Origin of the sequence: Lentibacillus halodurans (assembly GCF_900112045.1) — a bacterium.
Lineage (GTDB): Bacteria > Bacillota > Bacilli > Bacillales > Amphibacillaceae > Lentibacillus > Lentibacillus halodurans.
In genome coordinates this window covers 1-57,671 of the sequence record NZ_FOJW01000009.1, presented here as the reverse complement: position 1 = coordinate 57,671, position 57,671 = coordinate 1, and the positions used below count along the sequence as shown (strand labels likewise).

Here is a 57,671-nt window from a genome sequence, read left to right as displayed (position 1 = left end):
AATTTCACCAAAGTGGTTCATGCCCATTTCCACAACCAATGCCTCTGTATCCGGGGGCATTGATAAAATCGTAATTGGAACACCGATCTGATTATTTAAATTACCTATTGTATGATGCGTTTTAAGAGATGAACCAACGATAGAGGCAATCAAGTCTTTAGTTGTCGTCTTGCCATTTGATCCGGTTACGCCAATGACAGCCGGATTCACCTTTTCACGATATGCTATTGCCAGATCCTGCAGTGCTGATAATGTGTCCTCAACAAAAAACACCGGAAAATCAGCAGGCAAAAAAGCAGGCAGTTCCTTTTTATTTTGCCAAAGTGCAGCAACAGCCCCCTGATTAAAAGCTTCTTTCATATAATGATGACCGTCAAAGTTTTCACCGACTAACGGTATAAATAAAGAATGATTTGTTTTTTTGCGGCTGTCCGTCGACACTTCAGCAACCTCAATTGACTTATGTGCTGCTCCCTTATAATCAGGAAAAACAGCTGTAAGCCATTGTGTAGTAAATAACTTCATCCAATCAGTACTCCTTAGCTTGAATGGCTTCTTCTGCCACTTCACGATCATCAAAGTGGTACCGGGTATGGCCGATTTCCTGATATGTTTCATGCCCTTTTCCGGCAATTAATACGATATCACCTGTCTCGGCTATATTGACTGCATGAAATATGGCATCCCGGCGGTTTTCGATAACTGTAAAATGATCAGCATGAAGTCCATCCGTCATATCAGTCAGAATCGCTTTCGGATCCTCTGTACGGGGGTTATCAGAAGTGAAAATTGCCTGATCTGCATATTCCAGCGCAATTGAAGCCATCAGCGGACGTTTTGTTTTGTCACGGTCACCACCGCAGCCAACTACAACATAGACATTATGCGCAGCAAACCCTTTTATTGTTTGCAACACATTTTCCAATGAATCCGGAGTATGGGCATAGTCAACAACAGCTGCAAAATCCTGATTACCGTCAACAGGCTGAAACCGCCCGTCTACACCTTGCACATTTTCCAGTGCGTCCTTAATGACTGCAAGCGGTACATTGGCACATATCGCAGCCGCACTTGCAGCCAGCATATTATATACATTGAATTTGCCAATGAGATTGCTTCTAATCCGGGTGGATCCGACGGGTGTATGCATTGTGAATCTCGTTTTCGTCACTTCCAGGTGAATGTCTTCTGCCTTAACCTGTGCATCATGCTGATACCCGTATGTCACAACATGCTGTGCCGTACTTTTTTGCAGTACGGAAAAGTGCGGATCGTCTTCATTGATCACTGCAAATTTTTTCCGCTCTTCACTATAGGTATTCCCCAACTGCGCAAACAAAAGACTTTTTGCATGCAGATAATCTTTCATGTCCTGATGATAGTCCAGATGATCCTGTGATAAATTCGTAAAAACTGCGATATCAAAATCACATCCGTGAACACGTCCCATATCCAGTGCATGGGACGACACTTCCATAATGGCTGTATTCACTTTTTTGCTTTTCATCTGCTGAAATGTCTTTTGTAAATACAAAGCATCAGGCGTTGTATTATGTACCGGATAACTATCGTGTCCTATCTTCATTTGAATGGTTCCGATAACACCCGTCTTCTTTTTAAACTGATTGAAAATCGATTCCAGCAAATACGTAATTGTCGTTTTGCCATTTGTACCGGTCACACCAATAAGCGGCAATTGTCGTGTCGGATACTCGTAAAACTTGGAAGCAACAATTGCCATTGCTTTCGTCGTATCCGCAACACGAATGACCGGAACGGAAGCTTTCACATCTTTTTCTGCCAATATAGCCTGTGCACCATGGTTAACTGCCTGCTCAATAAAATCATGGCCGTCAACCGTAAAGCCTTCAATACAGATAAACAGGCATCCGCTATCAACGTTTCGGGAGTCAGCCTGAACACTGCTGATTTCTATATCATCCAACGAGGTTGACACATCATAAAATGGTAAAACAGAAATCAATTCTGATAATTTCATTTCAAACACCCTATTCTGCAATAACTGTACATTTTCAAACCATAATATCATAAATTGATCGAGCGGAATTGGCTTATTCAGCCAGTTCCGGCCAGCTGACACAAAGGCGCAGCAATAAGACATTGCGTTCTTAGCCTTTGTTCCTTTATATCAACGGGAAATGCATCCGCTGAATGAAGTCTCACTTTTCCCCGGTGCAACCGTCCGTAGACTCCCGCTTTCAAATCATGAAGTGCAAGTAATGTGATCGAACGGCAGTTAACGGACGCTAGCACCCCGATTCGGTTCGGCTAGCATTCAGCGGGAAATGCATCCGCTGAATGAAGTCTCACTTTATCCCGCCTTAACAGGCAGTAAAATCACCACTTTTGAAGATATAATCAACCCATTCAACATATAGTGATTAACTGCCTGTAAAGGTCCGATTCGGTTCGGCTAGCATTCAGCGGGAAATGCATCCGCTGAATGAAGTCTCACTTTATTATAGCAAAAATATGACTTGTTCACGATGAATTTTCTTCAGATAGATAAATTCTTATTTTTTCCCCTTGTTCGACTTTTGTCCCCGGACTTGGTGCCTGATCAATAATATAATCCCCCGAGCCACTTGTTTCGATTGACAGGTTTGTCTGGTATTCGGTTAATTCGTTCTTTCTCAGTCCAATCAGATCCGGCACTTCAACTTTTGGCTGTTCCGGCCAGGTATATTCCTTCTCGGGACCACCTTCTCTCGGCTCCACGCCCATCGCACGCAAACTGTCACCGATAATGGTTCCGACGATTGGAGCTGTAACAACACCGCCAAACTGCACCGTGTTCTTCGGATTATCCACGGCAACATAAACAACAATTTCCGGATCATCTGCCGGAGCAAACCCCATAAATGATACCACATAATTATCCGCCATATAATTACCATCCGGACCGACTTTCTGAGCTGTACCTGTTTTACCGCCGACTCGATAACCGTCAACATATGCCGGGCGTCCGGTACCTTCAGCAACAACACTTTCGAGTGCATAGCGAATCTCCTCCGAGGTTGACTCGGAAATAATATTTTCTTTTAATGTCGGCTCTATCTCTTCAACCACCTTATCTGTCTTCGGATTAACCCACTCTTTGGCAATATAAGGTTCGTATAATTTACCGCCATTAACAGCCGCTGAGACAGCCATGACCTGCTGGATTGGTGTTACGGAAACACCTTGACCGAATGAAGTCGTTGCCAGTTCAACTGGACCTATATTTTCCGGTTCAAATAAAATCCCATTTCCTTCACCACGCAAATCTATGCCCGTTTTCTTTCCAAATCCGAAATCATCAATATAACTGAACAATTTTTCCTCGCCTAATTCTGTTCCCAGTTGTACAAATCCCGGGTTACATGAGTTTTGGACAACTTCCAAATACGTTTGATGCCCATGTCCGCCGCTCTTCCAGCAATGCAGTTCTGTACCGCCTACTGAAATGTCCCCGTCATCATGGAATTCGTCTTCCTCCAGATCTACCTGATTTTCTTCCAGGGCAGCTGCCAATGTAATGATTTTAAAAGTAGAACCTGGCTCATATGTGCTCCATATCGGTAAATTGCGGTCATATATTTCCGGATCCACATTCTGGTAATTTTCGGGATCAAAATTAGGTCTGGTAGCCATTCCAAGAACCCCGCCAGTGTCGGGATCAACCGCAATAGCCATTGCACCATCAGGATTATATTGCGATACAGCAAGATCCAATTCCCGTTCCATGATTGTCTGAACCTTGGAATCGATCGTTGTTTTCAAATTCAACCCGTCTTCCGGTGCTGTATAATCGTCTGCTATTTGTTCAAGCTCTTTTCCTTTGGCATCCGAATAAAACGATAAATTCCCTTCCTCGCCACTCAATTGGTCATTGTAAAAGTGCTCAAGCCCCATTAAACCCTGGTTGTCAATACCAGCAAATCCCAGAACATGGGATAAATAGTCATCAAATGGGTAATGACGCTTAGAATCCTTCGCCAAATATATCCCTTCAAGGTTTAATGTTCTGAATGCTTCTTCCTGTTCTTCCGAAATCTTCCTTCCTTCGGGGTGTACTCTTGTATAAACAGCATCTTTCGTAACGTAGTCATATGCATCATGTTCGGAAATGTTCAATATGTCAGCTATTTTGCTTGCTGTGTCCTGGGGATTTTCCACCTGTTTTGGTACAACGATAACAGATGGTGCCGAAACATTTTCCGCTAAAACTTCCCCGCGCTTGTCCAAAATTTTCCCGCGCTCAGGTTCAAAGGTAATATCTCTGCTCCAAGACTCATCGGCAAGGTCCATCAGCTCATCACCTATAACAAATTGAACGTATCCAAGCCGGACGTCAATAACTGTAAAAAATAACAGCCCGATAAGAAAAACAGCAATGATTCGCTTTCTTACAGTCACAGAAGATACACGTTTCATATTCTATCCCCTTTTCATATTCATAAGTAGGCTTGTATCCACTATATGAATACCAAAAAAGGAATAGAACACTGTTTGTCAAGCTGAAACAGCAAACCACGTCCCCCAAAATAATCGGACGTGGCGCTCCTTTCATTCACTTTATGATTCACTTGTATCATTTGATTCTTCTGTTTCTTCCGTATCAGTTGCGGGCGGCTCGAATTCAACTCCTAAATAATCATTCTTCTTAATCGTTTTTCCTTCCTTGATACTTTGCGTAACGGCATATCCATTGCCAATCGGCTCAAGATCCAATTCGGTCAAATCGGCTAATTGCAGTACATCCCGCAATGACCAGCCTGTAATATCCGGCATTTTCGGTTTGTCCGTTACCAGAATAATTCTGTCGCCCGCCAGCAATTCATCACCTTTAACCGCACTCGCTTTTTCAATGGTATTGCCTGAGCCAACGACCGCCACGTTAAGACCGCTATCAGTCAGTTTATTTTTGACTTCGGACGTTTTCTGATCAATTATTTCCGGAAGCTTAACTGGCTGTATTTGGTCTGATGTTTCTTTGTCAGGCTCAATATCCAAGTAATGCAGGCTGTTCTGCATAACATTCTTAAAAATGAATGATATAGGTTCTGATCCGGTTTCGTCCACATCAATATCGGGTTGTTTAACCGATACATACATCATCAGTTCAGGGTCTTCTTTTGGCGCTATGCCTAGAAATGAAAACGTATTGTTCCCATGTCCTGTTAAACGCTTGCCGTTTTCGTATATTTGGGCTGTGCCGGTTTTCCCTGCAACGGAATAATCATCAAGCTTATATTCATTTCCTGTTCCATGTTCAGATGAAACAACTGATTCCATTAAATCCCTCATTTGTTCGGAGGTTTCTTTGGAAATCGGTTCAGATACAACTTCAGTGGACTTTTCATCAAGTGTCTGCCCGGTAGTTGGATCCACTGTTTTAGAGATGACATACGGTTTGACCATTTTGCCGCCATTTGCTATGGCTGTGGCAGCCTTCATTTGCTGGATTGGCGTTAGGATACTGGCCTGTCCGAATGCTGTCGAGATTTTATCGCGCGGGTAGTTATAAACTAGTTGTCCTGCTTCCTCACCAGGTAAATCAATTCCCGTCTTTTCATCAAAATCAAACGCATTCCAATAATCCAGGAATTCCTCCGTTCCAATCTTTTCCCAGACAAGTTTAGCCGCTGCAACATTTGAAGAGCGGGCGAATCCTTCGTCATAAGTGATCGATCCCCAGCCTTCTCCGCCGTTATGATCTCTTACCGCTTCCACCCGGTCACTGATTTTATAAGTACCCGATTCAAACCATTCATCACCGTTATAGACACCTTCTTCAATTGCCGCTGACCATGTAAACAACTTCATGGTTGATCCTGGTGCAACCGGTGTTGCAATTGCATCATTGTACCAGTTTTGTACATCTTCCGGATTATTCGGGTTATAGCTTGGACGGTTACTCATGGCGAGAACCTCCCCGGTTTTCGGGTTCATCACAATGGCCGTCATACGCTCAGGATTATATTCGTTGTCCATTTGCGTCATAGCATCCTCCAGCAGGGTCTGTACTTTCTGGTCAATTGTCAAGTAAACATCTTCACCATTTTCGGGCTGTTTGATGACTTCATTCGGATTTAATAATTTCGTATTATAGTGGTCACGTTCATATGAAATATGCCCGTCCTTGCCGCTCAGCAATTTATTCATTTCATTTTCAATTCCTGCTACGCCGTTAATGACATCGTCTTCTTTTTGCGCAAAACCGATAATTTGTGATGCAAACATGCCATTCGGATAATACCGGATTGGCTCTTCCACAAATTCGATACCGGGAATATCAAGTTCCTCAATCTTTTCCTTTGTTTCCTGTGAAAGTTCTTTTCCCGCATTACCGAACTCCACCTGAAACTGGTCTTCCTGAATGCCTTCCTTTAATTGCTCCAGCAGATAAGCTTCATCAGCATCTAATAAAGGAGCCAGCATTTCCGCTGTTTCTTCCGGATTGTCAACATGCATCGGCTCCTCTTCGTCTTGCGTATATGATTCTTCTATAATCGCCTGAATTCGATATGTAGGACGATCGTATGCTAATGTCATACCATTCCGGTCATAAATTTTCCCACGTTCCGCACCAAGGGTGTAGGATGCAGTACGTTTTTCCTCGGCTAATTTTTTCAGAGAAACACCATCGATTTCTCCGGTAGCCTGAATATACAGAAATCTTCCGGATACGAGCAAAAATATCCCGACAAACAGGACAATCAGAATCCCGGACATGAAGTGAGTTTTTTTGTTTTTCTTCATAACTCATCCGCCTTGCCTAGTTATTGTTATAAGCTGTTGCTTGTTTGACCTCGGCATCCTGTATTTTCAATCCATTTTCTTTCGCAATCCGTGTAATCCGTTCAGGTCTGCTTAATTGCTTTTTTTCATAAACCAGTCCTTCATTGGTAACTTTCTGATGCTGTACGTGTTGTTCAAGTGATTCCATCTTTCGATTCAACGTATCCGTCGAGGAAGAAAATGACACAACATAAATGCTGGCAGCAATCAGCATAACAGCGACCACTGAGTACAAAGCTTTTTCACCTTTCGTGATCCAGCTCTTTTTCTGGACTTTAACGACCGTTTGTTTGTCATGTTTTGGTGCAGTTGACTGGTAAGACTTCTCCCAGCTGCGGGCAAGATTTTCATTCATGATTTTTTCCACCCTTCTTCATATGTAAAATCTTCATTCCACGGCTCTATTTTTTCAGTTATTCGTAATTTGGCTGAGCGAGATCGGCGATTTTTATCAAGCTCATCTTCACCGGGGACAATTGGTTTTTTATTGACTAATGTAAAAGGTGGCTGATGGCCTTCCGGTATAACCGGCAAGTTCCTTGGCACCGGTTTTGGCGTTGTCCATTTTTTAAATGCCTGTTTACACAGCCTGTCCTCCAACGAATGAAACGTAATGACGGCAATTCTGCCATTAACACCGATAGACCTTGCCGCTTGATGAAGCGCATCATTAAAGGCTGCTAATTCATCATTGACAGCAATCCGCAAAGCCTGAAAAATTCGTTTCGCCGGATGCCCTCCTTTTCTTCGGGCTGGTGCCGGTATGGCATCTTTAATAATTTCTGCCAGCTCATGTGTCGTTTCAATCGGCTTTTCCTGTCTGACAGTCTCAATTTTTCTTGCGATTTGTTTGGAAAATTTCTCTTCTCCATAACTGAAAAATATGTTGACTAAATGGTTATAGGTCCATTCATTAATAATTTCATATGCACTCAGCTGCTGGTTTTGATTCATACGCATATCCAATTGAGCATCATGCTGATAACTGAAGCCTCTTTTTCCGCGGTCCAACTGTGGAGAGGAAACACCAAGATCAAACAAAATACCATCAACATGTCCGATTTGGTGACTGGCTAACTGCTCCTCCAACTCCCTGAAGTTGGCATGAATCAAAAGAATTCGGTCTTTATACGGCTGCAGACGATCGCTGGCTGCTTCCAGTGCTTCCAAATCCTGATCAAAGGCAATCAGCAGCCCCTTTTCGCTCAAACGGGAAACTATTCGTTCTGCATGACCGCCGCCGCCAACAGTGCAGTCAATATATGTGCCGTCCTGATTAATGGACAGCCCTTTCAGTACTTCTTCTTCTAAAACACTGTAATGATTAAACATGGATTACACCCGGTTCCTGCTTTTATGCTAAATATCAAAATCCATCAGGTTTTCGGCAATTTCACCGAATGATTCTTCTGAGTCATTGAAATAATCTTCCCAGTTTTCATTAGCCCAGAATTCAACCCGGTTGGATACACCTATGACAACACATTCCTTATCCAATTCAGCATAGCTGCGCAATGGTTGTGGAATGTTTATTCTTCCCTGTTTATCAACCTCACATTCAACTGCTCCAGAGAAGAAAAACCTTGTAAAAGCACGGGCGTCTTTTTTCGTTAGTGGGAGTTTTTTTAGCTTTTCTTCAAGCAATTTCCATTCGTCCATGGGGTAAGCGAATAAACATTGATCCAATCCACGGGTAACAACAAAGTTATCACCAAGCCCTTCACGAAACTTGGCAGGCACAATAATCCGTCCTTTTGTATCAATATTATGCTGGAATTCACCCATGAACATAGTGTACGCCCCACCTTCTTACACACATGGTACCACATTCCCCCACAAATCACCACTCTATTTTTAAAATTTTTTCTGTGATTTTCTGAAATAGGGATAACACTCTATCAAATGACGCAGAAAACCAGCATCAGGATGATATAATCCATCACTTGAAACACTGTGACAACAGTGATTCTTGACAAATTGACATAAAAAAACCCCACCTTCTCCCACTTTTCTAAAGTAAGTGGGAGAAGGTGGAGGATATTCTAATGTCAGTTTAACGGCATTTGCTCTATAGCATAACAACATGCTCCGTTCTCCTATAAATACACAACGTAATGATCTTCCTCAAAAGAACACGTTTGACTAGCTAACGCTTTAATAAAATATAAACCATAATCATTAATCCAATGTAATGGGTTCCATATCCTTTCCTGCAATCCGTTTTTCGGACAGACGGTGTTATGAATCAGGTCAAATTCACGAAGCTGACTGTCATTGTTTTCTTTTAATGTTTTGGTGATGCGGTCTTCCAGATATTCAATTTGTTCATTCAAATAGTACAGGTTTTTATCAGCCAATTCACCTAAATCCGAACGTGTTTCCCTTGCGATATCGCGCAATGGCTGGTGCGCATTGTCAACAGCCTGTCTGATTTCAGAAGCAATCTGTTTTACTGGTGGAGCGCTTTGGGAAGCAAGCCAGCGAATTTTAATGGCTTCCGCACCATGATTAATCGCATCCTCACCTTTGATACCATACTTATGCATTAATTTTTCCACATGACGTTCAATAAACGTAAATGATAAACGCGGGAGTACTGGCGGCATTTCCATATTAGCTGCCTGAAAAGCAGGTTTTAATGCTGACCAATAGCCAACCTCGCCGGGACCGCCGATAAATGCCAGTGTCGGGAATAAACATTCCTGCATAACCGGTCGGGTGACAACATTGTTGCTCAGAAGTGCCGGATTATTTTGGGCGATCTTCATTAATTCCCCGGTTGTCAAAAGAACTTCTCGCTGCTTGCCGATCCAATTTCCTTCATCATCCCTGCTCAATAATATTCTGCTGTTTCCATCATGATAAAAAAGGTGCGCATCATCAGGTTCCGTATCAAGTGAGACTGCATACCCTTTTTGATTCAGCCGCTGTAATGCAGCATGGACACCTGAACTGATTTCTTCCTGTTTCTCGATCAGGGTGGTAAAATGCTCACGTTCTACCTCACGCAGCCCCGAATCAGCAGAATCAACAAGAACAATGCCTTCATCATCAAACAATTGATAAATAACCCTTGCGAAAAAATCCACATATGTAGAAGCGTAATGCAAACAATCCTGTATTGTCCGGTACAAGCCTTTCGTATGCTCTGTTTCAGTCAGCTGCTCAAATAATGTGTCCACCCATCGACAAGCAGCGGATTTATCAATTAAAATATCTGACACAGAACGTTTATCTGTTACCTGCTGCGGCAATTTGTGTTTTTTTATCCTGCTCTTTTCCGGTAAATAAATATGATTAATTTCATCAAAGTCATGGTCTTCACCGGCCATCCAAAAAACCGGTACAACGGGTATCTGGAGTTCGGATTCCTGCTTTCTTGCAAATTGTATGATTGAAATCATTTTGTTAATTGTATACATCGGACCTGTCAGGAGACCTGCCTGCTGACCCCCGATAACAACAACACTCTCATCATTTTTTAACCGCTTAATATTACCATAAGTGGCTTCAGGAGCATCCCACCGTTTATTCATCGAGATTAATGTTTCCGTCAGGTGTTCACGATCGATTGGTTTGTTCTGTAATGCTTGCGCTCTTGTACGATAGGTTGTTGCCAAATATGGATCATAATCAAAATGCTCCATGATACTTGGGTGCTGTTTACGATAATCATCAATAAGTGGATTCTGTTTCTGTAATGTAATTGGCGTGATCTGCATAGATCGCATGCTCCTTTAACCTTAGTCAAATCTATCCAAGACACATTGTACATAAAACATCAGCTGATTGCACCCATTCTGTTCATAAAAAGAGACACCAACCACAGTGGCTATGATATTTTTAAAATCAATGAAGAACGATTCCAGTCAAAACAAGTAAACAGTACAATAATAAAAACAACAAAAAGCAAACACGCCAAAATACTTTAAACACTTTAGCAAATACAACTTCCGTATACATTTTCCACTGTACGGTAGCAATAACCGCAAACATCGCAAGCAATATTGCGAGGATTATGCCAGAAAATGAGTTCCCGAACATGATTTTAAGCATTGTCCCAACAGCAATGATGTAAAGAAACGTTGTCCAATTTACCGCAGTATGCACTGCCTTCCATTTATGCCGGAATACTTTTACGCCTGCCAAATAAACAACTATGGTTGCGAGGATTGGCATGGTAATGATCGTTCCTGCAAAATAAGCAAATAAATTCATTATCATTTCCAGTCCTGATCCTCCCTTGCAGTCCAAATAAGCTTTTCATAAATCCAATGTTAACAACAACAATGGAAATATGCTGAACAGACATGAATCTTACTTTCTGTCATTCCATTCCGGACTTTTTTATATTATAATTAATTATAGAGAAATTCTAAATACTTTTGTTTTAAGGGGGACGGATTTATGATGAACGACATAAGGGTTGAGAAACTTCTAATCAATTATAAAACATTGGAGCAATTTAAACGTTTTAAAGAATACGGAAATCAGGAACTTTCCATGCTGGAAGATTTACAAAACAATATTATTGAGAATGACAGCGAATCACCATTTTACGGTATTCATATCGGGCATACCCTTATTGCCCGCATGAGCTTATACAGAGTCAGAGCAAAATATGATGCTTATTTCGAGCCTCCTCAAGACTATCTGGAACTTTGGAAGCTGGAAGTGTTACCTGATTACCGTGGAAGAAATTACGGAAAGGCACTGGTTGATTTTGCCAAAAGCTTTCAGTTGCCGATCAAAACTAATCCCCGGATCAATTCACATGGCTTTTGGGAAAAGATGGGCTTTCAAAAGGCCAAATACGAAATGGAAAGAGACCTTGGCGAAAATCCCCTCATCTGGATGCCTGCAGGCGTTAGAGAAAAGGACGTGTAATTCAGATATTATATGCCAAAGACCGAGCCAGAATAGACTATCGAACAAATATCGATTACGTTATTGAAATCTCCTTAACGTTATAGTTTACAAAAAATAAAGACATGAATGGCGAATTTTCAACATTCATGTCTTGTTTCTTCATTCCCCTTGTTCATTAACCCAATTCCATAATTTTCCCATTTCTTCCCATGCCTGTTCATACCGCCTTAACTGTTCCTTCAATGCTTCATTTTCTTTCATCAGCTTGTTCCGTATGTTTTCCTGCTCATACAGGAATAATTGACTATCTCCGTGGGAATGATTCCGCATCTTTTCAAGTAAGGAAATGGCGGTAGCAATCGGATCTTCATCATGCATATTTTTTGATTCGTAGTGAACCATTGTATTCTTCCGATTGTTTTTTTTTCGGTCTTCTTTGGCACTTTCAATGGCATTTTCGTATTGTTTCCGGATAGAGGCATTCCAGCGAAAACCACATGCTGCTGATGTCCGCGATAATTGTTTGGCTACCTCTTTAAACGCCTCAAGCTGTGTCTTCCCCTCTCTTATATGACGAAGAACAGTCTCTGCTAATAGTATATCTTCATCTTTCGTCCATGCATCCTGTCGTGTTGCATTCATAACATCCCTCCTTACGCATTTGCTATCAATGTATGCAAAAGGTAGGTCTGATAGAATCGTTCACACCCAAAATTTCAGAAAAACTTGCCTCACTGCTTTTATAGTGAAAGGCTTCATTTTTCTTACAAAGATTGTTGCCAGTTATATGCGTAAAGAATTATTTGACGTTATGAAAGAATGATGAAACCTTACCGTGACAAAAATTGACTGACAGCATATTGGTGCTTCTTTGTCTCCCAAAGTTCAGCACAGTTTCGCACTTCGTCATCCATTTGCGCGGAGAGTGATAAAATAGATATTTTCTTCTTGTATTGTTTCTTTAATATTTTCATTTGCTCCATTGATTTTGTCAAATATAGCTTTAGCAAAGTTTCCTGGTTATTCCATTCGTCTGCGGAAACATTTTTTTGAATCCAGCCCTGTCTATGTAAATACGCTCCTTCGTGTGTTTCTCCTTCCATCAGCCACTGGAATGCAAAAACAGGATGAACTTTTTTATACAAAAGCGTCCCGCCTCCCCAACCTGGTGTGATTCCCAGATTTGTCTGAACAAATCCAAATGTTGTGTTTGCCCTGGCGATTCGAAAATCACACGCTGTTGCAATTTCACATCCACCGCCAACTGCATTTCCGTTTAATAAGCAAATCGTTGGAACCGGGAAGGATGCTATTTCATAAAGCACTTCTTTCATCGGATACAACATATGAAACGCTTCGTCCGAATTCATATCCCCGTGTAAATCCTGCAAATCCCCTCCGGAACAAAACATTCGGTCACTTGCAGCTGTAATAACTAAAAACTTAATCGGCTGGTGTTTAGCATCTTCTAATGCATTTCTGAACAATCTAACCATCTCGTTTGATATGGCATTCATTTTTTCAGGACGGTTCAGCATAATTTCACCATAACCCTGTTCATCTGTTCTGTATTGGATCAGTTCTGTCATGTTTGCACCCGCCCTCATTAACAAATTGTAAATAGCCCCGCATACCTATATGTAAATAAAAACAGATCACTTCCTTCAGTGATCTGCTCGGGGTAACCTATCAGTTCAACTTAGTCATTTGCTACGACTTCTTTTCCATCATAATGTCCGCATGATTTGCATACATGATGGGGTTTCATCAGTTCACCGCAATTTGAGCATTCCACCATGCCTGGAACGTGTAATTTTTTATGCGTGCGGCGCTGGTTTTTCACCTTTTTGGATGTTCTTCTTTTTGGTACTGCCATGCTTACACCTCCTTCAAATCAGGAGAAGTAAAGGAAATACATATTCCTATTCCTCTTCCTCTTTGTCGTTCAGTAAAGATCCCAATTTTTTTAAACGTGGATCTGTCTTTTGTTCATTTTTGTTTTCTGAAATAAATTCCCAGCCATCTCCTTCAAATGGAGCCCTGCTTATGGCGTTTTCATCCTCGGAAAATACACGGTAAGGAACTTCCAATAAAATATTTTCCTTTATTAATGGGCTCAAGTCAAGTACTTCCCCACTAATTGGATGAATATCATGATCTGAATCATCCTTTTCATAGGGTGATTCCGAAAAAATTTCAACTGCATCGATTTTGAACGGATAGGGTACATCAACCAATGTTCGGGCACATGGTAAAATCATCCTGCCATCAATGGTAAATGTAAATATGATCTCATCACCCTCATCCACGGCCGTTCCATGAACATGAACAGAACCGATTTTCCGGATATCATTATTCATTGATTCCAGTTCGGAAACATCGACATGATCATCAAACGTAAAGGGTTCATGACCCGCATTTTTTTTAATTTGACCTAATGAAAATTTCATACGATCACCTCAAGGCAACATGAGTTATTTTAAAAGGAAATTGATGTTTTGTCAACATATGATCTTTACACAATAATCTATCTTCAGTATTCCCTTTTAACTTACTCCAAACCATGCACCCGGATACTTTTTTTGATACAATGAATATCAATGAAAGTATGGAGGCTGAAAATATGCAGGCTTGCGGCTTAATTGTTGAATATAATCCATTTCATAATGGACATGTATATCATATACAGGCATCCAGAGAGGCATCCGGTGCTGATTGTTTGATCGCTGTCATGAGCGGATCATTCCTGCAACGCGGGGAACCAGCTATCATTGATAAATTTCATCGGGCAAAAGCAGCTTTGTCAGCCGGGGTCGATATCGTGCTGGAACTTCCCTATCTCTATGCTGTCCAAAGCAGTGACTTATTTGCCCGGGGCTCTGTCCACACTCTGAATGCGGTAGGTGTTTCAAGCATTTGCTTTGGAAGTGAATCTGGAAATATATCCCATTTCACCAAAAGTTATGATATATTTAAGCAAGAACAGTCCGTCTACAAAACAACACTTCATGAAAAATTGAACCAAGGATTGGCCTTTCCGGAAGCAAGCCGCCTGGCCTATCAGAGCATAGGTTTAACGACATCTGAAATGAATTTAGCAAAACCCAATAATATTCTCGGGTTCAGTTACGTTAAAACAATCCTGGATCATAAGCTGCCAATCGATCCCTTAACTATTACCCGGACAAAGAGCGGCTACCACGATAAAAGAATCACTGATTCCATCGCAAGTGCCACAAGCATCCGAAATGAACTGATAAAAGAACAAAGCATATCTGATACAGCCGACAGTGCCCTCCCGGAAGTAACGGTCAACCAGTTGAAGGCCTATCAGCAGCAGGCTGCACTTTGGCATTCATGGGAACATTACTTTAACCTGCTCCATTATCGGGTAATGACGATGTCCCAGGAAGAACTTGCTGATATCCACGGGGTCGATGAAGGTCTAGAATACCGCATCAAAAAATCAGCACAGGACGTTTCGTCATTCCATGAGTGGATGAACAGCATTAAAACAAAACGGTATACATGGACAAGATTGCAGCGCATATTCACACATGTTTTAACTAACACAAAAAAGACTGATGCAGACTATATTAAAAATGCCTCATCAGTTCCGTATGTAAGATTGCTTGGTATGACGAAAACCGGGCAAAAGTATTTGAATTCCTGTAAAAAAGAAATGGACGTTCCGTTAATCTCATCGATCATAGGAATTACAAATCCAACGTTGTCGATTGAAGAAAAAGCAAGCCGTGCCTATTACAGCATTCTTCCCGCTCAAAAGAAAAAACCGTTCCACCACCAGGAACTTCAGCCGCCTGTCATGGTATAAAAAGCCATACGCATATTCACAGTTGTAAAACTGTGGGGACTAACTGCCTGGCCGATAATGACGCGATGGCTTGGCGCATTATCGACACTAGAGTCCTGTTCATCGAAGCACCCGCTGAATATCATTTCGTTGGTGTTAAAACGCAACTTTTATCAGGCGGGTTCAAGATTTTGCAGATAATTCAGCGCATCGTCAAATGTATCAACGGGAACAATTTTCATATCGGTGTCCATTTCTTCAGCCGCTTTTAAAGCCACTTCATAGTTTGAATCATCTGCACCATTGTCATTTGCGGCAAAAAAGATATCACAACCCTCCCGGTCGGCTGCAATAACTTTTTTATCAACACCGCCAATTCGGCGTACATTCCCCTGGTAATCCACCTCACCAGTACCAGCGATCTGATATCCCTTTGTCAAATCTTCTTCCGTCAGCTGATCATATATTTCCAGTGAAAACATAAGTCCTGCACTCGGGCCACCGATACTTCCACTGGAAAAGTCCACTTCAGGATCAACTTCCACACTTCGATCGGTAACAAGCTGGATGCCGATCCCGACTTTGTTATCCATATCTGGGAACCTTTCCAGCGTGATTTCTTTTTCGAGCTGATCTTCATCACGCACAACCTGGACTGTAATCGTATCTCCAGGCTGTTTATTTTCCACATATTCAATTAAATCGTTGGATTCATCTATCGTATTCCCATCAATCCCCGTAATCCGATCACCTGTTTTTAAAATATCATCCGCAGGCATTTCTTCGACAACGGAAACGACATAGACCCCATTATATTCAATCGTAATATCTTCGTCAGCCGCTTCATAAGCAACAACCGTTGATGCTTCCTGGGAACTTTCCATCATTTGCAGCTGAGCATGAAAATACTCATCCTCTGATACGCCCTCTGGTCTGACTTCCTGAAGCGGTAAAACCTCCTGATTGGGCATGACTTGTGCCCATAAATATTGAACGGGTGTTGCCTGTCCCCCGCGAACTGTCACGAGGTGCATGTCCCCTTCACTTTGATAGCCATCTTCCACTTCCACAATTGGATTAAGGGCATCAGCGCCACCCGGCTTATATATATAATATGGAAGTTTATATGCTGAAATAAAAAATGCAATTCCAATTACTAAGATTAAATAAATAATATGCTTCTTTGTAAATGCCACGTTAAAGCTCCTTTCATTCCGGGACGTGTAAAAGTGTATGTCATAAAAACAAGATGTATGTGCGTATATTGGTATAGACTTGTACCAATTGTTCATTGCCAGTATATGGTCAAATTAAGATCATCCGTTCTTATTGAGCAACCTCTGCCAAATCCATATATATAAAATAAAGCTAGCATCATTTTACTACTAACAAAAAAAGAAGTACAGGGATCACCCATTCTGTCCCGGTATGATCGTCCATAGCTCCCACCATAAAGAGATTAAATGAAACGAATATATTCAGGTGGAGATAATGGACACTAACACGCCGCTTGGCTTAACGAACTATCAGCGGGAATAACAATCGCCAGTAGCTGCACCGAAACGTCCTGTGCGCCCGAATTCCCACTAATGAAAGTTTCAATTTATAGGGGGCTTAACATTGAAACAAAAAATTAAAACGATATTACTTTCCGGAATCACTGCTTTTATTGCTTTTTCCCTTATTAAATACCCGGATCAATCATTGGAAGCCAGCATACGGGGATTAAACATGTGGTGGGAAATCGTATTCCCCTCTCTTTTACCCTTTTTTATAACAGCTGAACTATTAATCGGTTTCGGGTTCGTTAAATTTATCGGTGTACTGTGTGAACCGATTATGCGTCCTTTATTTAATGTGCCTGGATCGGGAAGCTTTGCATGGGCAATGGGGATGGCCAGTGGTTATCCAACAGGCGCAAAAATATCTGCACGTCTTCGTGAGGAAGGACAGCTGACGCAAATTGAAGCTGAACGTCTTGTATCTTTTACGAATGCCTCCAGCCCGTTATTCATATTTGGTGCTGTTTCAGTCGGTTTCTTTTATGATGTGAAGCTTGGTGTCATACTGGCCTCATCGCATTACATCGGCAATGCAATGGTCGGAATATGCATGCGATTTTACGGACGACGAGCCGAAATGAATTCCGTTAAAAAAGAGAAACAAAAAGCATCGATTATCCGTGCCTTCCGGGAAATGCATCGGACAAGACTTAACGATCCACGTCCTTTTGGAAAAATTGTCGGTGATGCCGTGCTGAATTCTATTCAGACATTAGTGATGGTCGGTGGGTTCATTATCCTGTTTTCTGTTTTTACAAAGCTGATTTATATAGCTGGTATCTCACCGATTATTGCTTCGTTTTTCCAGTATATACTGCACTTGCTCACGATACCGGCTGACTTAGCATTGCCTTTGTTATCAGGATTATTTGAAATTACACTTGGGGCAAGCCTGATTTCACAAGAAGAAGCAGCTAACTTAATGGAAAAAGTCATTGTTGTCAGCTTTATATTGGGTTTTAACGGTCTTTCCGTTCAGGCACAAGTCGCAAGCATTATCGCACCGACAGATATCCGGTTTGCACCTTACTTTTTCGCACGGATCCTTCATGGTGTATTTGCCGCTGTCTTGACTGTTTTCTTTTATACACCTTTATATTTAAATCGGACATCATTTGACTTTAAAGGTGTACCGGTCTCCAATAACGTTCAAGAGGAATCGTGGCTGGATTTCCTTTTCCGATTTGCCGAAATTGGACCAGTCATCACATTTGCCGCTCTATTAACTGCCATGCTTATCTTATTAAGACGGCTGCGAAACGCATAAAAGAGGCTGAGACAAAAGTATATTAGCCAAAGATAAATCCGAACGATGTGATATGCTCCCTTCTAAGTAGACAGATGAAAAAAAAAATCTGCTACTTTGAGGGGAGTTATTTTTATGCCAAGAAAGAATTATACGATTGAATTTAAACAAATAGTATTGGATGCATATGAACATAAAGGTTTTAGCTTAAAAGGTATTTATCAAAAGTATGGTGTACATCATACAGCGCTTATGGATTGGAAGAAATCCGTAACCAAATATGGATGAGAAGGTTTAAAGAGAACCTCTTCTAAGAAGAAAGTGTATACAAAAAAGTGAAGTTGGCAGCTATTTCTGATTATCTATCCAAACACTACTCACTTAAAGATGTGATCGAAAAATACGGCATATCCAGTACATCTGTTTTGCGAAAGTGGATAAGAGATTATAATGGTCATAAAGAAATACAAGGATCGGGAGGAAGGAGAAACGCTATGACCAAAGGGAGAAAAACGACGTGGCAGGAACATATAGAAATTGTGCAAGCAGCCTTAGACAATGAGAAGGATTACCAAAAAACAGGGGGAAATCTATGAAGACGACTTAATAATATTAAACAATCGATCAGATTTTCAAAAGCTCGATAACATCATTTGTCGTATTCAAACCAAAACAAACCAAGAATCTAGGTTGGCAATGGAAGATACAGGTCACTATAACGCTCCTATCTTACAATTTTTCCGGAGTAAGAATTATCAAGTGTATCGTTATAATCCTATTCTAGTCAAGGTTGGTGTCTATCCATTCACCAACATTTAAGAAGTATTATGAGAAGAAGCTATTAGAGGGTAAGCACTATAATGTAGTATTAAGTCATGTAGCGAAGAAATTAATAAGAGTAATATTCCATTTACTGCAAACTGGGGAATCATATAAAGAGGTTAATACGTAATAAAATTTAACAGGATAGAAGAAATAAGCTTGATGATAAATTTAAAAATTTGTAAATCATCAAGCTTATTTGTCAAGCACAAAATTATAACAAAGAAATATTAAAATTTTGTAGTAAAACTTGTTGACTTTATATAGTTAGCCTCTTCGCCTATGATTTTTTATTATATTTTTTCTGTAATGCTTTTTCAACGGGCTCTGGCACTAAATCAGAGACACTCGCCTTATATTTGGCAACCTCTTTGACAATACTTGAACTTAAAAACGAATACTGATTGTTCGTCATCATAAAAAATGTTTCAATGTTTTCATCCAGTTTCCTGTTCATTGCCGTTATTTGCATTTCATATTCAAAATCACTGACTGCTCGTAATCCGCGCAAAATGGCATCCGCATTATGTTTTCTGGCATAATCAATTAATAGTCCTTTGCTCGTATCAACCGAAACATTCGGTAAATAGCCTGTACTTTCTTCCAATAAGGCTACCCTTTCATCAACGGAAAACAATGGTGCCTTGGATTGATTATTAAAAACTGCAACAATCAATTGATCAAAAACTTTTGCACCGCGTTCTATAATATCAAGGTGCCCATATGTGACCGGATCAAAGCTCCCTGGACAGATAGCTAATCGGTTCAACCGAAATACCCCCTTTTATTTATTTCGATAGATGGTTATTCCTGTCGTGTCGTTATAAATTTCCTGTTTCATGACAACTAAATCATCGGTTTGAACGGGTAATTGTTCAGAGCTTTCATGTTCACAATAAATCATGCCGTCCTCCTTCAACAATCCAAGACTTTCAATCACATTCAGTAATTTTCCGTATCCTGCCTTTTGATAAGGGGGATCCAGCAAAATCAAGTCAAACTGTAGACCTCTTTTGGCCGCAGCCTTCAATGCCCGAAAAGCATCAGTACGGAATATTTCAACTTTGTCTTCCAGTTTAAGCATCCGGACATTCTGATGAATCGTATGTATAGCTTTTGAAAATTTATCTACAAATATTCCTTTGTCCATGCCCCTGCTTAAGGCCTCAATCCCCAACCCGCCACTGCCGGCGAATAAATCAAGACAAATACCACGTTCAAAAAAGGGCCCCATCATTTGAAAAACTGCCTCTTTCACTTTATCAGCAGTCGGCCTCGTTATGCTGCCCGGTACTGCTTCCAGCTGCCGTCCCTTGTGGAAACCTGCAACCACACGCATACAACCACCTCATTATTTCATCATAATCCTATCTATACTAATTCGCAAGCGTCTAAAAATAATGGTTTCATTATTTTACACGAAACATCTTTTTTTACAAAAATATGTATAGAATAATTACTCCTGTACATAATAACATAATGAAACAGCGCAAAATTGCTTGGCTGTTTCAAAAACACGGAGAAGACTTACACTTCCCCATAAGTTCTTCCTCCGGTTTCTCCTCTCCCTTTGCCTTTTTGTTTTCTGACAAGAAAACAAAGGGACCTGCAGAAAAATTTCTGCAGGTTTTTTCTTTTTAGAAGGCTGTTCATCTCTAATGTTGATTTTAGTTTGGCTGTTTTTTAAATTTTGGTTATAAGGATGAACAACAGAGGGAAATATGCGAGACTGCTGTGGAAAAACGAGCCAATCAAGACACCAGCGAGGAATGGTTCAGCGAGTATATTTTCCCTATGTACTCTTCGTGTAAAAATAACAATCTATACTATAAACGATTTTTAGAAAAACGGAGCGTCCTTGCAAGCTAAACAACGGGAAGTTCTCGAACGGGGCTGATCCAAAACAAACAGAAAAAACCCTTGCAGCTCCGTTATGTACTGCTGCAAGGTCAAATGCCCATTTTGTAATCATATTGTTTAGCCTTATCCGGTTTGGCATTTTCAAAGTTTGTGCGTAAAAAAGGCTTACAGGAATGCTCCACTTTTGACACAAATGGCAGTTTCAGCAGTTTGGATTCTACATGATGAACACTTTCCTGATCTACATAGATAACAGCATATTTAAGTTTTTTGGACGAATAGAGCAAGTGCCCGTAGCGTTTTATATGTCTTATGTTTTTCATATGCTGAAACCAGACAATCAGCCCTTGACGCTTCATTCTCATAAACGATCCTCACTATCGATTCTTTTTAGTCAGTGTATCAGAATAAGGGTTGAGCATCAAGATGCGTTGCAGCCACAGCCTCCGCCATGACCGCACCCTGTGTCTGTTAACACCGCACCATCTCTAGGTGCTTTAATCTCATCACTGACACTAAAAGCAATATACTCACTTATATCATCGAGCATTTTCTGTAAATTACGCTCTGCTACTTTAAAAGCTGCCACTTTTTCATTCATGTCCATTTCACGTTTCGCAGACCGCACCTTTTTCATGATTTCGTTAAAATCAGGGTGATAGCTGCCAAATCGCTGAACTTCATCATGTTGTTCCTTTATATCGTTAAAAGCCTTAATCAGCTGTTGTGCCTTCGAGTCTTCAATAAGCGCCTGCCGGGCATTTTCATAGGATTCCACGACATCCGACTTCAGAACCATTTCACCGACTAACTCAGAGTGATCCAGAATGTCTGCATATTCGAGTGTTCCTATCATGATTTCACCTCCACATTCATCTTATCATGTCATGCCCAAGATTAAAACAGGAACACAGCTAGTCTTTCATAACATCAGCAAAGTTGATCAGCATATTGACCATCTGCACATGATTTCCAATCTTGTCGACTTGTTGAAAGAGCGTTTTGCCATAAAATTGTTTTGATGCCTTTTCCAACTCCTGTACCCTGTCCGGATCCCTTGAAAGATAGCGATACCATACAGGGTTAAGCCGGACGAAATGAGCAAGTTTGGGGTTTTCCTTTAAATATTGATATGCGTTAGCCTGCATCACTTCACCTCTAATCCTTGAATCCGTTAAACAGATTCTGATTTCTAAACGGCTGATGTGAAGGGTTTTGGGATGATTGGAATTGACCCAGCAAGCCCTGGATGGTGGTAATCGTGTTATTCACGTTATCTACTTGTTTTTGCAGCTTATCTAAATCTATATTTTCCGACATTTGAACAAGCCGTTCCATCAATTCCGCTTTCCCCTGCTTCGGTTTGCTGTCAGCTTCACCGGTTCTTTTTTCTTTGTATTGCTCCCAGAATTGGTCATGCTCACCGAGCAGCGCCCACTTCTCATAGTACTCCTGAAAGCCCCTGCCACTTTTCCTCGCTTCTTCCACCAGTCTGGGGTGCTTTTGTAAAAACGCCTTGAATTCCCTGACACTTGGGTGGAGTTTATTGCTCATGATCACTCACCTCGGTTACGGTATCTTTTCTGTTACTAATTAATTTATGAGAAAGAGGCGGACACTGTGCGTATATACCTGGTATCTTTTATAAAAAGCAAAAGAAAACGCATAGAGGGCTCTATACGTTTTTAATGCGCCTTGTAGTTTTTATCCTGCTTACAATCAATGGAGGTAAAAGCCGCAATGATGATCAGATGACCTTTACTGTTTTTTAACAAAGTTTTGTGTATAATAAAATTGATAAACGCCCACCCCTAAATGTGTAAAATCATCCTTCAGCAACGCTTCACGATGACCTTCACTATTCAGCCAGCCATGGATAGCGGCTTGTGCATCAGGATATTGGGCAGCAATGTTTTCACCGGCAGCCTGATAAAACACTTCTTGTGCAGCCAATCGCTCTTTTAATCCATCACCATTTTGAGCGTAATGCGAGAAGTAATTATTTTCCGCCATATCCTCACTGTGTAAATAGGCAACATTGCTGACATCTTCATCCCACTCAAGAGCTGTTTTTTCATGCTGATCGCGGATAACATTGGTTATATGAAAAATTTGCTGTTCTGCTCCTTCTTCAATTTCTGCCCATTGTTCATCAGAGAAATCCGGTTTTTCCGGCAATTCGCCCCGATATTGTATTTCATATGGCTGATGCAGCAACAATAGATCAGCAGATAACATCCGAACGGCAGATAACTCATCCGTGAATGTATCAAAATATAACTGTAAAAAAATATCGTCCGTAACCTTGACTATAGGACGTTCCTGTAATTCTTCATCACTCAGTCGGAATGTGTAAGAAGATAAAGCTTTGCTGTAGGTAACTTCATTTGAAAACGAAAATGCTGCATCAGAAGAATCATAGGCTTGTCCAATTTCAGCAGGTTGAATGGATAAATCATTGCCAAGCGCATAAATTGATTTCACCTGATTGTCTTGAATTCCAAATTGGATATATTGTTCTTGTTCATCCGTATATACCCACCACTCATAGCCATACGCACTCGAATCTTTTCTCGATGGTTCACCGAAACTTTCCTCCAACTCATTTACTGATTTGTTCATCCACTGATACGTATCGCCTTCTAAAGGAACTACAGAGCGATTTTCCGGTATCTCCTTGGATTCCAGCTTGCTATCTTTTTGTTCTAAAATATGACCGGGATTATCTATCGAACCTTCCTGCAGAAAATCAGTCCTATCCAATAGATAATATATACCGGAAAAGGCCAGTAATAATACAGCCATTATTCGAAGTAACCGCATGATATGTTTCCCCTTCTCTATTAAAACAATTTGAATGCTATATAAACTATTTGTATGTGGTGTAAAGTGATTACATGCATTCCTTCATATAAAAGCAACCGTATTCAGTTACGGTTGCTTCTATTATACAATATTAATGGAGCTCTGGTCTCTCCGAAATTTCTTCAAGTGCACTTCCCGCTGCTTCGTTTGATTTATCCTCAAGCGACAGGTCCCCGAGCGAAACAACACCAATCAGTTTCCCTTCCTCAACGATTGGCAGCCGGCGTATTTGTTTTTGTGCCATCAGATCAGCTGCCTCCTGCACTGAAGTGTCCTGTGATGTATGATACAGCTGATTGCTCATGACCTCCTGCACTGTTGTTGTGTCAGGTTTTTTCTCAGCGTAGCCTCTTAACACCAAATCGCGATCGGTAATAACGCCCATTAACTCTTTATTTTCTGAACATACCGGAATAACACCTACATTTCTTTCTTTCATTTTTGATGCTGCCTCATGTAACGTATCCTCTTTTCGACAGACCACGATATCTGTACTCATGACATCCTTTACATTTTTCACTCAATTACCTCCTTATAAAGATATACACATTCTTAACTATTCCCAAATAACAAAATATCTTGCGTGATTCTTTGAAATCCTTTTCGATTGCAAGTTGAATACTTTTTTACTATGATTAAGATGTTAGGATAATTTTGTGAGGTGGATAACATGAAACTGGAAAATACAGGAATTGAAGAAGCAGTGGTCGATATAAAACCATTAGACCGCTTGATGGGAAAGCATGCTTTCATTCGTGCAGGACAATGGGATTATGAGCGAGTGACATATGATTATAAAATTGGATCCAAAGAAGAAAACATTACATATTATATTCGTATACAAGGATATGCCATCGAAGGCGACGTAGACCGGGGAAATGCAGTTATTCAGCTAATGACACCACTGCTTGGCAAACATTATTATCCACATGGTGTTGAATACGGTGAACAGGAAAATTTTCCGGAAAATCTTGTAGATCGTGCAACGAATCTTGTAACAAAAGTTAAGGAAGATATCGATCAGCATAAATAAACGCTGTTCCTTACCAAACCAACTGCTTCATCAAAAGCGTAAGCGGTTGGTTTTTTCATCAAAAGGGTATACCAGTCATGCGGCTGCTGTCCCAAATATTAAGATGTAATAGCCGGAACAATTAAAAAACATATCATAAGATCATACATATTCTATTTTTTATGTACGTACTTTTTACTGACGTATAGAATGAAAGGAGACATCCAGTTATCTTGTTTGGATCAATCACTAAGCGCCAATGGACACTGATTTTCTTGGCCATTTTCCTACTGCTCATTTTTTTCTTTATATTACCAATATCCATCCCTTTAGTCATTGCATTAGTTACAGCATTGATCCTTAATCCGCTCGTCCGGTTTATGCAAAAAAAAATAAAAATAAGCAGAAAGACATCTGTCATCATCGTTTTTCTTCTGTTTTTGGTTTTCCTGGGACTAAGCGGAACATTTGTTGTCACAAAAGCGGTAACACAAGTAGTCAATTTTGTGGAGGATATCCCCTCCTATGTTACGGAGTTAAACGATATTTATGAAACATGGGAATCAGGATTTGAACAATATACAGAGAATCTGCCAGAGGAATTTTATGATCAGGTTACAAATACAATCGAATCACAGCTTGCATCTATGAGTGAAACGTTAAAAGAAACCATTACCATCGAGCGGATTTCACAGCTTGTTGCTGATATTCCCCAATATTTGATCAGTTTTCTTGTGTATATCATTGCATTATTTTTATTTATGCTCGAATTGCCATTACTGAAATCCAGGCTTTATAATGTCATGACCAAAGAGACTGCTGAAAAGGTTTCCTTCATGAACAGGAGACTTTCAGATGTTATATTGGGATTCTTTAAAGCGCAATTTCTTGTCAGTATTATAATTTTTGTCGTCACATTGATCGGATTACTTCTGATTACACCGGAAGTAGCTTTCATTATGTCATTAATTATTTGGCTGGTTGACTTTATCCCGATTATCGGCTCGATTGCCATACTTGGACCATGGGCAGTATTTGCATTTATAGCGGGGGATGTATTACTCGGAATTCAGCTGGGAGTTCTGGCGATTATCCTGCTGGCTATACGAAGAACTGTTGAGCCTAAAGTAATGGGACAGCATATTGGCCTTTCACCGCTTGCAACCTTAATTGCCATGTTTTTGGGAATAAAATTGCTGGGTTTGCTTGGCTTTATTCTCGGGCCGTTATTGCTGATAGCATTCAATTCTGCAAGAGAAGCGGGTATTATAAAATGGAATGTTAAAATTTAAAGTGTGCGGCTGCTGCCTGCACACTTTTTTAAATCCTGGATGAAGTTTTCAGTACAGAAATGGCTGACCACCCGTCCCACCAATCGGACCTATGGAAAGACGCGCACAACCCGAGTTTTTTTAACCACCCAATATTGCTTTAATCATACTGGTCGTTTCTCCGCCATCATAAATGATATATAACAGCAAGTAGACCATTACGCCTGTAACGGCACTAAAAAACCAAATAACACTTGTTACAGGACCTATCTTCCTGTGGATGCGTATTTTTCTTTTAAACGCCAGTGTAAGTGTAACAATACCAAATACAGCACCAGTTGTCGCAAGGGTTATATGGAAAATTAGAAAGATCGTATAGTAAATCTCAATATCTTCCGGTCCGCCAAAACTCGTGTTTCCAATAAAAACTGTTCTGGATGCATAAATGATAAAAAATAATAATGCGCTGACAGCAGCAGAAATCATTGTTTTTTTATGTGCTTTCGGCTTTCCTGTCACAATCAAACGCCATCCAACTGCAACTAGTACAGCACTCGTTACAATAAACACCGTGCTTAATGTAGGCAATAACGGCATATACGAACAACCCTTTCTCTGTTCAGAAAAAAATCAGGCTATTACAGGAATCATTCGTAAAAGCCTTCATTTTCTATTAGTCAATCATGAGAAAAAACCGTTGTTTTTATTTTCACACGTTTATCTCTATTCATTCGGAGTCGCAGGCAACGGATCAACACGCAGACTTTCCGAAGTAAACCATTTGAAAAAGACCCTTGCCAAAATAATTCCATATGTGATTTCCTGCATTATTTTCATAATAATACCGCCAAGCTGCTGGTCTTCCAATGTTGACATAGGTGAGAACATTTCCGGACCTGAAATGACAGCATTTAATCCCTGCAGCACACCTGACGGGACACACAATGCCAGAGCCTGCAGCCATGCTCCGTCTTGAGTGTAGGCAGCATAAACCGGTGTATCTGCAAAAATAATTAATACACATGCAGGTGTTATTAATACACTGTTGGCAAATATATAGAATATTTTACCCAATGATGCCATACGGTCAAATTCCTTTAATGGACTCAATATCGGCCACCAGACAATAAAAGCTGCAACTAAAATAACTACCGATATGGAAGAATGCGCCATTTGTGATGATTTCGCAAAATCGAACACAACAGGCAAGTGATAGAGCGAAAACAATGTGTTAAATAATAACAGTGATATCAACGGTATGGATAAAAACTTCAAAACTGGTTTAACCACCGGCTGATCCACTATTTTTTCCCATAACCATGCGGGGATTCCTTTTATAATAAAAATCGGGAATACAATGTAATAAATCGCCATTTGAATCATATGAGCCGTCAGCATAATATGCGACAACAAATCAACCGGCGCACCTTTAACAGCATACAACAACAGCAGACCTCCGTAAAAAAAGAACTGCTGTTTTCCCGCCGGCTTTTCTTGCCCCATTCCGCCAAACTTATGACGATATGGACCGGTAATCAAGTAATATAATAAGGCAAGTCCGGCGACAAACAAAAGATAATAAGGACTCCACAACGCGCGAAAACCAAATATTTGTAATTCCAGCCACATACAAGTTCACTCCATGTACGGATATCATATAGTATATTATAACGTATTTGCCAGCAGGGCATACAATTATAATGTGACAATTTAAAAACAAATAGACACGTGGATTAACCGATTTCTCTCGTCAAAATTTCGTTTTTTTTATTGGCTGTTCAATTATGTTCTTAAACATTCTAACATCATGCCCGGGTCTATAGCATTTGTCACACTTTTCGCTCACTTTTTAATCATTGAAGATTGTTGATTGCTAAAGTGCAAAAAAGATCGGGAATGATTCCCGATCTTTTAAAAGCATTACCACCAGCTGATGACGCCCAATCCAGCCACTGTAAGAATGGCAGCCCACATGCCCCCATACATCATTAGTGCAGGCATTTCATGGTCTTTATCTTTCATGTGCATAAAGTAGTATAACTGAAAGGCTACCTGTATAATGGCCAGGATCAGCAGTATAGGAATGACAAACATGCCGTCCATCATACCGGTTGCGACAACAACAAAGGCGATAATCGTAAACACAATCATTAACGCAAACGAAATCAGCTGCTTTTGCATTTCTTCCTTACGCTTCTGCTTTTGAAATGAATTTGTCTCATTGGAATTGGTGTTCTCTGTCATGGATTAACCCACCTTTCCCATCAGGTATACAACTGTAAAAATAAATACCCATACAACGTCAATAAAGTGCCAGTATAAACTGAATGTGTAAAACTTAGGCGCGTTGTACAAGTTCAATCCCCGTTTAGCATTGCGGATCATGATGGCGATCAACCATGACAGGCCAAATGTAACGTGTCCTCCATGGAAACCGACCAATGCATAAAAAGCAGACCCAAATGCAGATGACCGGAACGTGAATTCATATTCATGGATATAATGTGTGAACTCATAAATCTCACATGCCAAAAAACCAAAACCCAAAATTGCCGTAATACCAAGCCATAACTGCATTTTCTTAAAGTCATTATTTTTCATATGATACATGGCATAAACACTTGTCAACGAACTTGACAAAAGCAGAATCGTCATAATGAAGACAAGTTCCAGTCCAAATAACTCATTAGATGTAGGACCGCCGGCTGTTGAATTTCTCAGTGTAATATACGTACCGAACAGACATGCAAAAAGGACGGTCTCACCACCAAGGAAAAACCAAAAACCAAGAAATTTATTTTTTCCTTCAAGCGTGGCCTTTTCTGGTTCATTCGGCATTGTTTCAGGATTCAAGGAATGATCATGACTCATAATTAGTCAGCCTCCCTTTCAAGTTCATCTTTTGGTATATGGTAACCGTGATCATCTTTTAATGATCTGATTAACATGCAGCCTAATGTGATCGCCATACCACCAAACAACAGAATATATGCCCAGTTATAGTTCACCTGATAAATGAAACCAAAACCGGCTATAAATAAGCCCAGTGACATCATAAACGGCAGGAATGATGAATTCGGCATATGAATTTCACCTAATGGTTCTGCAGGTGTCATATTACCCTTTCCTTCCATCTTCTCTATCCACAATGGATCCAGGCCGCGGACAAGTGGTGTCTGTTTAAAGTTATAGTGAGCAGGCGGTGAAGCTATCGTCCATTCAAGCGTACGGCCGTCCCATGGATCATCAGGTGCTTTTTCGCCTTTAGCTGCTGTGTAAATGGCATTAACCACAAAGACAATCACACCGAATGCCATAAAGAAAGCACCTATTGTACTGATCAGGTTTCCTGTATCGAGCCCCTGATCTTCAAGGAATACCCAGTAACGGCGCGGCATCCCCATTAAACCAAGGAAATGCTGGATAAAGAACGTTAAATGGAAACCGATAAAAAAGGTCCAGAATGTCAGTTTACCCATACCCTCGTGCAGGATACGTCCAAACATTTTCGGCCACCAGTAATGAAGTCCTGCCAAAATCCCAAATACGACACCACCAACGATGACGTAGTGGAAGTGGGCAACAACGAAATAAGTATCGTGGTACTGATAGTCAGCTACAACCGATGCCACCATGACACCAGTCATACCGCCAATCGTAAATGAAGGAATAAATCCTAACGCCCACAGCATAGGCGAGTTGATGGTGATGCGTCCGCCCCACATTGTAGCAAGCCAGTTAAATATTTTAATACCTGTTGGGACTGCTATTGCCATCGTAGCAATTGCGAAAATCGAGTTTGCAACAGGGCCTAAACCGACTGTAAACATATGGTGTGCCCATACCATAAATCCTAAAAAGGCAATGAGAATTGTTGCAAACACCATAGCAGTATAACCGAACAGACGTTTTTTGGAAAACGTTGCAATCACATCACTGAATACGCCGAATGCTGGCAATATCAGAATATAAACTTCAGGATGCCCAAATATCCAAAACAGATGCTGCCAAATAATGGAGTTACCACCCAGTGTCACATCGAAAAACGCTGAACCGAACATACGGTCAAACATCAGTAGGAATAATCCTACTGTTAATGCCGGAAAAGCGAATAAAATTAATGTACTTGTAACGAATGTCGTCCATGTGAATAATGGCATACGCATATATGTCATGCCGGGCGCTCGCATGTTAATAATTGTTACCAGAAAATTAATCCCTGCCATCAGTGTACCGGCTCCGGAAATCTGCAGTCCAAGAACATAGAAATCCACACCATGCCCCGGCGAAGTAACCGATAGTGGTGTATATGAAGTCCATCCTGCATCCGGGGCGCCCCCCAGAAACCAGCTGCAGTTCAATATGAGACCGCCGAATAAAAACAGCCAAAACCCTAATGAATTCAGAAAAGGAAAAGCGACATCCCGTGCCCCTATTTGCAACGGGACGACCGCATTCATCAAAGCAAAAATCAATGGCATGGCTGCCAGAAAAATCATCGTTGTTCCATGCATCGTAAGAAGTTCATTATAGAAACCTGCACTGACAAAGTCATTTTCAGGTTGAATCAATTGTATACGGATAGCCATGGCTTCGAGACCGCCGAGCAGGAAGAAAAAACCGCCGCCGAACAAATATAAGTGTGCAATTTTCTTATGGTCGACAGTGGTTAAATAATCCCACAATACAGCGCCGAAGCTCCTTTTTTGTGCAGATGCTATACTCACAGCTTTTACCTCCCTTTAACATCTTCCATCCCTTTTACTCATTACCTGCGCTTTCAGGTGTGATCTCCGATGGTTGCAATTGCAATAGATATTCTGCAATTTTTCCTGCCTCATCCTCTGATACTTCCGGATATTGACCAGTCATTTTATTGCCTGGTTTAATCGACTCCGGATCCGTAATCCACTGGACAAGATTATCTTTTGTCAAATCTTCAACACCAGCAAGCTGGGAACGATCTCCGAAATTCGTCAGGTTCGGACCAATTTGTGCAGGTGAAGAGCCGACCGAGTGACAGGACATACAGTTATTTTCCTGGAATAATTCCTCACCTTCCTGCGCAACAGCATCTTCAGGCTGTGCTTCCGGATCAACATTCTGCATATCCTCTACCCACTGGTCAAATTCATCCTGACTCACAGCTACAACTTTAAAGTCCATGAGTGAGTGAGATGGACCGCAAAATTCTGCACATTTTCCCCAATAAACACCTTCTTCTTGTGCTTCAATATACATCGTATTTTCGTTTTCCGGGTTCACATCCATTTTACCGGAAATAGTAGGCACCCAGAAAGAATGTATCACATCAGAAGACATCATATTCAAGTATACTTTTTCACCGACCGGGATATACAGATCCTGACTCGTTTGGATTTCCTGTCCTTCATAATTAAAATGCCACCAGTACTGGTTACCAGTTACTTCAATATTCAAATTGTCGCTTGCTGCAGAATCATCGGCCAAATCAAACGTAGCTGTTACAGTTGGTACTGCAATAATCAGCAGCAAAACAATCGGAATAATCGTCCAGATTGTTTCCAATGTTTTGTTGCCTTCTACTTGTTTTGGAACATAGTCTTCCCGGCCTTTCTTTTTACGGTAGCGTATGAGCACGATTGCATACACAAGCATGACGATCGCAAGTACAAACAGCATAACAATGGTAGTCAGGATAATTAAATAGAGTGATTGATCTGATCCGTACCCTTTTGGATCAAGAGCAGTCAAGTTCTCTTTACCACATGCTGAAAGGACAAGTGCCGTTAACCCTAACAGGCAAATCGCCCGGAGCTTTCCCATCCAACCTTTCATGTATTCATACCTCTCTTTCTTCTTATTACTGCTTTATATAGTTGTTGTACGCATATGAACAAACTTAACTGAAGGGGAATTCAAGTGTTACGACAACCATCATAAAAAAAAGAATCGTTAAATAGTTCAAGGAATAGATAAAAATCGTATTCGCCCATTTCAAATCATTTTTCGTAAAAAACCCACTGATGCCCAAAGCGAGCCATCCGACATTCAGTATTGTAGCAATGATTATGAATGCTGTACCCAATGATGCCATCAAAAACGGCAATGGCAATAAACATGCAATATATACGAAAATCTGACGTTTCGTTATTTCAAAACCATATACTACAGGTAGCATTGGTACGGCAGCAGCTTTATATTCCTTCGATTTTTTCATGGCCAGCGCAAGAAAGTGCGGCGTCTGCCAAATAAACATAATCAGAAATAACACGAAAGCTGTCATGTGAAGTCCCGGGTCAACAGCTGCCCACCCGATTAACGGCGGCATTGCACCTGAAAAACTGCCAATCGCCGTATTAAGCGTGTACCTGCGTTTGGACCACATCGTATACAAAAACACATAAATAAACCAGCCTGCAAAAGCAAACAAAGCTGCTTGGATGGTCGTAAGCATCAGCAGAACGAGACCCAGGACGGTAGACAAAATCCCCATCGCGAGAACACGATTAAGTGGTATGCTGCCTGTAACCGTCGGACGTTTTTTTGTCCTCGACATGACAGGGTCAATGTCGGCATCATACCAATTGTTCATCATACATCCGCCTGCAATTACCAGTGCACTCCCCGCCATCGTCAACAGAAAAACATCCCAATTAGCTATAAAAGAGGCATTTGTGAAATAGATCGCCAGCCAGAAACCGGCAAATGTTGTGATTAGATTTGAATTCACAATCCCTACTTTTGTCAGTGATTTAAAGTCTGCAAAAAATGTCGCAGCCTTCCTCTTTGTAGCAGCTGAATTGTCAATTATCGGTGAAGAAGTTGTCTCCACTTTGTCCATTATCATTATCCCCCCTTTTCATCCCAACAAAAGGCACTCACTTAATAAATGACAGGCATATTACTTATCATACCTAAGTATTCCAAAAATATCCTTGAGATTATCCTAATTGTATCATGGAATCTGAATACGATCTATTAGCTATACTCATTATCGCATTCATCACATGGGTATAAATGTGACAAATTTGTGAAATGGCTTCCTAAAATAAAATGAAAGGCTAAGACAGCCTTTAACAGATCACATCCAATATATGTATTTTTCCCATGACGGCGAGTTGTAAAGGTATGAAGCCAAGCAAATATCCCCTACAATATTTCTAGCAAACAACGGTAAACAATGCAAGAGTTTTTTTATTATCAACAGATGTGAATCTCCGCCAATTCACTTTTGCAGGAAAGCAGCCTGATCAATTTCGACTATAAGGCCGATATATGCAGCAATCCACCACTTCAACGTTCCATAAAGGGGTAAGTAATGGCTGTTCATATCTCTATCGTGAAAATGCGGGAAAATCGTGGTAAGATGTGAAACGTCACAGAAATTTCAGTTGCTGGTTTAGATTTGGCATATTATGATATAAGCGTACCAACATTACTTGACATAAAGTGAGGCAATCTTATGATTAAAACGTTAAAGTGGCTCTCTGTAGTTGCTTCATTGGGAATGGTATTTGTTTTAATCGGGGGTGCTCTTGTCACAAAGACCGGTTCCGGTATGGGATGCGGGGCAAGCTGGCCGCTTTGTGAGGGACAGCTCTTCCCGTCAGAGATAACACCCGAACTTATTATTGAACTAAGCCACCGCCTGGTCTCCGGCATAATGGGGTTTGTTGTTTTAGGGTTATCGATTCTGTCATGGGTATTTATCGGGCATATACGTGAAGTGAAATTTCTTGCATTCATGTCATCATTCTTCCTGTTTTTGCAGGCGCTGATCGGGGCTGCAGCAGTTATGTGGAATCAGTCCGATTTTATCATGGCAACTCATTTCGGGATCTCACTCATCTCGTTTGCAGCAGTGTTTCTGTTGATGTTATTAATCTTTGAGATTGATACAAAATTTGATGCAGCAACATTGACCATTCAAAAGAAACACCGAATCGAAATATATGCCATAACTTTGTACACCATTTTCGTGGTCTATACAGGGGCATTGGTACGTCATGTTGAAGCGAGCATGGCGTGTGGCGGATGGCCATTCTGCAGCAATATTTCACCGCTTTCATTCTCAGATTACACTTTTGCCCAATGGATTCAGATGGGACACAGGTTAGCTGCAGCAATTCTGTTTGTATGGACCATTGTATTCGCTATTAGAATGGTAAAATACTACTGGAATAATCGGGTTATGTATTGGGGCTGGATTACAACAGCATCACTCATCACACTGCAAGTTTTTTTCGGGGCGATGATTATTTTCACCATGCTGAACCTCGGAATTGCCTTAATGCATGCACTTGTCATATCCATTTACTTTGCAATGCTCAGTTATTTTGTTTTATTGGCAACCAGAAGTGCCAATCATTAGAAAAAATCAAGGCTCGTTCTCATCTTTCCAGAGGTCGGAGGTTATTAGGTCAAATTGACGGAATCAGCTCAGGCGTTTTTACTTAACAAACAACAGGGCAGGGAGTCCTCGTAAAGCAAAAACCTCTTTCCTGCGGGGTTTTCGGCTCGTGTTGTTCCCATTAGGAGTCCCCGTATGCTGCCTCCGTTCATGTTGGGGTGCTGTTTGCTGAAAGAAAAGAACTTATAGAACATATTCATTGAACACGATTCTAAGCTGCGGAAAAATGCGACAATCATGCACTCACCAACAAAAGCATGGAAGCAAGCAGACCAAGTGACTTCTCCGTTTATCGATCATTCGCAACAAATTTTCAAAAATACCTCAAAAGATACATCCGAACTGTTCCAATCATAGTGGAATCATCGTTCGGATTTATCTTTGGCTAATATCCTTTTGTCCCTGCCTCTTTTTCCTTACTCAAATTCTATCAGCAGATCATTAACTGCAATGCTATCTCCATTTTTGACGTAAACGTCTTTTATGACACCGGTAAACGGAGCCTGGACTGTTGTTTCCATCTTCATGGCTTCATTGATTAACAGGTGATCACCTTTTTGGACTGCATCACCTTTGTTGCAAATAACTTTTACAACTGTTCCCGGCATCGTGGCCCCTATTTGCTTTTCGTTGTTTTGATCAGCTTTGGGTCTAGTTTCAATTGTCGACTTGACACTTTCATCTTTTACAACAACCTGCCGTGCCTGGCCATTTAATTCGAAATAGACGACGCGTGTTCCATCTGATCGGGGTTCGGAAATAGACATCAATTTGACAAACAAGGTTTTCCCCTGTTCAATTTCCACCTCAATCTCTTCATCTAATCTCATACCATAGAAAAAAGTTAACGTATCAAGTACGGAAATGTCTCCATAGGATTCATGGAACTTATGATGATCCATAAACACTTTTGGATAAAGTGCATAGGAAATCAGATCAAAATCCGTTATCTGTCGATCAAGTGATTTAAACAGCGAATCACGCATTTGGGTGAAATCGATCGGATTAAGTAACTCGCCCGGACGCACGTTAATAGATTCCTTCCCTTTTAAAATGATTCGCTGCAAGTCTTTTGGAAATCCCTGATAAGGCTGTCCAATGTACCCTTGTGCAAACTCAATGACCGATTCCGGAAAATCAATTGATTCTCCCCGTTCGTATATATCATCTTCTGTCAAATTGTTTTGCACCATGAACAATGCCATGTCGCCAACAATTTTTGAAGAAGGTGTCACTTTAACAATATCACCAAACATATCGTTAACCCGTCTGAACATTGCCTTCACTTCATTCCAGCGTTCTTCCAGCCCAACAGCTCTTGCCTGCTGCCTTAAATTACTGTACTGACCGCCAGGCATTTCGTGAAAATAAATTTCGGTATGTGGTGCTTTCAAACCGCTTTCGAAATCCTGATAATGTTCCCGGATACCTTCCCAATAATGGGACAATTTTTCATAGGCATCAATATTTAATTCCGGCTGACGACTCGTTCCTTCTAGTGCATAATATAATGACTGAGCGCTTGGCTGTGATGTCATTCCGGCCATTGGAGCGTTGGCAACATCAACCGCATCCACCCCGGCTTCGATTGACCGTGCATACATATGAACACCATTGCCGCTTGTATCATGTGTATGCAGATGAACCGGCACATCAACCGTTTCCTTCAATGTGGAAATAAGCTGGTAGGCAGCTTCAGGTTTTAAAAGTCCTGCCATATCTTTAATACCGAGAATATGCGCACCTGATAGTTCCAGTTCTTTAGCCAGATTTTTGTAATAATCTAGATCATATTTTGAACGTCCGACATCAAGAATATCGCCTGTATAACACATAGATGCCTCAGCTATTTTATCATTTTCCCGTACGAACTGGATGGCCGGTTTCATTCCTTCCACCCAATTCAGACTGTCAAAAATCCGGAACAGGTCAATTCCAGCAGTCGCACTCTTTTCAACAAATTCTTTAATCAGATTATCCGGATAGTTTTTATATCCAACGGCATTACTTGCTCGCAGCAACATTTGCAGTAATACATTTGGCATTTTTTCACGCAGTTTTAACAGCCGCTGCCATGGATCTTCTTTGAGGAAACGATATGCAACGTCAAATGTCGCTCCTCCCCACATTTCCACAGAGAACAGCTGTGGCAATAATCGGGCAGTCGGTTCTGCAATCTGCACTAAATCTTTTGTTCTGATCCGTGTTGCAAGCAATGATTGATGAGCATCACGGAATGTTGTATCGGTATACAATACGTTATGTTGTTCTTTCAGCCAATTTGCCAAATATTCCGGACCATGTTCATCAAGAATCTGTTTTGTCCCTGCAGGTATTTTCTCCTGTTGATTAACCTTGGGTATTGGTGGCGGGACCAAAGATGGCTTTTCTTTTTTCGGAATACCCTCAAAGCCATTCACGGTTGTATGCCCGATATATGTCAGCATTTTGGTCCCACGGTCTTTTCGTTTCGGGAACACAAATAACTCCGGCGACTGGTCAATAAACGTTGTGCTGTACTCACCCGAGAGAAACTGTTCATGTGAAATAACATTTTCCAAAAACGGTATATTCGTTTTAATTCCGCGGATCCGGAATTCTTTTAAGTTTCTGACCATTTTTTGTGCAGCCTGTTCAAATGACAGCGCCCACGTAGAAACTTTGACAAGTAATGAATCATAGTGCGGTGAAATGACTGCTCCCTGAAAGCCGTTCCCTGCATCAAGACGAACACCAAAGCCGCCGCCTGTCCGGTATGCCATCATCTTCCCGGTATCCGGCATAAAGTTATTCAGCGGATCTTCAGTTGTTACCCTCGACTGGATGGCGTAGCCGAGTGTCGTAATATCCTTCTGCTGCGGAATACCGATGGAATCATCATGGATATTTCGACCAGCTGCTATTTTAATTTGTGTCTGAACGATATCAACACCGGTAATCATTTCTGTAATGGTGTGTTCGACCTGAACGCGCGGGTTGACTTCAATAAAGTAATAAGTATCCTCTGTTACCAAAAATTCAACGGTTCCGGCATTCACGTAACTTACATTTTGCATCAGGTCAACTGCAGCCTGACAGATTTCATATCTTAAACTTTCCGGCAACGACACACTCGGGGCAGCCTCAACCACTTTTTGATGCCGGCGCTGTACCGAGCAGTCACGCTCAAATAAATGGACGGTATTCCCATGATTGTCACCAATCATTTGCACTTCAATATGTTTCGGATTTTCGATTAATTTTTCCACATATACTTCTTCACTGCCAAATGCAGCTCTTGCTTCGGATTTTGCCCGGTCATAAGCCTCATGAAGCGACTGTTCATTTCGGACAATTCGCATGCCGCGGCCGCCGCCTCCCAATGATGCCTTAATGATGATCGGATAACCATGCTGCTGCCCAAATGCCTTCACCTCGTCCAGTGAGGAGACAGGACCATCACTTCCCGGGATAACAGGTAATCCTGCGTTGATGGCCTGTGTTCTCGCCTTCACTTTATCACCAAACATATTTAAATGCTCACTGGTCGGTCCAATAAAAATGAGGCCTTCTTCTTCACAGCGTCTCGCAAATTCAATGTTCTCCGATAAAAATCCGTAACCCGGATGGATGGCATCAACATCTACATTCTTGGCAAGTTCAATAATGCCTTCAATATCCAGGTAAGCATCAATCGGCTTTTTACCTTTACCGATAAGATACGCTTCATCAGCCTTATATCGATGGTAGGAACTGATATCTTCCTTTGAATAGACGGCAACTGTGCGGATATTCAGTTCGGTGCATGCACGAAAAACTCGAATGGCAATTTCTCCGCGATTAGCAACTAGAACCTTATTGATCTGTTTTCTCTCTCCCATGTTTTTCCTCCTCTGGTACGGTATATATTCATTTCGGAATCCTCTGTATTTGCAGGTACAGGTTCCTGCTCTTTCTGTTTTACAAATTTTGCTATGTTATTCATGATTCCCATAGCGACCATCATAACCAGAAGTGATGAACCGCCGTAACTGACAAATGGAAGCGGAACACCTGTAATTGGAAGGATACCGCTGATGGCGCCTAAATTAATAAACGCTTGAATCCCCACCATTGATGAAATGCCAATTGCCAGTAATGAACCAAAACTGTCGGAACATTTCCTGGCGATAAACAATCCCCGCAATACAATAATGGATAACATACCCACCACAATTACGACACCTATAAACCCTAACTCTTCAGCAATCACTGCCATGATAAAGTCGGTATGCGGCTCCAGAAGAAACCCAAGCTTCTGAATACTCTGCCCGAGTCCCTCTCCAGTCAGGCCGCCACTGCCAATCGCCAGATAAGATTGAATTAAATGATAACCATCATCATCCGGATCTTCAAAGGGTTGAAAAGCACCGGCAAAACGGCTGATCCGTTCATCAGTTATCATACTGGGAATGGCGAATGCAACCAGCGCCAGCCCGACAAATACGAGAATAAATAGATGTTTAAAACGGACTCCCGAACTGAATATGACAGAACAGGCAATTAAAAATATAATCGCAGCTGTTCCAATATCAGGCTGCTGTACGATTAAAGCTAAAATAACTGCAGTCAGTATTAACGGGGGCAGTACGCCTCGATTAAACTCGTTAATATAAGCTTGTTTTTTTGAATAAACAGAAGCGAGGTAAATAATCAGTCCCAGTTTAGCAAATTCTGCTGGCTGCAGACTGACCGGTCCAAAGTCGAACCACGATCTGGCATTGTTGGCAGTGCTGCCGAAAAAAAGTACGCCAATCAACAAGACAACAATAATTAAAATCATGATCTTAATCAGTTTTTGATAATACTTATACGGGAAAGCACTTGTCAGGGTAAATCCCACCATCGCCAGAAAAAACCATTGGATTTGCCTCACCAGATAATGGGTGCTTTCATATCCCTCAACCACTGCTAACACCATACTTGCACTATAGATCATGACAATCCCGAACGCCGCTAAAAGTACTGGTGTAATCATTAGCGTAAAATCATAATCCTTTAATTTCCTTATCATCTTACTTCTCCCCAGAATATGTACTCATAGCAGATGAAGGAGAAAATAATGATTAGTATAACATAATTTTTACAATAGTATATCACATTGCACCAATCATCTGCTACATTAAATGTTACAGGCGGTTAAATAAAAAAACCTTGCCGCTATCCAATCAGGCAAAGTTTTTACTGCACCAAACAAAATCATTACACAGAATTCTGTGCTGCCTCATGCAATCTATTGAGCTGCCTTTCCAAATTTTCGAGAAGAGCTTTACCTTCATGCTCATCAATTAAATTTAAGCGTACAGCAAAATCAATTTCTCTTGAAAGACCAAACATTTGTGTATCCAGAACCTCTTCATATAGAGGGCATTGTGGCATTGTCAAATTCTCTATCTGCACTTCTATAAGCTTGTGTATTTTGGCAGCATCAGCCTTCAGAAGGGCATAAGCTTTTTCACGATGAGTTTCAGTCACCTCTGGAATCAATAATATCCCTCCATTAAAAAGACTTCCTTATACTTTATATTATCGTTTGTACCGTGAAAATGCAAATGAAATTCAGCAATTCGGTATTTATTTGTGATGAAAAATCACTTCATGTCTGCTATCCTTGTAAAGAATACATCATTTATGAGGTGGTAAAACATGATAGTACCAATCACTGGCAACGTTACATACACCATAACATTGGATCCGACTGTATGGATCTTTGATGACCGTAAAATATTGCTGGACGATGCATTTACCGGCATTCATCAAAATCAGGACGAGGAAGACGAACTTGAGAAAGCATCGGAACGCTGGAACCAGGCGGTGTATCAGCAAAAAATAAATCCGCCTGTCAACAAAAGTATTTCCAGAATGGAAGGACAAAAATTTCTGGAAAACTCTTATGTTATGCCTATAGCAGAATTTTTAAACCATGCCAAAGTGAATGAAGATGCCAATCGTGTCATACTCAAAACTGCAAGTGGTGAAGAAAATATTCCACTAGAAGCACTTGAAGAGAGCTTCCTTTTATTTGCCTTAGACGGAAAACCATTGAAAGAAGACGGTCCGGTTCATTTGCTGTACAGGGATGGTTCTAACCGGGAAAACCCGATTAAAGGCATCCAAAAAATAGTCGTTCAATGATGGAAAAGCTGTTCATTATGATTGTGAACAGCTTTTTTAATGAACATAGCTGTTTATGATGAAACAAGCTGGTTATCGGCCATTTCTGGTTTTATCTCGGAATCTGACTTCTGAACATGCCTGGCTTTTCTTTTGTATAATCTGTTATTGATGAACCACACTAATAAGACAGTAATTCCGTGTTCATGACAAAGGAGGAGTAGACATGCTGTTACGCTTAGGAATACTGTCTTTCTTGAGCTTCACACTTTTAATTGGGTGCCAGCAAAATCAGGAAGAACAATCATTGCCGGAAGAAACGGATAATAATGAACGTTTTATTCAGGTTGAAGACTCTGATCCTGTTGAACAGCAGCAATTAACAAATAACGAAATTGCATCTCACTTAGCCAATGTTGCAAGTGATGTTCCCGATGTGCAGGATGCAACCTCGGTTGTTGCAGGACCATATGCAGTTGTCGGGATAGATGTTGATAAGGATTTGGATCGCTCACGTGTCGGGTCCATTAAATATTCTGTTCTGGAAGCATTGCAAAAAGATCCCTACGGAAAAACGGCGGTAGTAGTAGCTGATGGTGATGCTGTTGAACGAATACGGTCAATGGGAGACAAGGTGGCACAGGGATACCCTGTACAAGGTGTTGTAGATGAACTATCCGCAATTGTTGGAAGATATATGCCTGATTTTCCAATCAATGAAGACCGGCCGGATGAAGGCGATCAAAATAAAGAATCAATCCCGGAGAACGAAGAACAGCAATTGGATGATGTCGAGGAAGAACAGTCCAATCATCATAACGACGAATAAGAACGCAAATGGAAAATATACACCGTCTTCTTTTTCAGTTCAAGAAGGTGCTTCCTGGAATTTTCCGGAGAAGCACCTTCTGTTTTATATATTCATTTTTTCATTTTTCTCTTCCTTCACTTGATTATAGTACTCCACCCCAAATTGGGACCCTTCCGAAACCATTTTGGCGTTTTCCAATTGTGCCACATCCTGTTTCCCGGCCTGATCCGGTGCACCTGCATCTTCAAATGTTGAATCAACTTCATGGCCGTTATAGCGGTCTCTAATTTTTCTCGCAGCAGTTTTTACTTTTGTTTTAAATTGATGCCGGTTTTCTCCATTTCTGAGGATATAACCAGCAGCTCCCGCTCCAATTGCTCCAGCTGCGGAAGCAATGTATCGTTTTTTCATCGTATCGTCCTTTCCACTTCACTTTACTTTTAATATTCCATTCCCAATTTATTTTGCTGTCAAACATCCGTTTTCATACAATCGCATATCGTGTTATAGTTATAGTGAAATAGCCTAATTTTTGAGGTGAAAAATGATGAAAGTACAATGTGTATTATGTGATGCAGTACACGAAATAGATGATGACTCATTGCAGGCTAAACGGCTGAGAAACCGCAGAATCCACATGTATTTGTGCCAGGAATGTTACGGCCGTATTGATGATAATACGCGAAAAAGACATGCTACAGGAAGCTTTCGGCTGTTTGATGATACGAAGAAAAAGAAAAAAGATCTGATTTAAAAAACTCCCGGACAAAGGGAGTTCTTTATTACACTGAATGAAGTTTCATCAGGATGTCTGCGATTTCCGCTGCAGGTGGAGTCGGAAACGATAAATGCCCAGAACGAGACAGATAACAATCAAACTGTCTGTGATTGGGTATCCAACAATACTGAATAAATTCAAAATCAGCATACCAAATGCAAGCAAAATATAAACCAAAACCGATTTTAAAACTGGCAGCTGCTTGGCGAATCCAAGTTTATAAGCAATCGCCGCAAGAATCAGGTTAATGACATAAAACGTCCAAAAAACATTGAGACTGTCCCGATAACTAATAATCAATTCGTATACCACACTGAAACTTGTATCCATTTATATCCCCCGTGACACGATTCTATAAAAAATTAAACCAAGATTTATAACATTTCCTTATCTATCATACTAAATCTTTAACCACCACGCCAGTTAAAAATCGACAACTTTTGAATACAAAAATCATTTGGTTTATACTAGTTCATGGAAACTGGGGGGCTAGGTATGAAAAATCTTAATCTACCAATGCTGCTGTTGGCAACATTGGTCATATTCATGTTCGTCTTTGTCGGGATTGCGATTGCTTTCCGATCTATTTGGCTGGTCTTATTATTTGTCATACTCGGATTCGCTTTTATGGGATTCGGGTTATCCCGCAAGCATAAAAGAAAGTGACTCCATGATGAGGTCACTTTCTTCCTTTTTTCGTATAGTCGTTGATTAATTGCTCCTGTATTGCAGGGTTGCAGGTTAGGACAGAATTTTTTTGGAGCAGGTTGATTTGCTCACCGAATGCATTCGTCGTTCTGCCCCCCACCTCATCCACAATGACTATTCCTGCTGCAATATCCCATGGAGCCAAGTCCATTGTCATATATCCATCCATAATACCTTCTGCAACGCTGGCAAACTCCAGAGCAGCCGATCCATAGGTTCTTGAACCCCTAATTGTTTTAACCAGATTTTGTATAACCTTTTCATCGACCAGTCGATTTTCACAAAGCCAAAAATGATTTAACCCCAAAATTGATTCATAAAAACTTTTTTGTTCAGAAAGCCGGGGTAACGCTGTTTTATTCTTATAGGCTCCTCCTCCCCGCTTTGCACTATATAATTGATCAGCCATCACATCATATATAAGACCAATTTCACCGACACCGTCATGGTAAATTCCCACGGATATGGCAAAGTTTCTTTTTTGGTGGACAAAATTCATCGTCCCATCAATTGGATCAATAATCCAGACAGTTCCGTCAAGTGATTGCAGTTCATCACCATAACCTTCTTCACTGATGATGAAGTGTTCGGGATATGTCTCCTTTATATTGGTTATTAAAAAATATTCCGTTCCTTTATCCATTGTTGTAACAAGGTCATTCGGATCTGATTTCGTATCAATCGTTAACGGATCGTTGATTTTTTCTCTGATTGTTTTTCCCGCTTCGAGAACCCATTCTTTTGCCTGCAGATATAGTGCCTCACGTAGTTCCAGGTCCATTTGTTAAGCCTCCATTTTTCAATTTGATACTATCATATCAAATTGGAAGGCAAGATTCATATTTGCGGTTTATGATACCCGGCGTCAAGAATAACATGGGTCACCCAAATAAGTACATAAACTGAGCCAATAAACATATGTAAATTTGGGATCAAGCGGGTTACCGGTATTATTTGCAATTACAGCCACTCTTAATCCCGCTGAAGTTCCAGAAATCGCAAACGCAACTGCTTCAGCCTTTCTTTGGACTTAATGATTTCCACCTTATCATTTGCTTGCATGGCATCGTATAGCGTCATTAATTCATAATCAATTTCCAGCCGGACAACAGGTAATTTTTCCTGATCCTTCTTTTTTCTCAGATCCTCTATGACATATTTCATGTCATCCCCAACCTTTCAAATGACTTTTATTATTTATATGTCTTATAAAAGCAAATTGTTCATAAATACGACTTACATCGTGTATGGTGTTTTTGCTTGGTCCACTGAAGATTTCCTTTTTTCGGTGTGCAGGTGAGCTGTAATTTCTTTTATACATTTCCCTTATTTTAAAATTTTAAACATTTAGAATGGAAGGCTATAACTTGACTGAGCGGTTTTTTTAACTAATAATAATGATTATAATCTGTACGATGCAAATACTGAAAGGATGAGATAAATGAAGTTTACAGGTTTTGCTCAAAGCGACTTCGACACCTTTACTATTGGCGGCCTCGAAGAACGTATGGAAGCTATCCGGGGCAACATTCAGCCAAAGTTTAAAGCAATCGGTGAGGAACTTTCCCAAACCATCTCTGATATGACCGGAAACGATATATATGTCCATATCGCACAGCATGCCAGAAGGACAAAGAATCCGCCAAATGATACATGGATGGCATTTTGTCATGATAAACGCGGCTATAAGAAGCACCCACACTTTCAAATCGGTCTGTTCGATGATCATTTATTCATATGGCTCGCCTATATTTATGAACTGCCGAATAAACAGGAAATGGCCAAATCGTTTCTGGATCATATGGACGATATTCAACAATCAATCCCTGACGATTATGTCATCTCCCTTGATCATACTAAGAAAGATGCAACAAGCCTTGCTGAGATCGATTTGGAACAAGCACTGACACGCTTTCAAAATGTAAAAAAGGCTGAATTTCTGATCGGAAGGCACTTTAGTCCGAATGATCCCGTGCTGCAGGATGGACAAGCATTTTTAAAGGAAGCAAAAGACACATTTGAAAAGCTTACACCACTATATAAAATATCCATAGGGTAGTAACCGAGAAGGAACTTTTATAATCGAAAGGGAAAGCGGATGAACCAAAAGGTATTCTGATTAAATTTTAAAGTCTCACTTTTGGAAGTACAAACGTACGAAATAAGAGGTCCCGTACTTTTTATGGGTACGGGACTATTTTTGAGATTCGATCATTTCAGATTGAGATTGCCTTTGAATCAGTTCTTTGTTTATGTCATTTGAATTGTATGCTGATCACTCTCCCTGGCTTTTTTTACAACAGGATAACCGGCATATCCCGATGCTCGTTCAAATTCCCTGAAATAGGTCTTTTCTTCGCTTTTGGCTGGAACAACTTGCTTGAATTTCCGGTATGCAGCCAGAAAATCCTCCCGGTTAACCTGCTTTTCATATGCCTGTTCAACGAATGCAAAGAAATTAACGACATCAATAACCTCTTGTTTCGACCATGATTCATCCAATGGATAATGATAATTCATTGCTGTCATCCACCTCATTTAACACCATTTTCTTCTAATGGAAGCTGCTTCATTCATCATGGAATGAATGAGCTCTTCTACCGTTGGGATTGCATGTATTCTTCCTGCACCCTGTCCGGCCCAGCCAAAACCTTTTGTTTCTTCCCCGCTATGAATATAATTTTTGTTTGCTTCTCCACTTATATGTGTCTTCAGTGATTCATAGTCACCATATTGCTTTTCGAGTTCCAATATTTCTTCAGTCCATGGATTTTTTAATGCCCTTGCAGGTGTACCGAGGGAATGTTTAATGACAACCGTTGCATTCTCATCAGCATCCAGCAGCGCCTGTTTATAGTTAGCGTGTGCATGAACACACTCTTTCGTGGCAATAAACCGGGTTCCCATTTCGATCCCTTCTGCTCCAAGTGCGAATGCTGCCATCATACCACTGCCGTCAACAATACCCCCTGAGGCGATCACCGGAATAGATACAGAATCGGCAACCTGTGGTGTTAACACGAACGTTCCAGTATCACTGCGCCCGAGGTGTCCTCCGCCTTCCTGTCCGACAACCATGACAGCGTCTGCCCCCAATTCCTCTGCCTTTTCCGCTTGTCTCCGGGCAGCAGTCAGTACCAGTTTTTTAATCGGATGCTCCTTCACCATATCCAAAACACCTTTTGGATTACCGCCTGTTACCGAAACAACCGGTACTCCTTCATCAATGGCCACCTGTACCATATGCTCAAAAGTTCTGCCGTGCTGTCCAATGGCAAAATTCACGCCAAATGGCTTGTCAGTCATTGTTTTCACTTTTTGGATTTCTGCACGTAATTCTCCCGGACCGGAAAGACTCATCGCCGTTATTTGCCCTAAACCACCTGCATTCGATACAGCGGCGGCCAGATCCGCATAAGCCAAATAGGCAAGTCCGCCTTGAACAATCGGATATTCAATATGTAACAAATTCGTTATCCCCGTCTCCCACTCCATCAATAATCCTCCCTTTTTTATTTATCTTACCATTTTATGGGATGATATTCTAATCCTGCATATAAAAACAACTGCATCTGAACCAGATACAGTTGTTTCATGTTGTAAGCGCTTTATTAACTGTTGCAAGATGGGCATCTTCCGTAGTATGTTGTTACTTTCTCATCATTAAAATATTCAATTACTTTCTGACAATCCTGACATACAATTGTCCCCATCTGCTCCCGCTCCTTTTTAAATCATATATTCTATTCATATTATAATATGACACATTGGTATAATCAACTTATATTAGTATAACATATTAACGTTTCGACGTTTTTGTGAATGTTATCAGAGACAGGGACATAGCTAAAAGTAAGGGGCTAAAAGACGACCAATAGTCGGTTTTAGCGGAGGGAATATACGTAGACTCCAGCGGGAGGAAAGGCCTGGGCAAGACCCCGCAATGCGTATGCACGCAGGGCTCACTAGTCGCCTTGGAAGCAGAGTATATTTCCGCAGCGGGGTATACCTTGCTTTGTTTTTTCGGATTTTTGTTTTATAAACGTTCTTTTATCCCAGCCTCGATAGGGTATGTTTTACTGTCAATTTATATGAGATAAGCGATTATTCGATGGTCTTGATGGAATCCGGATCAACGATGTTATACCCTTGTTCCCGAAGCCCGGTTACAATATCTTCTAAAGCTGCTGCTGTCCATTCACGGTCATGCATTAATAAATTGGCCCCATTACGTAAATATTCTGTTTCAAGCATGACTTCAGTGATAGCTTCTTTACTTTGATATTCCTCTTCCCAGTCATAACCGTATGTCCAGTTCATCGACACCATACCCTCATCCTTGATAAACTGCTTTGTAAAATCTGTATTTGCACCATTTGGCGGTCTAAAAAAACGAGGACGTTCCCCAATGATCTTCTTAACTTTATCATTCAGACTGATGATTTCCTCTTTTTGTTCTTTATCCGGAAGATCAGGCAAGTAGGAGTGACTATTTGTATGATTACCAATTTCAAATCCCATGCCGTGAATTTGTTTCAATATCTCCTGTTCTTCCGGGCTATTCAGAAAATGACCATTCACGAAAAAAATCGCCTTGGCTTCTAACGATTCTAATGTATTGGCCATTTCAAGCGCATACTCGTCGGGTGCATCATCAATCGTTGGCAATACAGCCTTTTCAGTGGCCTTATCATCAATCGGGAGTACGGAAGATGTCTCTGTGTCAATCTGATACAATGGGGCGGTCGATTGATTTTGTTCTGATTGCACCTGCCGCCTAACAGCAGATGCCTCATTCTCTTCCTGTGGTTGTTCTGTTTCGTCATGATCCGCTGTCTGCTCCTGCTTCATCTCTTGTGCGGATTCTTCTTCGGCACCTGTTTTATCCTCCGCGCAGGCTGATACGAATAAAGCCATTGCCATTATGAGCCATACGATGTGTTTCAATGCTGTGCTCCCCCCTATCAAAAACTCTGTTCACAGTATAGCCGAAAATTCGTCAGTCTGACCACACTTTTTTGTTTATTTATTTTCCATTTGGGTATACGTAAACAGTATTACGACAGATTTTTTAAAGAAAGGATAAAATCACAGTGTTTTGGTTGAATTGTGTCGAAACGTATGTTTAAATACTTAAATGTGCTATTTCGTCATTGAACTACGGTTACATTAGAAGGAAAGGAGTAGACGATATAAAAAAGTCACACGCGTATTTAATATTTCGGCCGTGATTGTACTGATTTTAAACATTTCATTTGGGTGAATATAGCCTAATTTCAATATAAATGAAGTCATAACAGCCGTACAAGGATACATCATGGTTAAAATTGGCTTGTTTCACCTCATCAGTACTGCAGTGTTCGTTTTTTCCATCCACCTCATGTTTTCTAAGGTATGAAAAATTAAATTTGGAAAACCGGATGAGAAGTCGGACGTCCTTATATTACCCACGTCATCTGAAATGAGCTTCGGACTGAAACCATTTGATACCGAAAATACCTGGTTTAATGATTGGACATTATTTGTCGGAACGTTCATTGCCCGGGTTTCCGAGAAAGCAGATTTCTTGCTTGCCCAGCGGTCTTGAGGCAATGCAAACGTTTAGAGGTGGTGGTTATGTTTTACCAACTGGGACATACTAAACGTACCTTGTATCGAAAATTGTTGAAACCAAAAGTAACGGTCGTAAATTTAGAGTAAAAAACAGTGCTGACAAAGAATAAATGGTAGTCCGGACAGCATATTTCACCCGAGAACGTGGTTAATATTATAAGAAAAACTGGAATTGAGTAACGATGCAAAAGTAGAATGGATAAAGAGGAAGGCAATTTGGAGTCTGATCTCAAACCATTATCCTGCGAGAAGCCTCTTAAATGTAGCAGGCTCATGTTACGGAGTTGTCAATGTCGAAAAAATTGACATGTTGTCTGTTCATGTTATGGTATAAGAGTTTTTAAAAAAATATAGGGAGGTATTATTATTAATTCCAGAACAATTACAGCTGTTTTTTGGGTATCCATAGCAATAGTATCTGTATTTATCATCTGGGGAGCTTTTTTCCCATCAAATGTTGAATATGTTTTAGGCTTAGTTGATGGTTTTATTTCGAAGACATTTGGCTGGTTTTATTTGTTAGTTACGACAGGATTTGTTTTGTTTGCACTGTTTTTGATTTTTGGTCCATATGGAAAAATCAAGCTTGGAAAGTCTGATGATCAGCCGGAATATAGCTATTTTACTTGGTTTGCGTTTCTGTTCACCGCTGGTATGGGCGTCGGTCTCGTATTCTACGGCGTGACGGAACCTATAACACATTTTTATTCACCTCCTTCTGCTGAACCAGAAACAATGGCTGCTGCAGAAGAATCGATGCAATACACCTTATTCCACTGGGGATTCCATCCATGGGCTACATACGCAGTGTTCGCATTGGCACTTGCTTATTTTAAATTTCGCCACCGGGCGCCTGCTTTGATCAGTTCCGCTTTTGCGCCGCTGATTGGTGACCGTGCTAAGGGACCTTTGGGGATCGGCATTGATACACTGGCCGTTTTTGCTACCGTGTTTGGTATTGCAACATCTCTTGGACTTGGCGCAACACAGATTACGGCCGGTTTAAGCTACACCTTTGAAGGAATTCCAAATACACTGGTAACCAATTTAATTGTCATTTTAGTTATCACTGTATTATTCATGCTTTCAGCTACGACAGGCATTAACCGGGGTATCCGCTACCTGAGCTGGTTAAATATTATCCTTGCCATAGCATTGATGGGATTTGTGTTTATTCTCGGGTCTTCTGTACAGATGATCGAATCTTTTACAACAACCATGGGTAATTATTTGCAAAATCTTCCAAGTATGACATTCGGCATGAATACATTTGAAGGTGACAGAGAGTTTCTTAATGCGTGGACACTCTTTTACTGGGCTTGGTGGATCGGCTGGTCGCCATTTGTTGGAACTTTTATTGCCCGGGTTTCCAGAGGAAGAACTATTCGTGAATTTGTCATCGGGGTAACTGCCATACCGGTAGTATTCAGTGCCTTCTGGTTCTCTGTTTTTGGTATTGCCGGATTGGAGATGGATTCTACTGAAGGCGGTATTATCCATCAGTTAATGAATGAAATGGGAAATGAAGTAGCATTATTTGCATTTCTTGAATCAACACCTATGGCAGCTGTTGTCATCGGTATCGCAGTGCTCTTGATTTCCTCCTTTTTCGTTACTTCTGCCGATTCCGGTACATTTGTACTTGGGATGCTGACATCAGGTGGAAAGTTAAATCCAAGCATGGGTGTTAAAGTTATCTGGGGAATTATCCTTGCCGCAACTGCTGCTGTTCTATTGTGGTCCGGCGGGCTATCGGCACTCCAAATGGCCATGCTGATTGCTGCATTCCCATTTGCGATTTTAATGATTTTTATGTGTGTTTCGCTCCTCAAAGCACTGAAAAGCGAACATGGCATTTTGCAAATGGAACTCAAACAGCGTGAACATGATCCGGAGTTCCGAGAAAATCAGCGGAAAGAACTTAGAAGACGTCGTAAAGGATTTCAGAAAACACTTCCTGATGCTGAAGATGAAGGAGAATATTAATGCCCACAAAGCTGTCCAGAAAGGAGTCTCCAATTCTGGACAGCTTTTTCTAAAATACGACTACCTGCGCTATAGGGTGGAAGTCCAGAACTGTACTCGAACAGCGGGTAAGCAGTAACTAAAAGATAGTGCGATAATTTTGAGGTATCGATCCGAGGGTCTGAAGACATATCCCTTAACTAAGCCGGATGCCTTATTGGCACGCGAGAAATCTATTGGCAGTTGGATCCCCCCACTTATCCTCTTTGGTTTTACCTTATTGTCTTGAAGCGGGGATTTTACTGCGGGATAAAGAAATAAGCCACGTCCGTAATACTGGACGTGGCTTATTTATCGGGTTTTCATTCACCTGCGTTATGTTTTCGTTTTTTTACATTGTATGAATAGGTGTTCCCAATGCAACATCTGCTGCTTCCATTGTAACTTCACCAAGCGTTGGATGTGCATGAATGGTCAGCGCGATATCCTCAGCTGTCATCCCGGCCTCGATTGCCAACCCGATTTCTGCAATGACATCACTGGAATTTGGCCCGGCAACCTGGGCACCAATTACCAATCCGTCTTCTTTTCTCGTAATCAGTTTCATGAAGCCTTCCGTGTTATTCAATGACAATGCACGGCCATTTGCTCCAAATGGGAATTTGGATGCTTTCACTTCGTAACCGGCATCTTTTGCTTCCTGCTCCGTATAACCGACACTGGCAAGTTCGGGATCAGAGAAGACAACAGAAGGAATGGCAAGGTAATCAATTTCTGATTTCTCACCGCCGATAACCTCTGCGGCCACTTTTCCTTCATAGGAGGCTTTATGAGCAAGTGGCGGTCCTTCAACAATATCACCGATCGCATAAATATTGTCTATATTTGTACGGCATTGCTTATCGATTTGAATAAGTCCTTTATCATTTACCTCAATGCCCACTTGCTCAAGTCCAAGTTCATCTGTATTTGGACGGCGACCGACAGTAACCAGAACATAATCCGCTTCTACTGTTTCTTCTTTATCATTGACTTCATAGGTTACTTTGACGCCATCATCAGATTCCTCAACACCCTTAGCCATGGCCTCTGTAATCACATTAACATTTTTATTCTTCAAACCTTTTTTGACAGGCTGTTTAAGCTGTTTTTCAAAAGTACCAAGGATTTCCTTCGTTCCTTCCAGGATGGTTACTTCTGTACCGAAGTTTGCATAGGCTGTACCGAGTTCAATACCGATATAACCACCGCCGACAACAACCATTTTTTCAGGAATCTCTTGAAGGTTTAAGGCACCCGTGGAATCCAATACACGGTCGGAGAATTTGAAATTCGGAATCTCAATCGGTGTCGAACCGGTTGCAATAATACAATTATTGAACGTGTACGTCTGTGAGTTCTTTTCATCCATTACTTTTGCCGTGTTTTTGTCAACAAAGTAGACTTCACCTTCGACAATATCCACCTTGTTTCCTTTTAACAGACTCTCTACACCTGAGGTTAGTTTATTGACAACTTTGCCTTTCCACTCCTGAACTTTAGAAAAATCAACCGAGACATTTTCAGCCGTGATTCCCATTTCCTCATTTCCATGTGCACTCTGTGTCTTGTGACCTGCTTCAATCAAAGCTTTTGACGGGATACAGCCAACATTCAGACAAACACCGCCCAAGTCACCTTTCTCAACGATTGTCACCTTTTGACCGGTTTGAGCAGCACGGATGGCAGCTACATAACCGCCAGGTCCTGCTCCAACCACTAATGTGTCAAGTTCAATTGGAAAATCTCCCACTACCATAGTTTACGCCTCCATCATAATTAATTGTGGATCGTTCAACAGACGCTTAATTTGATTTAGTGCCAGTTGTGCAGTAGCACCATCTACAATACGATGATCAAAGCTGAGTGATACAGCTAATACCGGAGCGACAACAATTTCTCCGTCACGGACAATTGGTTTTTCCTGAATGCGCCCGATTCCAAGAATAATCGCTTCCGGATAATTTAATACCGGAGTAAACCATTGACCGCCGGCAGAACCAATGTTGGTAATCGTATTGGATGCACCTTTCATCTCCTCAGATGACAGTTTACCACTGCGGGCCTTTTCTGCCAATTCATTGATTTCTTGTGAAATGGTAAAAATCGATTTGCGGTCTGCATCCTTCACAACTGGAACCAGCAAGCCTTTATCCGTATCTGCGGCAATACCAATGTTGTAATAATGCTTGTGTACAATTTCATTTGTATCATCATCCACTGCAGCATTTAAAATTGGATATTTTTTCGATGCGGAAATTAATGCTTTGGCTACATATGGCAGATAAGTCAGCTTAATTTCCTGTTCAGCAGCAGCTTCTTTAAATTTCTTCCGGTGAGCTACGAGTTCGGTAACATCCACTTCGTCCATAAGCGTGACATGTGGAGCTTTTGTTTTAGAATTAACCATTGCATTCGCAATTGATTTCCGGATACCGCTCATCTTCTCACGGCTTTCAGGATATTCGCCTTTTGGTGCCTGTTCGGCTTTAGGCTGTTGTGTATCCTCTTCTGCTTCAGCAGGCTCTTCAGTCTGCCGATCACCGCTTAAGTAATGATCAACATCTTCTTTTAAAATACGGCCATTTTTACCCGATCCTTGAACATCATGAATGTTCACCTCATTGTCGCGGGCGTATTTCCGTACTGATGGCATAGCAATGACACGTTTATCATCAGATGATTGCTGATCTGTATCCCTGGATTTTGGTTGATCAGACGATTCTTTGGTTTTCGTTTCATTAGCTGATTCCGGAGTTTCTTCGTCCTTTTCTGTTTCAGCTTGTTCATCTTGGCCATCTTCCTCATCTTCATCTTCATCTTCGGATTCATAGCCTTCTGCATCAAATGTGATAAGTGTATTACCTACAACCGCTACTTCTCCTTCATCAACATGGACTTTTGTGACTGTGCCTTCAACCGGTGAAGGGATTTCAACAACGGCCTTATCATTCTGCACTTCACATAGCACGTCATCTTCTTTAACCTCCGTGCCTTCCTTAACAAACCATTTGGCAATTTCGCCTTCGTGTATACCTTCACCGATATCAGGCAGTTTAAAATTATATGCCATTATGACAACCTCCAATCATTCATTAAAAGTTCATAACCTTATTTACTTTATCGATCACATCTTTATGATCCGGCAGCCATACTTCTTCTGCCTGTGAAAATGGATAAACGGTATCAGGTGCCGTTACTCGCATAATTGGTGCTTCAAGATGCAGAATGGCACGCTCCTGAATTTCCGAAATCACATGTGAAGCAACCCCCGCCTGACGCTGCGCTTCTTGTATCATCACGACGCGGTTCGTCTTCTGGACAGATTCAACAATTGTGTCAGTATCGACAGGTGATATCGTGCGTAAGTCAATCACTTCTGCTTCGACATTATCTTTTTCCAGTTCTTCTGCAGCTTTCAAAGCGGTATGCACCATAGCGCCATATGCAATGAGCGTTACGTCGCTTCCTTCGCGTTTAACATCCGCCTTATCTAGCTCTACTGTATATGCTTCATCAGGTACTTCATCGCGGAATGAACGATACAATTTCATATGCTCCATGAAAAATACCGGATCATTGTTGCGAATTGATGAAATTAAGAGCCCTTTTGCATCATATGGCGTAGAAGGAACAACAACTCTGAAACCAGGCTGCTGGGCAATAAGTCCTTCCAGTGAATCCGCATGCAGTTCCGGTGTATGGACGCCGCCTCCAAAAGGGGTACGAACGGTAATCGGAGCAGATTTACTGCCGCCTGAACGGTAACGCATACGGGCTATTTGACCATTCAGCGCATCCATTGCTTCATAAATAAAGCCGATAAACTGAATTTCCGGCACCGGGCGGAATCCCTGCAGTGCAAGACCAAGTGAAAGGCCGCCAATTCCCGATTCAGCAAGCGGCGTATCAAATACACGATCTTCCCCGAATTCATCTTGTAATCCTTCTGTAGCACGGAATACGCCGCCATTTTGGCCAACATCTTCTCCGAAAACAAGCACATTTTCGTCATTTTTTAATTCATGATGCATGGCATCAGTGATGGCTTGAATCATTGTCTTTTGTGCCATGATTTACTTCGACTCCTTTTCTTTGTATTCTTCCATTTGCTCCTGCAGGTTGTTCGGAAGTTCTTCATGCATATTTTCTATTAAATCGGTGACTTTTTGTTTAGGATACTCATCCGCTTGTTTAATAGCCTTCTTAATATCTTCCTTGGCATCTTCAATCATTTTGTTCTCGTCATCTTCCGACCATAGATCTTTTCCTTCAAGAAACTTGCGGAGTCGGACTAGCGGGTCTCTTTTCTCCCATTCATTTGTCATATCCTCCGTACGGTACCTTGTCGGATCATCCCCGGCCATGGTATGCGGACCATAACGGTAAGTCAGCGTTTCAATCAGTGTAGGACCATCACCGTTAACGGCACGTTCTCGAGCCATTTTAGTAGCTGCATAAACGGCTAAAACGTCCATACCATCTACTTGGTAGCTTTCAACTCCTGCAGCAACCCCCTTTTGTGCCAAGGTTTTCGCATTCGTTTGCAATTCAACTGGAACTGAAATGGCAAACTGGTTATTTTGAACAAAGAAAATCGCTGGAGCACCATAAGCACCCGCAAAGTTTACACCTTCATAAAAATCCCCTTGTGAAGTTCCTCCGTCACCGGTATATGTAACAGCAACAGATTTTTTGCCACGTTTTTTCAATCCGAGTGCCACACCTGCTGCCTGGGTGTACTGTGCACCAATGATGATCTGTGGGCTTAAACCATTAACCCCCTCTGGGAACTGATTGCCATGATAGTGTCCTCTTGAAAACAGGAAAGCCTGATATAACGGAAGACCATGCCAGATAAGCTGCGGCACATCACGATAAGCCGGCAGTAAATAATCATCTTGCTCCAGTGCATAATGACTTCCTAATTGTGATGCTTCCTGTCCTGCTGTTGGTGCATAAAATCCCAGCCGTCCTTGACGATTCAAGGCAATTGAACGCTGGTCCAGCACTCTCGTATAAACCATCCGGCGCATAAGTTCCTTCAGGTCATCATCTGAAAGATCAGGCATCCAGTCTTTATTAACAACTTCACCATTTTCATCAAGAACCTGGAACATTTCGAACTGACTCTCAATATTTTCTAGTACGTCTTTCAAAATTGTTCACCTCTTCCTTTCTGTTTGACTGTTTATATTCTTTTCCAGTCTTCCCGAAATATGAATAAAACTGTACCATTTGCCTTAAAACTTGTTCCCTTTTTTAATTGTCATTAATCCTATTGCACACAAAACAGGAATACTGTTACACCTAGAAAGCAAAAATTACTGGTACAATTCATGATTCAGTTTAAAGTTTAGCCCATATATAGTTATTCGGTCAATTATTTTGTTTAAGTTTTTCATTTTTTTCACAGTCATGACAGCGTTTACATAAATGTTTTGCGATTCGCCTTGATAATCTGTTATAACAAATCTATACAACTGTATTAGTAGAGAGGGGAACGAATCATAAAAAAGGAACCAGGTGATTCATTCACCTGATTCCTTTTCTTTTTCTGGTTCATTTGCTTCGTCAGGATTACCTTCCTGTTCTTCCGGCGTTGGATCTTCTTCATATTCCACTTCAATGCCGGCGGCCGTATAAAAATCCTCTTTAAAAGCATTATATTCCGTTGTCAGATCGTTGAATTCCTGATTGGCTTCAATGACTTTCTGATAGCTTTCATTCAGTTCCTTTATATGTTCCGACAGTGTTTCCTGTTCCAGTTCTTCCTCCCGCAGCATCGTATATAACGCCTCTTCAAGTGCCAGCGACTCGGAATATGATTCGTGCAGCTGATCGTAGGCGTCATACCGATCCATCATTACATTGTACATCTGTTCAGCTTTTTCAGTTGCAGTCTCCTCCTCTAAATCAGCAATCAGCCCCTCGATGTTCGAAAATTCTTCCTTAGAAGCGTCAATGCTTTCCTTTTCCAGCTCAATTTTTTCTTTTCTGGTTTCAATGTTATCAAGTGCCTGTCCGGAAAGTTCCTCAATCTGATCGAATTCTTCCATGCTCAAGTCAATAATCTGGCTGTATACTTCTTGCTCTTCCTGCTCTAATTCAACAATTTGATTTTGCTGTTCTTCAAAAGTTTGCTCGAGTTCAACCGCTTTTTCCAAATGATTATAAATTTGTTCAGATGTCGCTGTTCCATTACAGGCTGACAGAAAAATAATCAGGATAAATAGAATGATGAATGATGACTTTTTCCATCCCACTTAACATAACACCCCTCAGGTAGTTGCAGAATTTACAATTTAGTATAACATATAACATCTTTAAACGGTTTTCTATTGAAGATTTTTCTTGTCCCACTGCAAAATTATGCTGCAACAAAACATATTATGTTAAAATACCACTATGAATAAGCTAGGGAGTGTCAAACTATGATAACAATGGATGATATTGTTCGTGAAGGACATCCATCATTACGTGAAAAAACCAAGGAGGTGTCAATCCCTCCATCCGAAGAAGATATACAACTATTAAACGATATGTTGACCTTTATTCAAAACAGTCAGGATGAAGAAATCGCAAATAACTATAACTTGAGACCCGGAGTAGGGGTAGCCGCACCGCAATTAGGCATTAATAAACGAATGTGCGCTGTTCACTTTGAGGATTTAAACGGAAAACTTTATAGTTATGGATTCATTAACCCGAAAATAGTCAGTCATTCGGTTGAACAAGCATACCTGTCAGCAGGAGAAGGCTGTCTTTCCGTCGACCGTGACGTGGAAGGCTATGTGCCCCGCAATGCCCGGGTTACCGTTAAGGCGATTGGATTGGATGGCAATGAACTCAAATTGCGTTTAAGAGATTATGCAGCAATCGTGGTTCAGCATGAAATTGATCACCTGAACGGTGTCATGTTCTATGATCACATTAATCAGGAAAATCCATTCGCCATTCCAGAAAACTCCAAATCAATTGGATAAAGTGAAACTCCATTCAGCGGGATGTCTTACCCCCGCTGAATGTTAGTTGAACAGAATCGGACATTTACTGGTCGTTAACCCCCGTTCTCGCTTTGTCCAAATGACCATTCCTTTATCAGGGG

60 protein-coding genes (1 of these 60 running past the window's edge) are annotated in these 57,671 nt (G+C 41.0%); 15 read left to right on the top strand and 45 right to left on the bottom strand.

What is annotated here, in order from left to right; translation table 11 throughout:
- The 9 genes from BM195_RS11740 to BM195_RS11700 all read right to left on the bottom strand — a co-directional run.
- Window positions 1–525, bottom strand: partial view of a UDP-N-acetylmuramoyl-tripeptide--D-alanyl-D-alanine ligase gene (locus BM195_RS11740; protein ID WP_090238296.1) — the 5' end (the start) only. The gene continues 846 nt to the left of window position 1, outside the view; the window shows 525 of its 1,371 coding nt (coding positions 1–525); it begins with the start codon at window positions 523–525; the stop codon falls past the left edge of the window.
- A gap of 4 nt (window positions 526–529) precedes the next feature.
- A complete protein-coding gene (locus BM195_RS11735) occupies window positions 530–1,999 on the bottom strand; it encodes a UDP-N-acetylmuramoyl-L-alanyl-D-glutamate--2,6-diaminopimelate ligase (RefSeq protein ID WP_090238293.1) in 1,470 nt (489 codons plus the stop codon).
- Window positions 2,000–2,502: 503 nt separating this feature from the next.
- Window positions 2,503–4,437 carry a stage V sporulation protein D gene (locus tag BM195_RS11730; protein WP_090238290.1) on the bottom strand — a complete coding sequence of 645 codons (1,935 nt, stop codon included), beginning with the start codon at window positions 4,435–4,437 and terminating at the stop codon, window positions 2,503–2,505.
- Between the two features lie 141 nt (window positions 4,438–4,578).
- Complete coding sequence (locus tag BM195_RS11725) at window positions 4,579–6,765, bottom strand: penicillin-binding protein (protein WP_090238286.1); 2,187 nt, start codon at window positions 6,763–6,765, stop codon at window positions 4,579–4,581.
- Between the two features lie 16 nt (window positions 6,766–6,781).
- Window positions 6,782–7,159 carry a cell division protein FtsL gene (gene ftsL, locus BM195_RS11720; RefSeq protein ID WP_090238283.1) on the bottom strand — a complete coding sequence of 126 codons (378 nt, stop codon included), beginning with the start codon at window positions 7,157–7,159 and terminating at the stop codon, window positions 6,782–6,784.
- Complete coding sequence (gene rsmH / locus BM195_RS11715; protein ID WP_090238280.1) at window positions 7,156–8,136, bottom strand: 16S rRNA (cytosine(1402)-N(4))-methyltransferase RsmH; 981 nt, start codon at window positions 8,134–8,136, stop codon at window positions 7,156–7,158. Before rsmH ends, ftsL begins: the two co-directional genes overlap by 4 nt.
- A 27-nt stretch (window positions 8,137–8,163) precedes the next feature.
- Window positions 8,164–8,595, bottom strand: coding sequence for a division/cell wall cluster transcriptional repressor MraZ (gene mraZ / locus BM195_RS11710; protein ID WP_090238277.1), 432 nt, complete (start codon window positions 8,593–8,595; stop codon window positions 8,164–8,166).
- A gap of 305 nt (window positions 8,596–8,900) precedes the next feature.
- Window positions 8,901–10,526 carry a bacillithiol biosynthesis cysteine-adding enzyme BshC gene (bshC, locus tag BM195_RS11705; protein WP_090238274.1) on the bottom strand — a complete coding sequence of 542 codons (1,626 nt, stop codon included), beginning with the start codon at window positions 10,524–10,526 and terminating at the stop codon, window positions 8,901–8,903.
- Window positions 10,527–10,653: 127 nt separating this feature from the next.
- On the bottom strand, window positions 10,654–11,028 hold the full coding sequence (locus BM195_RS11700; protein WP_090238271.1) for a DUF3397 domain-containing protein: 375 nt from the start codon (window positions 11,026–11,028) through the stop codon (window positions 10,654–10,656).
- 186 nt (window positions 11,029–11,214) lie between these two features.
- Between BM195_RS11700 and BM195_RS11695 the strand changes: the two genes are divergently transcribed.
- Window positions 11,215–11,691 carry an N-acetyltransferase gene (locus BM195_RS11695; protein WP_170848248.1) on the top strand — a complete coding sequence of 159 codons (477 nt, stop codon included), beginning with the start codon at window positions 11,215–11,217 and terminating at the stop codon, window positions 11,689–11,691.
- A gap of 141 nt (window positions 11,692–11,832) precedes the next feature.
- On the opposite strand, the gene BM195_RS11690 is transcribed toward BM195_RS11695, so the two are convergent.
- From BM195_RS11690 to BM195_RS11675, 4 genes are all read right to left on the bottom strand, one after another.
- The gene (locus BM195_RS11690; RefSeq protein WP_090238266.1) at window positions 11,833–12,315 is read right to left on the bottom strand and encodes an RsfA family transcriptional regulator; all 483 of its coding nucleotides are present in this window, start codon (window positions 12,313–12,315) and stop codon (window positions 11,833–11,835) included.
- A 188-nt stretch (window positions 12,316–12,503) separates the two neighbouring features.
- Window positions 12,504–13,262, bottom strand: coding sequence for an enoyl-CoA hydratase/isomerase family protein (locus tag BM195_RS11685; RefSeq protein ID WP_090238263.1), 759 nt, complete (start codon window positions 13,260–13,262; stop codon window positions 12,504–12,506).
- Window positions 13,263–13,372: 110 nt separating this feature from the next.
- On the bottom strand, window positions 13,373–13,549 hold the full coding sequence (gene rpmF, locus BM195_RS11680; protein ID WP_090238261.1) for a 50S ribosomal protein L32: 177 nt from the start codon (window positions 13,547–13,549) through the stop codon (window positions 13,373–13,375).
- Window positions 13,550–13,595: 46 nt separating this feature from the next.
- The gene (locus BM195_RS11675) at window positions 13,596–14,123 is read right to left on the bottom strand and encodes a YceD family protein (protein WP_090238258.1); all 528 of its coding nucleotides are present in this window, start codon (window positions 14,121–14,123) and stop codon (window positions 13,596–13,598) included.
- 173 nt (window positions 14,124–14,296) lie between these two features.
- On the opposite strand from BM195_RS11675, the gene BM195_RS11670 reads away from it, so the two are divergent.
- Window positions 14,297–15,508 (top strand): nucleotidyltransferase, encoded by a 1,212-nt coding sequence (locus BM195_RS11670; protein ID WP_090238255.1) that lies wholly within the window; start codon window positions 14,297–14,299, stop codon window positions 15,506–15,508.
- 152 nt (window positions 15,509–15,660) lie between these two features.
- Here the strand turns inward: BM195_RS11670 and BM195_RS11665 are convergent, their stop codons facing one another.
- Entirely contained in the window at window positions 15,661–16,683 is a 1,023-nt protein-coding gene (locus BM195_RS11665) for a SepM family pheromone-processing serine protease (protein ID WP_090238251.1), read from the bottom strand.
- Between the two features lie 424 nt (window positions 16,684–17,107).
- Between BM195_RS11665 and ylbJ the strand changes: the two genes are divergently transcribed.
- From ylbJ to BM195_RS11655, 3 genes are all read left to right on the top strand, one after another.
- Window positions 17,108–18,316 (top strand): sporulation integral membrane protein YlbJ, encoded by a 1,209-nt coding sequence (gene ylbJ, locus BM195_RS11660; protein WP_090238249.1) that lies wholly within the window; start codon window positions 17,108–17,110, stop codon window positions 18,314–18,316.
- Window positions 18,317–18,430: 114 nt separating this feature from the next.
- Window positions 18,431–18,583: a hypothetical protein gene (locus tag BM195_RS18365; protein WP_170848242.1), complete on the top strand. Its 153-nt coding sequence runs from the start codon at window positions 18,431–18,433 to the stop codon at window positions 18,581–18,583.
- A gap of 47 nt (window positions 18,584–18,630) precedes the next feature.
- Window positions 18,631–18,891, top strand: a complete 261-nt coding sequence (locus BM195_RS11655) for a helix-turn-helix domain-containing protein (protein ID WP_090238246.1) — start codon at window positions 18,631–18,633, stop codon at window positions 18,889–18,891.
- 506 nt (window positions 18,892–19,397) lie between these two features.
- Here BM195_RS11655 and coaD read toward each other — a convergent pair.
- From coaD to BM195_RS11615, 8 genes are all read right to left on the bottom strand, one after another.
- Window positions 19,398–19,886 (bottom strand): pantetheine-phosphate adenylyltransferase, encoded by a 489-nt coding sequence (coaD, locus tag BM195_RS11650; protein ID WP_090238243.1) that lies wholly within the window; start codon window positions 19,884–19,886, stop codon window positions 19,398–19,400.
- A 15-nt stretch (window positions 19,887–19,901) separates the two neighbouring features.
- Window positions 19,902–20,456 carry a 16S rRNA (guanine(966)-N(2))-methyltransferase RsmD gene (gene rsmD, locus BM195_RS11645; protein WP_090238240.1) on the bottom strand — a complete coding sequence of 185 codons (555 nt, stop codon included), beginning with the start codon at window positions 20,454–20,456 and terminating at the stop codon, window positions 19,902–19,904.
- Between the two features lie 610 nt (window positions 20,457–21,066).
- Window positions 21,067–21,342: a YlbG family protein gene (locus BM195_RS11640; protein ID WP_090238238.1), complete on the bottom strand. Its 276-nt coding sequence runs from the start codon at window positions 21,340–21,342 to the stop codon at window positions 21,067–21,069.
- Window positions 21,343–21,398: 56 nt separating this feature from the next.
- Window positions 21,399–21,833, bottom strand: a complete 435-nt coding sequence (locus BM195_RS11635) for a YlbF/YmcA family competence regulator (RefSeq protein WP_090238235.1) — start codon at window positions 21,831–21,833, stop codon at window positions 21,399–21,401.
- A 58-nt stretch (window positions 21,834–21,891) separates the two neighbouring features.
- Window positions 21,892–22,125, bottom strand: a complete 234-nt coding sequence (locus tag BM195_RS11630; RefSeq protein ID WP_090238232.1) for a YlbE-like family protein — start codon at window positions 22,123–22,125, stop codon at window positions 21,892–21,894.
- A 10-nt stretch (window positions 22,126–22,135) separates the two neighbouring features.
- Window positions 22,136–22,531, bottom strand: a complete 396-nt coding sequence (ylbD, locus tag BM195_RS11625) for a YlbD family protein (RefSeq protein ID WP_090238229.1) — start codon at window positions 22,529–22,531, stop codon at window positions 22,136–22,138.
- A gap of 204 nt (window positions 22,532–22,735) precedes the next feature.
- Window positions 22,736–23,800 (bottom strand): CAP domain-containing protein, encoded by a 1,065-nt coding sequence (locus BM195_RS11620; protein WP_090238226.1) that lies wholly within the window; start codon window positions 23,798–23,800, stop codon window positions 22,736–22,738.
- Window positions 23,801–23,933: 133 nt separating this feature from the next.
- Window positions 23,934–24,362, bottom strand: a complete 429-nt coding sequence (locus BM195_RS11615) for a CBS domain-containing protein (RefSeq protein WP_090238223.1) — start codon at window positions 24,360–24,362, stop codon at window positions 23,934–23,936.
- Window positions 24,363–24,512: 150 nt separating this feature from the next.
- On the opposite strand from BM195_RS11615, the gene BM195_RS11610 reads away from it, so the two are divergent.
- Together BM195_RS11610 and ytvI are read left to right on the top strand one after the other, a co-directional pair.
- On the top strand, window positions 24,513–24,875 hold the full coding sequence (locus BM195_RS11610; protein WP_090238221.1) for a YugN family protein: 363 nt from the start codon (window positions 24,513–24,515) through the stop codon (window positions 24,873–24,875).
- A 212-nt stretch (window positions 24,876–25,087) separates the two neighbouring features.
- The gene (ytvI, locus tag BM195_RS11605) at window positions 25,088–26,146 is read left to right on the top strand and encodes a sporulation integral membrane protein YtvI (protein WP_090238219.1); all 1,059 of its coding nucleotides are present in this window, start codon (window positions 25,088–25,090) and stop codon (window positions 26,144–26,146) included.
- A gap of 120 nt (window positions 26,147–26,266) precedes the next feature.
- On the opposite strand, the gene BM195_RS11600 is transcribed toward ytvI, so the two are convergent.
- From BM195_RS11600 to cyoE, 7 genes are all read right to left on the bottom strand, one after another.
- Complete coding sequence (locus BM195_RS11600) at window positions 26,267–26,722, bottom strand: DUF420 domain-containing protein (RefSeq protein WP_090238216.1); 456 nt, start codon at window positions 26,720–26,722, stop codon at window positions 26,267–26,269.
- Between the two features lie 126 nt (window positions 26,723–26,848).
- Entirely contained in the window at window positions 26,849–27,754 is a 906-nt protein-coding gene (ctaG, locus tag BM195_RS11595; RefSeq protein ID WP_090238213.1) for a cytochrome c oxidase assembly factor CtaG, read from the bottom strand.
- 291 nt (window positions 27,755–28,045) lie between these two features.
- Window positions 28,046–28,369: a cytochrome c oxidase subunit IVB gene (gene ctaF / locus BM195_RS11590; protein WP_090238209.1), complete on the bottom strand. Its 324-nt coding sequence runs from the start codon at window positions 28,367–28,369 to the stop codon at window positions 28,046–28,048.
- A gap of 3 nt (window positions 28,370–28,372) precedes the next feature.
- Window positions 28,373–28,996, bottom strand: coding sequence for a cytochrome (ubi)quinol oxidase subunit III (locus tag BM195_RS11585; RefSeq protein WP_090238207.1), 624 nt, complete (start codon window positions 28,994–28,996; stop codon window positions 28,373–28,375).
- Between the two features lie 2 nt (window positions 28,997–28,998).
- Window positions 28,999–30,852: a cytochrome c oxidase subunit I gene (ctaD, locus tag BM195_RS11580; protein ID WP_090238205.1), complete on the bottom strand. Its 1,854-nt coding sequence runs from the start codon at window positions 30,850–30,852 to the stop codon at window positions 28,999–29,001.
- A 34-nt stretch (window positions 30,853–30,886) separates the two neighbouring features.
- Window positions 30,887–31,942, bottom strand: coding sequence for a cytochrome c oxidase subunit II (gene coxB, locus BM195_RS11575; RefSeq protein ID WP_090238202.1), 1,056 nt, complete (start codon window positions 31,940–31,942; stop codon window positions 30,887–30,889).
- A 64-nt stretch (window positions 31,943–32,006) separates the two neighbouring features.
- A complete protein-coding gene (gene cyoE, locus BM195_RS11570) occupies window positions 32,007–32,948 on the bottom strand; it encodes a heme o synthase (RefSeq protein WP_090238199.1) in 942 nt (313 codons plus the stop codon).
- A 621-nt stretch (window positions 32,949–33,569) separates the two neighbouring features.
- Here cyoE and BM195_RS11565 point away from each other — a divergent pair.
- Window positions 33,570–34,478 (top strand): COX15/CtaA family protein, encoded by a 909-nt coding sequence (locus BM195_RS11565; protein WP_090238196.1) that lies wholly within the window; start codon window positions 33,570–33,572, stop codon window positions 34,476–34,478.
- Window positions 34,479–34,933: 455 nt separating this feature from the next.
- Here the strand turns inward: BM195_RS11565 and pyc are convergent, their stop codons facing one another.
- The 3 genes from pyc to BM195_RS11550 all read right to left on the bottom strand — a co-directional run bounded on the left by pyc (window position 34,934) and on the right by BM195_RS11550 (window position 40,019).
- Window positions 34,934–38,377 (bottom strand): pyruvate carboxylase, encoded by a 3,444-nt coding sequence (gene pyc / locus BM195_RS11560; protein ID WP_090238193.1) that lies wholly within the window; start codon window positions 38,375–38,377, stop codon window positions 34,934–34,936.
- Complete coding sequence (gene ftsW, locus BM195_RS11555) at window positions 38,344–39,549, bottom strand: putative lipid II flippase FtsW (RefSeq protein WP_090238190.1); 1,206 nt, start codon at window positions 39,547–39,549, stop codon at window positions 38,344–38,346. The genes pyc and ftsW overlap by 34 nt, the downstream gene beginning before the upstream one ends.
- 188 nt (window positions 39,550–39,737) lie before the next feature.
- Window positions 39,738–40,019: an Fpa/YlaN family protein gene (locus BM195_RS11550; protein WP_090238610.1), complete on the bottom strand. Its 282-nt coding sequence runs from the start codon at window positions 40,017–40,019 to the stop codon at window positions 39,738–39,740.
- Window positions 40,020–40,181: 162 nt separating this feature from the next.
- Here BM195_RS11550 and BM195_RS11545 point away from each other — a divergent pair, with 162 nt between their 5' ends.
- The gene (locus tag BM195_RS11545; RefSeq protein WP_090238188.1) at window positions 40,182–40,670 is read left to right on the top strand and encodes a molybdopterin-binding protein; all 489 of its coding nucleotides are present in this window, start codon (window positions 40,182–40,184) and stop codon (window positions 40,668–40,670) included.
- 205 nt (window positions 40,671–40,875) lie between these two features.
- The gene (locus BM195_RS11540) at window positions 40,876–41,478 is read left to right on the top strand and encodes a YhcN/YlaJ family sporulation lipoprotein (protein ID WP_090238184.1); all 603 of its coding nucleotides are present in this window, start codon (window positions 40,876–40,878) and stop codon (window positions 41,476–41,478) included.
- 84 nt (window positions 41,479–41,562) lie between these two features.
- On the opposite strand, the gene BM195_RS11535 is transcribed toward BM195_RS11540, so the two are convergent.
- Window positions 41,563–41,871: a hypothetical protein gene (locus BM195_RS11535; RefSeq protein ID WP_090238181.1), complete on the bottom strand. Its 309-nt coding sequence runs from the start codon at window positions 41,869–41,871 to the stop codon at window positions 41,563–41,565.
- Window positions 41,872–42,007: 136 nt separating this feature from the next.
- On the opposite strand from BM195_RS11535, the gene BM195_RS11530 reads away from it, so the two are divergent.
- Window positions 42,008–42,214, top strand: coding sequence for a YlaI family protein (locus tag BM195_RS11530; protein WP_090238178.1), 207 nt, complete (start codon window positions 42,008–42,010; stop codon window positions 42,212–42,214).
- A gap of 48 nt (window positions 42,215–42,262) precedes the next feature.
- Here the strand turns inward: BM195_RS11530 and BM195_RS11525 are convergent, their stop codons facing one another.
- Window positions 42,263–42,568 (bottom strand): YlaH-like family protein, encoded by a 306-nt coding sequence (locus BM195_RS11525; RefSeq protein ID WP_090238175.1) that lies wholly within the window; start codon window positions 42,566–42,568, stop codon window positions 42,263–42,265.
- Window positions 42,569–42,733: 165 nt separating this feature from the next.
- On the opposite strand from BM195_RS11525, the gene BM195_RS18360 reads away from it, so the two are divergent.
- Window positions 42,734–42,904 carry a DUF5325 family protein gene (locus BM195_RS18360; protein WP_170848241.1) on the top strand — a complete coding sequence of 57 codons (171 nt, stop codon included), beginning with the start codon at window positions 42,734–42,736 and terminating at the stop codon, window positions 42,902–42,904.
- A 13-nt stretch (window positions 42,905–42,917) separates the two neighbouring features.
- Here BM195_RS18360 and BM195_RS11520 read toward each other — a convergent pair whose 3' ends face one another.
- Both BM195_RS11520 and BM195_RS11515 read right to left on the bottom strand, forming a co-directional pair.
- Window positions 42,918–43,727, bottom strand: a complete 810-nt coding sequence (locus tag BM195_RS11520) for an inositol monophosphatase family protein (RefSeq protein WP_090238172.1) — start codon at window positions 43,725–43,727, stop codon at window positions 42,918–42,920.
- Window positions 43,728–43,918: 191 nt separating this feature from the next.
- Complete coding sequence (locus BM195_RS11515) at window positions 43,919–44,110, bottom strand: hypothetical protein (RefSeq protein ID WP_090238169.1); 192 nt, start codon at window positions 44,108–44,110, stop codon at window positions 43,919–43,921.
- 277 nt (window positions 44,111–44,387) lie between these two features.
- Here BM195_RS11515 and BM195_RS11510 point away from each other — a divergent pair, with 277 nt between their 5' ends.
- The gene (locus BM195_RS11510) at window positions 44,388–45,005 is read left to right on the top strand and encodes a YktB family protein (RefSeq protein WP_090238167.1); all 618 of its coding nucleotides are present in this window, start codon (window positions 44,388–44,390) and stop codon (window positions 45,003–45,005) included.
- Window positions 45,006–45,196: 191 nt separating this feature from the next.
- Here the strand turns inward: BM195_RS11510 and BM195_RS11505 are convergent, their stop codons facing one another.
- The 4 genes from BM195_RS11505 to BM195_RS11490 all read right to left on the bottom strand — a co-directional run bounded on the left by BM195_RS11505 (window position 45,197) and on the right by BM195_RS11490 (window position 47,893).
- Complete coding sequence (locus tag BM195_RS11505; protein WP_090238164.1) at window positions 45,197–45,466, bottom strand: UPF0223 family protein; 270 nt, start codon at window positions 45,464–45,466, stop codon at window positions 45,197–45,199.
- A gap of 18 nt (window positions 45,467–45,484) precedes the next feature.
- Window positions 45,485–46,441 (bottom strand): NAD(P)H-dependent flavin oxidoreductase, encoded by a 957-nt coding sequence (locus BM195_RS11500; RefSeq protein ID WP_090238161.1) that lies wholly within the window; start codon window positions 46,439–46,441, stop codon window positions 45,485–45,487.
- Between the two features lie 116 nt (window positions 46,442–46,557).
- Window positions 46,558–46,659 (bottom strand): GapA-binding peptide SR1P, encoded by a 102-nt coding sequence (locus tag BM195_RS11495; protein ID WP_090238158.1) that lies wholly within the window; start codon window positions 46,657–46,659, stop codon window positions 46,558–46,560.
- A 391-nt stretch (window positions 46,660–47,050) separates the two neighbouring features.
- Complete coding sequence (locus tag BM195_RS11490) at window positions 47,051–47,893, bottom strand: polysaccharide deacetylase family protein (protein WP_244535748.1); 843 nt, start codon at window positions 47,891–47,893, stop codon at window positions 47,051–47,053.
- Between the two features lie 1,029 nt (window positions 47,894–48,922).
- Between BM195_RS11490 and BM195_RS11485 the strand changes: the two genes are divergently transcribed.
- Window positions 48,923–50,545, top strand: coding sequence for a BCCT family transporter (locus BM195_RS11485; protein ID WP_244535756.1), 1,623 nt, complete (start codon window positions 48,923–48,925; stop codon window positions 50,543–50,545).
- Window positions 50,546–50,915: 370 nt separating this feature from the next.
- Here BM195_RS11485 and lpdA read toward each other — a convergent pair whose 3' ends face one another.
- The 5 genes from lpdA to BM195_RS11460 form a co-directional block, all read right to left on the bottom strand.
- Window positions 50,916–52,322: a dihydrolipoyl dehydrogenase gene (gene lpdA / locus BM195_RS11480; protein ID WP_090238150.1), complete on the bottom strand. Its 1,407-nt coding sequence runs from the start codon at window positions 52,320–52,322 to the stop codon at window positions 50,916–50,918.
- Window positions 52,323–52,325: 3 nt separating this feature from the next.
- Window positions 52,326–53,636 carry a dihydrolipoamide acetyltransferase family protein gene (locus BM195_RS11475; protein WP_090238147.1) on the bottom strand — a complete coding sequence of 437 codons (1,311 nt, stop codon included), beginning with the start codon at window positions 53,634–53,636 and terminating at the stop codon, window positions 52,326–52,328.
- Between the two features lie 22 nt (window positions 53,637–53,658).
- Window positions 53,659–54,636 carry an alpha-ketoacid dehydrogenase subunit beta gene (locus BM195_RS11470; RefSeq protein ID WP_090238143.1) on the bottom strand — a complete coding sequence of 326 codons (978 nt, stop codon included), beginning with the start codon at window positions 54,634–54,636 and terminating at the stop codon, window positions 53,659–53,661.
- 3 nt (window positions 54,637–54,639) lie between these two features.
- Window positions 54,640–55,722, bottom strand: coding sequence for a pyruvate dehydrogenase (acetyl-transferring) E1 component subunit alpha (gene pdhA, locus BM195_RS11465; protein ID WP_090238140.1), 1,083 nt, complete (start codon window positions 55,720–55,722; stop codon window positions 54,640–54,642).
- A 372-nt stretch (window positions 55,723–56,094) separates the two neighbouring features.
- Complete coding sequence (locus tag BM195_RS11460) at window positions 56,095–56,829, bottom strand: YkyA family protein (RefSeq protein WP_090238137.1); 735 nt, start codon at window positions 56,827–56,829, stop codon at window positions 56,095–56,097.
- Window positions 56,830–56,997: 168 nt separating this feature from the next.
- On the opposite strand from BM195_RS11460, the gene def reads away from it, so the two are divergent.
- Complete coding sequence (def, locus tag BM195_RS11455; RefSeq protein WP_090238134.1) at window positions 56,998–57,549, top strand: peptide deformylase; 552 nt, start codon at window positions 56,998–57,000, stop codon at window positions 57,547–57,549.
- The last annotated feature ends 122 nt before the right edge of the window (window positions 57,550–57,671 follow it).

Bases quoted from the DNA above. Each gene is read 5' to 3' on its own strand.
- BM195_RS11735 (WP_090238293.1), bottom strand. From the start codon at position 1,999: ATGAAATTATCAGAATTGATTTCTGTTTTACCATTTTATGATGTGTCA.
- BM195_RS11730 (WP_090238290.1), bottom strand. From the start codon at position 4,437: ATGAAACGTGTATCTTCTGTGACTGTAAGAAAGCGAATCATTGCTGTT.
- BM195_RS11725 (WP_090238286.1), bottom strand. From the start codon at position 6,765: ATGAAGAAAAACAAAAAAACTCACTTCATGTCCGGGATTCTGATTGTC.
- ftsL (WP_090238283.1), bottom strand. From the start codon at position 7,159: ATGAATGAAAATCTTGCCCGCAGCTGGGAGAAGTCTTACCAGTCAACT.
- rsmH (WP_090238280.1), bottom strand. From the start codon at position 8,136: ATGTTTAATCATTACAGTGTTTTAGAAGAAGAAGTACTGAAAGGGCTG.
- mraZ (WP_090238277.1), bottom strand. From the start codon at position 8,595: ATGTTCATGGGTGAATTCCAGCATAATATTGATACAAAAGGACGGATT.
- bshC (WP_090238274.1), bottom strand. From the start codon at position 10,526: ATGCAGATCACGCCAATTACATTACAGAAACAGAATCCACTTATTGAT.
- BM195_RS11700 (WP_090238271.1), bottom strand. From the start codon at position 11,028: ATGATAATGAATTTATTTGCTTATTTTGCAGGAACGATCATTACCATG.
- BM195_RS11695 (WP_170848248.1), top strand. From the start codon at position 11,215: ATGAACGACATAAGGGTTGAGAAACTTCTAATCAATTATAAAACATTG.
- BM195_RS11690 (WP_090238266.1), bottom strand. From the start codon at position 12,315: ATGAATGCAACACGACAGGATGCATGGACGAAAGATGAAGATATACTA.
- BM195_RS11685 (WP_090238263.1), bottom strand. From the start codon at position 13,262: ATGACAGAACTGATCCAATACAGAACAGATGAACAGGGTTATGGTGAA.
- rpmF (WP_090238261.1), bottom strand. From the start codon at position 13,549: ATGGCAGTACCAAAAAGAAGAACATCCAAAAAGGTGAAAAACCAGCGC.
- BM195_RS11675 (WP_090238258.1), bottom strand. From the start codon at position 14,123: ATGAAATTTTCATTAGGTCAAATTAAAAAAAATGCGGGTCATGAACCC.
- BM195_RS11670 (WP_090238255.1), top strand. From the start codon at position 14,297: ATGCAGGCTTGCGGCTTAATTGTTGAATATAATCCATTTCATAATGGA.
- BM195_RS18365 (WP_170848242.1), top strand. From the start codon at position 18,431: ATGCCAAGAAAGAATTATACGATTGAATTTAAACAAATAGTATTGGAT.
- rsmD (WP_090238240.1), bottom strand. From the start codon at position 20,456: ATGCGTGTGGTTGCAGGTTTCCACAAGGGACGGCAGCTGGAAGCAGTA.
- BM195_RS11640 (WP_090238238.1), bottom strand. From the start codon at position 21,342: ATGAGAATGAAGCGTCAAGGGCTGATTGTCTGGTTTCAGCATATGAAA.
- BM195_RS11635 (WP_090238235.1), bottom strand. From the start codon at position 21,833: ATGATAGGAACACTCGAATATGCAGACATTCTGGATCACTCTGAGTTA.
- BM195_RS11630 (WP_090238232.1), bottom strand. From the start codon at position 22,125: ATGCAGGCTAACGCATATCAATATTTAAAGGAAAACCCCAAACTTGCT.
- ylbD (WP_090238229.1), bottom strand. From the start codon at position 22,531: ATGAGCAATAAACTCCACCCAAGTGTCAGGGAATTCAAGGCGTTTTTA.
- BM195_RS11620 (WP_090238226.1), bottom strand. From the start codon at position 23,800: ATGCGGTTACTTCGAATAATGGCTGTATTATTACTGGCCTTTTCCGGT.
- BM195_RS11610 (WP_090238221.1), top strand. From the start codon at position 24,513: ATGAAACTGGAAAATACAGGAATTGAAGAAGCAGTGGTCGATATAAAA.
- BM195_RS11600 (WP_090238216.1), bottom strand. From the start codon at position 26,722: ATGCCGTTATTGCCTACATTAAGCACGGTGTTTATTGTAACGAGTGCT.
- ctaG (WP_090238213.1), bottom strand. From the start codon at position 27,754: ATGTGGCTGGAATTACAAATATTTGGTTTTCGCGCGTTGTGGAGTCCT.
- ctaF (WP_090238209.1), bottom strand. From the start codon at position 28,369: ATGACAGAGAACACCAATTCCAATGAGACAAATTCATTTCAAAAGCAG.
- BM195_RS11585 (WP_090238207.1), bottom strand. From the start codon at position 28,996: ATGAGTCATGATCATTCCTTGAATCCTGAAACAATGCCGAATGAACCA.
- coxB (WP_090238202.1), bottom strand. From the start codon at position 31,942: ATGAAAGGTTGGATGGGAAAGCTCCGGGCGATTTGCCTGTTAGGGTTA.
- cyoE (WP_090238199.1), bottom strand. From the start codon at position 32,948: ATGGACAAAGTGGAGACAACTTCTTCACCGATAATTGACAATTCAGCT.
- BM195_RS11565 (WP_090238196.1), top strand. From the start codon at position 33,570: ATGATTAAAACGTTAAAGTGGCTCTCTGTAGTTGCTTCATTGGGAATG.
- pyc (WP_090238193.1), bottom strand. From the start codon at position 38,377: ATGGGAGAGAGAAAACAGATCAATAAGGTTCTAGTTGCTAATCGCGGA.
- ftsW (WP_090238190.1), bottom strand. From the start codon at position 39,549: ATGATAAGGAAATTAAAGGATTATGATTTTACGCTAATGATTACACCA.
- BM195_RS11545 (WP_090238188.1), top strand. From the start codon at position 40,182: ATGATAGTACCAATCACTGGCAACGTTACATACACCATAACATTGGAT.
- BM195_RS11540 (WP_090238184.1), top strand. From the start codon at position 40,876: ATGCTGTTACGCTTAGGAATACTGTCTTTCTTGAGCTTCACACTTTTA.
- BM195_RS11535 (WP_090238181.1), bottom strand. From the start codon at position 41,871: ATGAAAAAACGATACATTGCTTCCGCAGCTGGAGCAATTGGAGCGGGA.
- BM195_RS11530 (WP_090238178.1), top strand. From the start codon at position 42,008: ATGAAAGTACAATGTGTATTATGTGATGCAGTACACGAAATAGATGAT.
- BM195_RS11525 (WP_090238175.1), bottom strand. From the start codon at position 42,568: ATGGATACAAGTTTCAGTGTGGTATACGAATTGATTATTAGTTATCGG.
- BM195_RS18360 (WP_170848241.1), top strand. From the start codon at position 42,734: ATGAAAAATCTTAATCTACCAATGCTGCTGTTGGCAACATTGGTCATA.
- BM195_RS11520 (WP_090238172.1), bottom strand. From the start codon at position 43,727: ATGGACCTGGAACTACGTGAGGCACTATATCTGCAGGCAAAAGAATGG.
- BM195_RS11515 (WP_090238169.1), bottom strand. From the start codon at position 44,110: ATGAAATATGTCATAGAGGATCTGAGAAAAAAGAAGGATCAGGAAAAA.
- BM195_RS11510 (WP_090238167.1), top strand. From the start codon at position 44,388: ATGAAGTTTACAGGTTTTGCTCAAAGCGACTTCGACACCTTTACTATT.
- BM195_RS11505 (WP_090238164.1), bottom strand. From the start codon at position 45,466: ATGAATTATCATTATCCATTGGATGAATCATGGTCGAAACAAGAGGTT.
- BM195_RS11500 (WP_090238161.1), bottom strand. From the start codon at position 46,441: ATGGAGTGGGAGACGGGGATAACGAATTTGTTACATATTGAATATCCG.
- BM195_RS11495 (WP_090238158.1), bottom strand. From the start codon at position 46,659: ATGGGGACAATTGTATGTCAGGATTGTCAGAAAGTAATTGAATATTTT.
- lpdA (WP_090238150.1), bottom strand. From the start codon at position 52,322: ATGGTAGTGGGAGATTTTCCAATTGAACTTGACACATTAGTGGTTGGA.
- BM195_RS11475 (WP_090238147.1), bottom strand. From the start codon at position 53,636: ATGGCATATAATTTTAAACTGCCTGATATCGGTGAAGGTATACACGAA.
- BM195_RS11470 (WP_090238143.1), bottom strand. From the start codon at position 54,636: ATGGCACAAAAGACAATGATTCAAGCCATCACTGATGCCATGCATCAT.
- def (WP_090238134.1), top strand. From the start codon at position 56,998: ATGATAACAATGGATGATATTGTTCGTGAAGGACATCCATCATTACGT.